General features: G+C 68.3%; 53 protein-coding genes and 2 tRNA genes (1 of these 55 running past the window's edge). 23 read left to right on the top strand and 32 right to left on the bottom strand.

Annotated features, from left to right (window positions below; all coding sequences use genetic code 11):
* On the top strand, positions 1 to 199 hold the end of the coding sequence (locus ACFQMF_RS06485) for a metallophosphoesterase family protein (protein WP_256409325.1). The gene continues 473 nt to the left of window position 1, outside the view; the window shows 199 of its 672 coding nt (coding positions 474-672); its start codon lies off the left edge, out of view; the stop codon is at positions 197 to 199.
* A gap of 40 nt (positions 200 to 239) precedes the next feature.
* On the opposite strand, the gene ACFQMF_RS06480 is transcribed toward ACFQMF_RS06485, so the two are convergent.
* Positions 240 to 557, bottom strand: coding sequence for a hypothetical protein (locus tag ACFQMF_RS06480; RefSeq protein ID WP_256409324.1), 318 nt, complete (start codon positions 555 to 557; stop codon positions 240 to 242).
* A gap of 149 nt (positions 558 to 706) precedes the next feature.
* Between ACFQMF_RS06480 and ACFQMF_RS06475 the strand changes: the two genes are divergently transcribed.
* Both ACFQMF_RS06475 and ACFQMF_RS06470 read left to right on the top strand, forming a co-directional pair.
* Positions 707 to 1786 carry an NAD(P)/FAD-dependent oxidoreductase gene (locus ACFQMF_RS06475; protein ID WP_256409323.1) on the top strand — a complete coding sequence of 360 codons (1080 nt, stop codon included), beginning with the start codon at positions 707 to 709 and terminating at the stop codon, positions 1784 to 1786.
* A gap of 126 nt (positions 1787 to 1912) precedes the next feature.
* Positions 1913 to 2683 carry an SDR family NAD(P)-dependent oxidoreductase gene (locus ACFQMF_RS06470; protein WP_256409322.1) on the top strand — a complete coding sequence of 257 codons (771 nt, stop codon included), beginning with the start codon at positions 1913 to 1915 and terminating at the stop codon, positions 2681 to 2683.
* Positions 2684 to 2778: 95 nt separating this feature from the next.
* On the opposite strand, the gene ACFQMF_RS06465 is transcribed toward ACFQMF_RS06470, so the two are convergent.
* From ACFQMF_RS06465 to ACFQMF_RS06455, 3 genes are all read right to left on the bottom strand, one after another.
* Positions 2779 to 3129, bottom strand: coding sequence for a type II toxin-antitoxin system PemK/MazF family toxin (locus tag ACFQMF_RS06465; protein WP_256409321.1), 351 nt, complete (start codon positions 3127 to 3129; stop codon positions 2779 to 2781).
* A complete protein-coding gene (locus ACFQMF_RS06460; protein ID WP_256409320.1) occupies positions 3126 to 3497 on the bottom strand; it encodes a MarR family transcriptional regulator in 372 nt (123 codons plus the stop codon). The genes ACFQMF_RS06465 and ACFQMF_RS06460 overlap by 4 nt, the downstream gene beginning before the upstream one ends.
* 727 nt (positions 3498 to 4224) lie before the next feature.
* Positions 4225 to 4295: transfer RNA gene (locus ACFQMF_RS06455), tRNA-Gly, on the bottom strand.
* Between the two features lie 245 nt (positions 4296 to 4540).
* Between ACFQMF_RS06455 and ACFQMF_RS06450 the strand changes: the two genes are divergently transcribed.
* Both ACFQMF_RS06450 and ACFQMF_RS06445 read left to right on the top strand, forming a co-directional pair.
* Positions 4541 to 5065 carry a DoxX family protein gene (locus tag ACFQMF_RS06450; RefSeq protein WP_256409319.1) on the top strand — a complete coding sequence of 175 codons (525 nt, stop codon included), beginning with the start codon at positions 4541 to 4543 and terminating at the stop codon, positions 5063 to 5065.
* Positions 5066 to 5078: 13 nt separating this feature from the next.
* Positions 5079 to 5363, top strand: coding sequence for a hypothetical protein (locus tag ACFQMF_RS06445; RefSeq protein ID WP_256409318.1), 285 nt, complete (start codon positions 5079 to 5081; stop codon positions 5361 to 5363).
* A gap of 34 nt (positions 5364 to 5397) precedes the next feature.
* Here ACFQMF_RS06445 and ACFQMF_RS06440 read toward each other — a convergent pair whose 3' ends face one another.
* The 3 genes from ACFQMF_RS06440 to ACFQMF_RS06430 all read right to left on the bottom strand — a co-directional run bounded on the left by ACFQMF_RS06440 (position 5398) and on the right by ACFQMF_RS06430 (position 10000).
* Positions 5398 to 6099, bottom strand: coding sequence for a class I SAM-dependent methyltransferase (locus tag ACFQMF_RS06440; RefSeq protein ID WP_256409317.1), 702 nt, complete (start codon positions 6097 to 6099; stop codon positions 5398 to 5400).
* A gap of 92 nt (positions 6100 to 6191) precedes the next feature.
* Positions 6192 to 8342, bottom strand: coding sequence for a type II secretion system F family protein (locus ACFQMF_RS06435; protein WP_256409316.1), 2151 nt, complete (start codon positions 8340 to 8342; stop codon positions 6192 to 6194).
* Positions 8339 to 10000, bottom strand: a complete 1662-nt coding sequence (locus ACFQMF_RS06430) for a type II/IV secretion system ATPase subunit (protein ID WP_256409315.1) — start codon at positions 9998 to 10000, stop codon at positions 8339 to 8341. Before ACFQMF_RS06430 ends, ACFQMF_RS06435 begins: the two co-directional genes overlap by 4 nt.
* 173 nt (positions 10001 to 10173) lie before the next feature.
* On the opposite strand from ACFQMF_RS06430, the gene ACFQMF_RS06425 reads away from it, so the two are divergent.
* Positions 10174 to 10635 carry a DUF5793 family protein gene (locus ACFQMF_RS06425; protein ID WP_256409314.1) on the top strand — a complete coding sequence of 154 codons (462 nt, stop codon included), beginning with the start codon at positions 10174 to 10176 and terminating at the stop codon, positions 10633 to 10635.
* A 35-nt stretch (positions 10636 to 10670) separates the two neighbouring features.
* Here the strand turns inward: ACFQMF_RS06425 and ACFQMF_RS06420 are convergent, their stop codons facing one another.
* On the bottom strand, positions 10671 to 11504 hold the full coding sequence (locus tag ACFQMF_RS06420) for an SAM hydrolase/SAM-dependent halogenase family protein (RefSeq protein ID WP_256409313.1): 834 nt from the start codon (positions 11502 to 11504) through the stop codon (positions 10671 to 10673).
* 124 nt (positions 11505 to 11628) lie between these two features.
* Positions 11629 to 12159 (bottom strand): nicotinamide-nucleotide adenylyltransferase, encoded by a 531-nt coding sequence (locus tag ACFQMF_RS06415; RefSeq protein ID WP_256409312.1) that lies wholly within the window; start codon positions 12157 to 12159, stop codon positions 11629 to 11631.
* Between the two features lie 170 nt (positions 12160 to 12329).
* On the opposite strand from ACFQMF_RS06415, the gene lonB reads away from it, so the two are divergent.
* From lonB to ACFQMF_RS06395, 4 genes are all read left to right on the top strand, one after another.
* Positions 12330 to 14582: an ATP-dependent protease LonB gene (gene lonB / locus ACFQMF_RS06410; protein ID WP_256409311.1), complete on the top strand. Its 2253-nt coding sequence runs from the start codon at positions 12330 to 12332 to the stop codon at positions 14580 to 14582.
* A gap of 22 nt (positions 14583 to 14604) precedes the next feature.
* On the top strand, positions 14605 to 15498 hold the full coding sequence (locus tag ACFQMF_RS06405) for a CPBP family intramembrane glutamic endopeptidase (RefSeq protein WP_256409310.1): 894 nt from the start codon (positions 14605 to 14607) through the stop codon (positions 15496 to 15498).
* A gap of 76 nt (positions 15499 to 15574) precedes the next feature.
* Complete coding sequence (locus ACFQMF_RS06400; RefSeq protein WP_256409309.1) at positions 15575 to 16357, top strand: CBS domain-containing protein; 783 nt, start codon at positions 15575 to 15577, stop codon at positions 16355 to 16357.
* Positions 16358 to 16443: 86 nt separating this feature from the next.
* Positions 16444 to 17505, top strand: coding sequence for an ABC transporter ATP-binding protein (locus ACFQMF_RS06395; protein WP_256409308.1), 1062 nt, complete (start codon positions 16444 to 16446; stop codon positions 17503 to 17505).
* Positions 17506 to 17589: 84 nt separating this feature from the next.
* On the opposite strand, the gene ACFQMF_RS06390 is transcribed toward ACFQMF_RS06395, so the two are convergent.
* From ACFQMF_RS06390 to ACFQMF_RS06380, 3 genes are read right to left on the bottom strand one after another with little or no spacing between them, the layout of a single operon-like run.
* The gene (locus tag ACFQMF_RS06390) at positions 17590 to 18471 is read right to left on the bottom strand and encodes an ABC transporter permease (protein ID WP_256409307.1); all 882 of its coding nucleotides are present in this window, start codon (positions 18469 to 18471) and stop codon (positions 17590 to 17592) included.
* A 1-nt stretch (position 18472) separates the two neighbouring features.
* Positions 18473 to 19402 (bottom strand): ABC transporter permease, encoded by a 930-nt coding sequence (locus ACFQMF_RS06385; RefSeq protein ID WP_256409306.1) that lies wholly within the window; start codon positions 19400 to 19402, stop codon positions 18473 to 18475.
* Entirely contained in the window at positions 19403 to 20644 is a 1242-nt protein-coding gene (locus tag ACFQMF_RS06380) for an ABC transporter substrate-binding protein (protein WP_256409305.1), read from the bottom strand.
* A gap of 308 nt (positions 20645 to 20952) precedes the next feature.
* Between ACFQMF_RS06380 and ACFQMF_RS06375 the strand changes: the two genes are divergently transcribed.
* Both ACFQMF_RS06375 and ACFQMF_RS06370 read left to right on the top strand, forming a co-directional pair.
* The gene (locus ACFQMF_RS06375; RefSeq protein WP_256409304.1) at positions 20953 to 21882 is read left to right on the top strand and encodes an NOP5/NOP56 family protein; all 930 of its coding nucleotides are present in this window, start codon (positions 20953 to 20955) and stop codon (positions 21880 to 21882) included.
* Positions 21879 to 22517 (top strand): fibrillarin-like rRNA/tRNA 2'-O-methyltransferase, encoded by a 639-nt coding sequence (locus ACFQMF_RS06370; RefSeq protein WP_256409303.1) that lies wholly within the window; start codon positions 21879 to 21881, stop codon positions 22515 to 22517. The genes ACFQMF_RS06375 and ACFQMF_RS06370 overlap by 4 nt, the downstream gene beginning before the upstream one ends.
* 20 nt (positions 22518 to 22537) lie before the next feature.
* Here ACFQMF_RS06370 and ACFQMF_RS06365 read toward each other — a convergent pair whose 3' ends face one another.
* From ACFQMF_RS06365 to ACFQMF_RS06355, 3 genes are all read right to left on the bottom strand, one after another.
* On the bottom strand, positions 22538 to 22732 hold the full coding sequence (locus tag ACFQMF_RS06365; RefSeq protein WP_256409302.1) for a helix-turn-helix transcriptional regulator: 195 nt from the start codon (positions 22730 to 22732) through the stop codon (positions 22538 to 22540).
* Between the two features lie 25 nt (positions 22733 to 22757).
* The gene (locus tag ACFQMF_RS06360; protein WP_256409301.1) at positions 22758 to 23174 is read right to left on the bottom strand and encodes a DUF2178 domain-containing protein; all 417 of its coding nucleotides are present in this window, start codon (positions 23172 to 23174) and stop codon (positions 22758 to 22760) included.
* A 141-nt stretch (positions 23175 to 23315) separates the two neighbouring features.
* The gene (locus ACFQMF_RS06355) at positions 23316 to 23624 is read right to left on the bottom strand and encodes a transcription initiation factor IIB family protein (RefSeq protein ID WP_256409300.1); all 309 of its coding nucleotides are present in this window, start codon (positions 23622 to 23624) and stop codon (positions 23316 to 23318) included.
* A 136-nt stretch (positions 23625 to 23760) separates the two neighbouring features.
* Between ACFQMF_RS06355 and ACFQMF_RS06350 the strand changes: the two genes are divergently transcribed.
* The 5 genes from ACFQMF_RS06350 to ACFQMF_RS06330 all read left to right on the top strand — a co-directional run bounded on the left by ACFQMF_RS06350 (position 23761) and on the right by ACFQMF_RS06330 (position 27616).
* Positions 23761 to 24462 (top strand): endonuclease III domain-containing protein, encoded by a 702-nt coding sequence (locus tag ACFQMF_RS06350; protein WP_256409299.1) that lies wholly within the window; start codon positions 23761 to 23763, stop codon positions 24460 to 24462.
* Positions 24463 to 24504: 42 nt separating this feature from the next.
* Positions 24505 to 25077, top strand: coding sequence for a phosphatase PAP2 family protein (locus tag ACFQMF_RS06345; protein ID WP_256409298.1), 573 nt, complete (start codon positions 24505 to 24507; stop codon positions 25075 to 25077).
* 75 nt (positions 25078 to 25152) lie between these two features.
* A tRNA-Leu gene (locus ACFQMF_RS06340) sits at positions 25153 to 25237 on the top strand.
* A 211-nt stretch (positions 25238 to 25448) separates the two neighbouring features.
* Positions 25449 to 26117, top strand: coding sequence for a type 1 glutamine amidotransferase (locus ACFQMF_RS06335; RefSeq protein WP_256409297.1), 669 nt, complete (start codon positions 25449 to 25451; stop codon positions 26115 to 26117).
* 122 nt (positions 26118 to 26239) lie between these two features.
* A complete protein-coding gene (locus ACFQMF_RS06330) occupies positions 26240 to 27616 on the top strand; it encodes an aspartate aminotransferase family protein (protein WP_256409296.1) in 1377 nt (458 codons plus the stop codon).
* A 35-nt stretch (positions 27617 to 27651) separates the two neighbouring features.
* Here ACFQMF_RS06330 and ACFQMF_RS06325 read toward each other — a convergent pair whose 3' ends face one another.
* Together ACFQMF_RS06325 and ACFQMF_RS06320 are read right to left on the bottom strand one after the other, a co-directional pair.
* Entirely contained in the window at positions 27652 to 29073 is a 1422-nt protein-coding gene (locus ACFQMF_RS06325; RefSeq protein WP_256409295.1) for an ATP-binding response regulator, read from the bottom strand.
* Positions 29074 to 29176: 103 nt separating this feature from the next.
* Positions 29177 to 30844 (bottom strand): aldehyde ferredoxin oxidoreductase family protein, encoded by a 1668-nt coding sequence (locus ACFQMF_RS06320; protein WP_256409294.1) that lies wholly within the window; start codon positions 30842 to 30844, stop codon positions 29177 to 29179.
* 221 nt (positions 30845 to 31065) lie between these two features.
* On the opposite strand from ACFQMF_RS06320, the gene ACFQMF_RS06315 reads away from it, so the two are divergent.
* On the top strand, positions 31066 to 32247 hold the full coding sequence (locus tag ACFQMF_RS06315; protein WP_256409293.1) for a M24 family metallopeptidase: 1182 nt from the start codon (positions 31066 to 31068) through the stop codon (positions 32245 to 32247).
* An 84-nt stretch (positions 32248 to 32331) separates the two neighbouring features.
* Here ACFQMF_RS06315 and ACFQMF_RS06310 read toward each other — a convergent pair whose 3' ends face one another.
* Both ACFQMF_RS06310 and ACFQMF_RS06305 read right to left on the bottom strand, forming a co-directional pair.
* Positions 32332 to 32562 (bottom strand): DUF433 domain-containing protein, encoded by a 231-nt coding sequence (locus tag ACFQMF_RS06310; RefSeq protein WP_092567054.1) that lies wholly within the window; start codon positions 32560 to 32562, stop codon positions 32332 to 32334.
* 113 nt (positions 32563 to 32675) lie between these two features.
* On the bottom strand, positions 32676 to 33653 hold the full coding sequence (locus ACFQMF_RS06305; protein ID WP_256409292.1) for a D-2-hydroxyacid dehydrogenase: 978 nt from the start codon (positions 33651 to 33653) through the stop codon (positions 32676 to 32678).
* Positions 33654 to 33788: 135 nt separating this feature from the next.
* Here ACFQMF_RS06305 and ACFQMF_RS06300 point away from each other — a divergent pair, with 135 nt between their 5' ends.
* Positions 33789 to 35132, top strand: coding sequence for an amidohydrolase (locus ACFQMF_RS06300; RefSeq protein ID WP_256409291.1), 1344 nt, complete (start codon positions 33789 to 33791; stop codon positions 35130 to 35132).
* Between the two features lie 39 nt (positions 35133 to 35171).
* Here ACFQMF_RS06300 and ACFQMF_RS06295 read toward each other — a convergent pair whose 3' ends face one another.
* The 9 genes from ACFQMF_RS06295 to ACFQMF_RS06255 form a co-directional block, all read right to left on the bottom strand.
* On the bottom strand, positions 35172 to 36533 hold the full coding sequence (locus tag ACFQMF_RS06295; RefSeq protein WP_256409290.1) for an aminotransferase class III-fold pyridoxal phosphate-dependent enzyme: 1362 nt from the start codon (positions 36531 to 36533) through the stop codon (positions 35172 to 35174).
* Positions 36534 to 36602: 69 nt separating this feature from the next.
* Positions 36603 to 38300, bottom strand: coding sequence for a BCCT family transporter (locus ACFQMF_RS06290; protein WP_256409289.1), 1698 nt, complete (start codon positions 38298 to 38300; stop codon positions 36603 to 36605).
* A gap of 437 nt (positions 38301 to 38737) precedes the next feature.
* Complete coding sequence (locus tag ACFQMF_RS06285; protein ID WP_256409288.1) at positions 38738 to 39385, bottom strand: hypothetical protein; 648 nt, start codon at positions 39383 to 39385, stop codon at positions 38738 to 38740.
* A 92-nt stretch (positions 39386 to 39477) separates the two neighbouring features.
* Complete coding sequence (locus ACFQMF_RS06280) at positions 39478 to 40758, bottom strand: amidohydrolase (RefSeq protein WP_256409287.1); 1281 nt, start codon at positions 40756 to 40758, stop codon at positions 39478 to 39480.
* Positions 40759 to 40833: 75 nt separating this feature from the next.
* Positions 40834 to 41289, bottom strand: a complete 456-nt coding sequence (locus ACFQMF_RS06275; protein WP_379791722.1) for a toxin-antitoxin system TumE family protein — start codon at positions 41287 to 41289, stop codon at positions 40834 to 40836.
* A gap of 2 nt (positions 41290 to 41291) precedes the next feature.
* Positions 41292 to 41819 (bottom strand): DUF7342 family protein, encoded by a 528-nt coding sequence (locus tag ACFQMF_RS06270; protein ID WP_256409285.1) that lies wholly within the window; start codon positions 41817 to 41819, stop codon positions 41292 to 41294.
* A 100-nt stretch (positions 41820 to 41919) separates the two neighbouring features.
* Positions 41920 to 42942, bottom strand: coding sequence for an NADP-dependent oxidoreductase (locus ACFQMF_RS06265; protein ID WP_256409284.1), 1023 nt, complete (start codon positions 42940 to 42942; stop codon positions 41920 to 41922).
* Positions 42943 to 43011: 69 nt separating this feature from the next.
* On the bottom strand, positions 43012 to 43230 hold the full coding sequence (locus tag ACFQMF_RS06260; protein ID WP_256409283.1) for a hypothetical protein: 219 nt from the start codon (positions 43228 to 43230) through the stop codon (positions 43012 to 43014).
* A gap of 487 nt (positions 43231 to 43717) precedes the next feature.
* Complete coding sequence (locus tag ACFQMF_RS06255; RefSeq protein ID WP_256409282.1) at positions 43718 to 43855, bottom strand: hypothetical protein; 138 nt, start codon at positions 43853 to 43855, stop codon at positions 43718 to 43720.
* 56 nt (positions 43856 to 43911) lie between these two features.
* Here ACFQMF_RS06255 and ACFQMF_RS06250 point away from each other — a divergent pair, with 56 nt between their 5' ends.
* Positions 43912 to 45267 (top strand): RNA-guided endonuclease InsQ/TnpB family protein, encoded by a 1356-nt coding sequence (locus ACFQMF_RS06250; RefSeq protein WP_256409281.1) that lies wholly within the window; start codon positions 43912 to 43914, stop codon positions 45265 to 45267.
* 48 nt (positions 45268 to 45315) lie between these two features.
* On the opposite strand, the gene ACFQMF_RS06245 is transcribed toward ACFQMF_RS06250, so the two are convergent.
* From ACFQMF_RS06245 to ACFQMF_RS06230, 4 genes are all read right to left on the bottom strand, one after another.
* Entirely contained in the window at positions 45316 to 45873 is a 558-nt protein-coding gene (locus ACFQMF_RS06245) for a DUF7342 family protein (RefSeq protein ID WP_256409280.1), read from the bottom strand.
* 397 nt (positions 45874 to 46270) lie between these two features.
* Positions 46271 to 47398, bottom strand: coding sequence for a CapA family protein (locus tag ACFQMF_RS06240; protein WP_256409279.1), 1128 nt, complete (start codon positions 47396 to 47398; stop codon positions 46271 to 46273).
* Between the two features lie 83 nt (positions 47399 to 47481).
* The gene (locus ACFQMF_RS06235) at positions 47482 to 48426 is read right to left on the bottom strand and encodes a DUF368 domain-containing protein (RefSeq protein WP_256409278.1); all 945 of its coding nucleotides are present in this window, start codon (positions 48424 to 48426) and stop codon (positions 47482 to 47484) included.
* Positions 48427 to 48432: 6 nt separating this feature from the next.
* Positions 48433 to 51708 carry an oligosaccharyl transferase, archaeosortase A system-associated gene (locus ACFQMF_RS06230; RefSeq protein WP_256409277.1) on the bottom strand — a complete coding sequence of 1092 codons (3276 nt, stop codon included), beginning with the start codon at positions 51706 to 51708 and terminating at the stop codon, positions 48433 to 48435.
* Positions 51709 to 51830: 122 nt separating this feature from the next.
* On the opposite strand from ACFQMF_RS06230, the gene ACFQMF_RS06225 reads away from it, so the two are divergent.
* The 3 genes from ACFQMF_RS06225 to ACFQMF_RS06215 are packed head-to-tail and all read left to right on the top strand — an operon-like array spanning position 51831 to position 55444.
* On the top strand, positions 51831 to 52973 hold the full coding sequence (locus ACFQMF_RS06225) for a glycosyltransferase (protein ID WP_256409276.1): 1143 nt from the start codon (positions 51831 to 51833) through the stop codon (positions 52971 to 52973).
* Between the two features lies 1 nt (position 52974).
* Positions 52975 to 54042: a glycosyltransferase family 4 protein gene (locus ACFQMF_RS06220; RefSeq protein ID WP_256409275.1), complete on the top strand. Its 1068-nt coding sequence runs from the start codon at positions 52975 to 52977 to the stop codon at positions 54040 to 54042.
* A 34-nt stretch (positions 54043 to 54076) separates the two neighbouring features.
* Positions 54077 to 55444, top strand: coding sequence for a sulfatase (locus tag ACFQMF_RS06215; RefSeq protein WP_256409635.1), 1368 nt, complete (start codon positions 54077 to 54079; stop codon positions 55442 to 55444).
* The last annotated feature ends 313 nt before the right edge of the window (positions 55445 to 55757 follow it).

The following is a 55757-nucleotide window of genomic DNA, read 5'->3' as shown; positions in this document are numbered from 1 at the left end:
GGGCGGCGTCGTCGTCAACCCCGGGAGCGTCGGCCAGCCGCGCGACGGCGACCCGGAGGCCGGCTACGCCGTGCTCGACGCGGCGACCGACGAGGTCGCGCTCGAACGGGTCGCGTACGACGTCGATCGGGTGCGCGAGGCGGTCGCCGAGGCGGGGCTCCCGGAGCGCACCGCGGATCGGCTTTATCAGGGTAAGTGAGGACGGGACCGCCGCGCCACCGCGGAGGGAACAGTCCGGGTCACGGCCAGAGCCCGAGGAGGAGCAGGACGTTCCGCGCGGCGGTCGCGAGCGAGAGGAGACCGACGCCGGCGCACATCAGCGTCGCGACGAGCCGCCGGGTCCCGCCCGCGACCGCGACCGGGATCCCGATGACGACCATCCCCGCGACCTTGGTGAGGAGCATTCCGGGAACGAGCCCGAACGCGGCGATGAAGGCGCCGCCGACGGGAGAGCCCTCGACGTACTGTCCGCCCGCGATCGCGACGTAGGTGGACGCCACGTCGGCGACGGCGCCGACGGCGAGGAGAGCGAGCGCGGCGGCGAGTCGCGAGGGCACTGGCACGACCGAAGCGACGGATCGTAATAAGCTTCCGGGAGACGCGCGGAATCGCGGGACCCGAACCGGGCGGGACCGCCGCCCGGGATGGCCGCGGACCGCGCACAGCACGGCTTCATTTAAACCGATGGGTCGCGTACGATCCGGCAATGAGTTCGGTAGACGACGAGTACGAGATCGCGGTCGTCGGCGGCGGGCCGGCCGGGCTGACGACCGCCCTGTACGGGGCCCGCCTGGGACACGAGACGGCGCTGATCGACCGCGGCGGCGGCCGCGCGGCGATGATGGCCGACACGCACAACGTGATCGGCGTCACCGAGGAGGTCTCCGGCAACGAGCTGCTCGAGACCGGCCGCGAGCAGGTTGAGTCGTACGGCGGGACGTTCGAGCGCGGCTTCGTCACCGACGTGACCGAGACTGAGGAGGGTCGCTTCCGGCTGACGACGAACGACGCCGAGTTCCTCGCGGACCGCGTCGTGCTCGCGACCGGCTTCTCCGACGAGCGCCCGGACCCGCCGCTTCCCCGGAACGCGAGGGGGCTTCACTGGTGTCTCCACTGCGACGCCTACATGTTCGTCGACGAGCCGGTGTACGTGATGGGCCACGGCGAGGTCGCCGCCCACGTCGCGATGATCATGCTGAACCTGACGGACGACGTGGACCTCCTGACCCGCGGCGCGGAGCCGACGTGGAGCGAGGAGACGGCGGCCCAGCTGGAGTCGCACCCCGTCGATATCGTTCACGAGGACGTGGCCGGGGTCGAGAACGACCCCGACTCCGGCTGGCTGGAGGCGATGGAGTTCGAGGACGGGTCGCGCCGCGAGTACCGCGGCGGCTTCCCGATGTACGGCTCCGACTACAACACCGCGCTGGCCGAGGGGCTCGGCTGCGACCTCACTGAGGGCGGCGAGATCGACGTCGACGACCACGGCCGCACGAGCGTCGACGGCGTGTACGCCGTCGGCGACGTGACGCCCGGCCACAACCAGGTTCCGGTCGCGCTGGGACAGGGCGCCAAGGCCGGGATCGCGCTGCACAAGGACCTCCGCGAGTTCCCCCGCTCCACCGAGGAGATCGCGCGGGACGGGCCCGTCTCCGAGGAGGACGTGCCCGCGATCTCGCCCGAGCTGCTGGCGACCGCGGTCGCCCACGAGGGGCACGCCGGCGGCCCCCGGACCGAGGCGGGCGCCGACTCGGAGGCGGAGCGGCCCGCGGCCGACGACGACTGAGACGGGACGACTGAGACGGGATGCGACGACCGAGACCGGACGGACCGACGCCGCGGAACGCGATCGGGGCCCGCTCGCGGGCCCGCGAGACCGACCTTTTTTGATCCGCTGCGTCCGAGCGTCGGTATGGGAACCATCAGCGCGGACTTCTCCGACGAGACGGTCGTGGTCACGGGCGGGTCGAGCGGGATCGGCCGCGCGGTCGCGACCGGGTTCGGCGACGCGGGCGCGACCGTGATCAACGCCGACCTCCGGGCGGAACCGAAAGACGTCGGCGCCGAGACCCCCACGCACGAGCTCGTCGAGGAGCGCGGCGGGACCGCCCGCTTCGTCGAGACCGACGTCTCGGAGCCGAGCCAGATCGAGTCGGTGATCGAGGCGGCCCGCGAGTTCGGCGGGGTCGACGTGATGGTGAACAACGCGGGCGTCCACCGGAGCCTGAAGTTCCTCGACGTCGACCCCGAGGACTTCGATCACGTCCACGGCGTCAACCTCAGGGGCGCCTTCTTCGGCACGCAGCTGGCCGCGCGGGACATGGTCGACCGCGGCGTCGACGGCGCGATCGTGAACACGTCGTCGACGACGGCCGAGCGCGCGGAGCAGAATCACTCCCACTACGCCGCGACGAAGGGCGGGATCCAGATGCTCACCCGGAGCGCGGCGCTCGAACTCGACGAGCACGGGGTCCGGGTGAACGCGGTCGCTCCCGGACCGATCGCCACCGAGATCCGAGAGGGATGGGCCGAGGAGGCGAGCGAGATCGAGGAGTCGGACGGGCTCCCCTCCAGAGCCGGGACGCCGGCGGACCTGCGCGACGCGTACCTCTACCTCGCCTCCGAGGGCGCGGGCTACGTGACGGGCGAGACGGTGTGGGTCGACGGCGGAGCGAGTCTGTAAGGCCTCGGTCGCGGCGTGAGCAGCGCATCGCCTCCGAGGGCTACGGCGATTTCAGTGGAAGACCGTCGAGTGAATAGTATCTCAACGCGTCTCCACTAGTGTAGTTCTTCGACGAGCGCGGCAACCGCCTCGTCGACGACATCGCTGTCAAGGCGACCTTGCCAGAAGTCGATATCCTCGTGGTCGATCGATTGGACTCCCCACGGGACAATCCGGCTCACATCCGGGATCCCACCACGAAGCCAACTCTCACCGGGAACGTCGATCAGGCCGTGCATCCAGGATTTCGACGTCAACGTGAGCGCGATATACTGCTCGCCGTGGAACGGACGGCCTTCGTGATTCGAGAGAATGAGCCAGGGCCGAGCATCTTCCTCGCTTTTGAACGGATCATCTCCGTAGACGACGTCGCCACGCTCGAAAATCGGTCTCTCTTCCTCGGTCACTGTTCGTCCTCGACGCTCGGATGCGGTTCCTCGGGTGCGTGTTCGCGCCAGGACTCCTTGTCCTCTGTACCGAGTCGCTGGTTGAACAGGGCGGTCGCTCGTTCGTACCCGCTGTATCCGTCGAGTCGCTCTGTGTCGTCGGTTATCGCCCAGTACGTCGCTTTGTGTTCGACGAAATCGCGGTCCTTCAGTCTCGAGAGCGCGGTGCTGACCGCGCCCTCATCGAGACCGATCTGAGAGGCGATTTCGCGGGCCTTGAACGCGCGATCATCGTTGGCGGCGAGAAATCCGAGGACCTGATCCGGGACGGAAAGTTCCTCGAGTTCGTCCTCGCTCGTCTTCTCGAAGGTATCTCGGTCGATGGACATCGCTGAGTAGAAATACGGTGTCAACTGTAATAAGTGTTAGGTTTGAAAGTGACGAAACTGCTGAAAGGCATGCTCCGTCCTAGCCTCGTTGAAGCAGTTCGAGAATCGTATCCATTGAGACGGCCAGTCTCAACTACTATGATCGTTGAGTACACCGTAACTACCCAACGGTGGTTTCGTAACCCAAAGTGACGAAACCAATACCCAGAATCTCAGCCAGAAAATTCTCATTTTCGAGCAATTATATCGGGTGACAGAGATAGATTACCTCATCGAGTCGGGGAGAGAGTAGAGATCGCCACTTGATGAGGTGGAACCGGTAGTCACGACAGACGACACCTTCTCGTAACGACGCATCGAGTCGGCGTCACCGATCTTTGAGTCGGAAAGTATTCTCGTTCGCACCGTTCTTAGCTCAGACCACGAGATAGCTGAACTGTGCTATTCAATACTCCCGAATAATGATAAGATCTGGACCAGCTCAGATTTAGTGGTAGGACCACTTTTCGACTGATATTCTTTCCGATAGCACTGGATAGAGAATTGACTACAGAGAAGTTCTCTGTCGGAGAGTGCGCCGGCCGGGATTTGAACCGGAGGAAGACGGTCCTGCTCGCTCGCTCCGCTCGCTGCGCGGGCTGCGACTTCCAGGGTTCAAACCCTCGGCGCAGTTTCCCGCACGAACTCACTCGTCGCTGTCACTCCTCGTTCGCGCTGTGCGGGAAACTGCGCCGGCCGGGATTTGAACCCGGGCCATGAGCTTGGAAGGCTCAGGTCCTACCACTAGACCACCGGCGCGCACGGGTGCGTCCGTCGCTGACGCGTGTAGACGTAGGCCCAACGAATCCAATAAACGTTCCGTGTTGCCGACGGCGGGCCGGGCGATCTGGACGCCGAGACCGCTCCGACCGTCCGGGGGTGTATTTAAAATGCCACAGTATCGCGGGCCGTTCCCGTGCGCTTAGAACGCTTTTCAGCCGTTTAGAAGGCGGTCGTGTACATATACGGGTGCGCGTCCAACGTTCACCCGTGAGGTGAACACGATGTCATACCAATCGGGGAATCCGCTCGTCGACGAGGTCGAGTTCGCGCTTGACGGTCCGTGGGCGGCGTACTGGATCGCCTTCCTGCGCGTGGTCACCGGCTGGTGGTTCTTCCACGCCGGGATCACGAAGGTAATCGAGAGTGGGTTCGCGTTTACGTCCGGGCCGGCGTACATGAAGGGGATGACCGGCACCGCGCTGGGCGGGATCCCCGTCTGGATGGGGAACAACCTCGCGTGGCTCATCGAGCCCGGCGTGCCCCTCTTCGAGACCCTGATCGGCCTCGCGCTGATCGCGGGCGCGTTCACTCGGTTCGCCGCCTTCGGCGGGGTCATCTTCATGGTCCTGTTCTGGGTCGGTAACGCCGGCTTCGCCCACGGGCTCGTCAACAGCGACTTCATGGGGCTGCTGCTGTTCATGACGATGATCGTGCTCGCGGCCGGCCGCTACTACGGCCTCGACGCGGTCATCGAGAAGCTCGACGTCGTCGAACGGCACCCGAAGCTCCGCTACCTGCTCGGTTAAGAGGTGACAGATCATGACTGACATCATCGACAAGGCGGCGATGGCGCTGAGCGCGGGACTGATGCTGCTCGGGATCGTCGGCATGGGGATCGTAGAGATCCTCGTCGGCCCCCCGTACAGCCCGGTCCCGATGACCAACGACGCGGGCGAGGTCGTGGCGGCGCCGCTGATCTCGCCGCAGGTCCGGACCGGCGTCGTGTTGGCCGGGGTCGCGGTGCTCGGCCTCTACGCGGTGTACAAGATCGTGACGCCGCTCGCGGACGACGCGGCGACCGGTCACGAGACCGTCGCCGACTGAGACCGCGGCCCGACCGCCGCGGAAGGCGGCGCGGCTACTCTTCTGCGCCCGCGTTCGACGACCCGTCGCCGAGCCCCGCGTCGGCCGGCGAACCGGACTCGTCGTCGGACGCGGCGACCACGGCGTAGCAGTTCCCGCTGGAGACGTCGACGTCGACGGGGTCGAGGTCGCTCTCGGCGAGGTCGCGGTCGAACTCCGCGGGCGAGTAGACGTGGTAGTAGCGGGGGACGACCTCCCCGTCGGGGAGCGTCCAGTCGACGGTCGTGTCGAACCCCGCCTCCCGGTCGAAGCGGTCGTGGGCGGTGCTCCACGCGCTCACGAGCGCGACGCCGCCGGGCGCGAGGACGCGCGCGAGCTCGTCGAGGCTCCGGACGCGGGCGGCGCGCGGCGAGAGGTGGTGGAGCGCGGCGACGTAGACCGCGAGGTCGACCGCGTCGTCGGCGACGGGGAGGGCGGCGGCGTCGCCGTGGACCGGATCGAACGAGCGGGCGTAACCGCGCTCGCGGGCGCGAGCCGTCGCCTCGCGCAGGAGCTCGCGGCTCAGGTCGACGCCGACGACCGACTCGGCGCGCTCCGCGAGCGGCTCCGCGTGGCGCCCGTTCCCGCAGCCGACGTCGAGCGCGCGCGTCGCCGAGCGCCCCGTCAGGAACGACTCGACCTCCGGCCACGCGTGCTCGCGGGTCTTCGCGAAGTGCGCGGCGATGCGGTCGTACGTCGACCGCGGGTCCGGCTCCATGCCGGACGGTCGGGGTCGAGCGACATAGCTCCGGTGGACGGCGACGGGTCGGGAACGACGAGGGACCGGCGACCCCCGACCGACGCGGCCCGTCACACCAGGTCGATGACGGCGAACGTGAGGAGCGTCAGCGCGAGGAGGACGACCACGTGCTTCGCGCCGTCCCTGACGGACCCCTCGCCGAGTTGACCGGCGACGAGGCCGGAGCAGACGGCCTGCACGGCCGCGGCGTGGAAGAACAGCTGCTCGTAGGCGGACGCGTCGATGTCGCCGAGTCCCTCGGTAATCCCGGAGGGGCCGCCGGGCGCGCCGGGGACGCCGCCCGCGTCGCCGCCGGCGCTCGGGATCGCCGCCTGCTCGATGGCCGGGATGAAGGAGACGGACAGGGAGGCGATGATCCCGAGGAAGACGAGGAAGGAGATGTAGATCACGATGAGGTACGTCAACATCACCTGTCGGCGCTCCTTGCGGAGCGACCACGTCGCGCGCGACTCGTCGGCCGCGATCCGGAGCACGGGACCGATGTCGCCGCTCGCGTGCATCGCGTTCGTCACGAGCGCCACGGCCCGGGAGGTCATGGGCGACCGGACGCGGCGCTCCAGCCGGCGGAGCGCGGTGCTCACGTCGGCGCCCCAGTCGATGTCGCGTCGGGTGCGCTTCAGGTCGTCCGTCAGCGCCTCCAGGTTGGAGTCGGCGACCCGCCTGACGCTGCCGACGACGGAGGTGCCGGCCTCGTTGACGCTCGCGAGCCGGTCGAGGAAGTCAGGCACCGACGACTCGACCCGGCGGGTGCGGCGCTTCCCGACCTCGTAGACGACCGCGTAGACCGCGAGGACGAGCGCCGTCGCGACGACGACCTGGGTCTCCACCTGCGCGACCATCTCGGTCGCCGGGCCGAGCGTGACCGGGAAGGCGAAGACGAGCAGCCCGAGGAGCGCGAGCGGGACGGTCACGAGGAACGACGTCCGCGGGGCCCGGACCGCGTTCTCGACCGGCGACGCGGCCCACCGTCGCAGCCGCCGGACCCGGTCGTACGCCCGGAGCCGCTCGCGGCTGGCGGCCCAGCGGTCGCGGCCGGTCCCGTCCGCGACGCCTCCGTCGGCCGCGACGCCCGGGGCGTCGCCGGGCGAGTCGCCCGTCCCCTCGCCTCCCCCGCCGCCCGTCCCGTCGTCGGACGCCTCGGAGAGGTCGACGGTCTCCGTGCCGCCGACCCCCTGCGTCACGCTGTCGACGTAGACGACGAACCCGAACGTCGCGAGCGGGACGCCGAGGTAGACGACGACGCGGAGCAGCGGGAGCGTGTCCGCGAGGACGAGCCCGATGACGACGAGGATGGTGATGAAGAAGAGCGGGCCGGCGACCAGCGCCGTGACGTACGCCTCCGCGAACGTCGAGAGCAGCTCCAGGTAGCGCTCCTGTTTCGACTCGGCCTCCTCCTGGTACAGCTCGTACTGGTCGGCGAGGAACGCCGAGATCGACTGGCCGGTGCCGAGGACCGAGGCGAGGTTCTCCGAGAAGTCGGCCAGGTCGTCGCTCGGCGTCCGGCGCGCGGTGCGCTGGAGCGCGGTCAGCGCGTCCGTGCCGAACGCGTTCATGTCGCGGACGGCGACCGACAGCTCGGTGGCCGCCTCGCCGTACACCGCCTCGTTCTCCGCGAGCGTGTCCATCACCCGCGGGAACGCCATCCCCGACCGCGAGAGCGCGTACATGAACGCGACCGTCCGCGGGAGGGTGGCGTCGATCTCGGCCGCCCTGGCGTGCGCGCGCTGGCTCAGCAGCTCCCACCGCCCGTAGTACGTCCCGGCCGCGAGCGCGGAGCCGAGCGTCGCCGAGGCGAACGTCAGGAGGAGGAACAGCCGCGGGAGCGAGAGCGACGCGAGCCCCGCGAGCCCGGCGAGGAAGGAGAGCGCGGCCGGCAGGAACGCGCGGATCGCCGCCTCGCCGACATCGAGCGCGGAGAGGAGCGCGGCGGCCGCGTATACTCCGAGGACGCTGCCCGCGACGCCGAGCACGCCGGCGTACAGCAGGGTCCGGGAGGCGTACGCGCGGTGGGTGGCGTCGACGTGGGCGGCGTGCAGCAGGTCGCGCTGGCGCCGTCGCCGGGGGCCGTCCTCGGCGACGTAGTCCCCGAACAGCGAGAGCGCGATCCGGGTGACCAGCAGGTCGGCGCGGTCGGAGACGGCCGGCAGCAGCAGCGCCAGACAGAGCCCGAGCGCGGCGAAGAGGGGGACCGAGGCGATCATCGCGGCGCGTCCGTGACCTCGGACGCGGGCACCTCGACGCCGTCGGCGTCCGCCGCGCGCGCGTCGAGCCGGTCCATGACGCGTTCGGGGTCGGCGTAGTACTCGTTGACGAGGGCCGTGAACGTCCGGTAGTCGGTGATGCCGAGCGCGCGGAGCAGCTCCAGGAAGCGCTCGCGGCGCCGGATCTCGCGGAGCAGCTCGGAGCGGGACCAGCCGCGCTCGTCGGCGATCTCCTCCATGAGCGACGAGTCGTTGCGACGGAACTCGTCGGCCTCCGCGTTCCACTCGAACGCCGACGAGTAGTCGAGCTCGCCGGTGCGCTGGTCGATCCCGCCGATCTCGCCGATCGTCTTCGCGCGCCTGACGCGCTGGTCGCCCGAGCGGGTCAGCGTCTGGATCGAGAGCATGTCGAGCGACTGCACCATCGCCCGCGGCACGTTGATCGGCTCGTTCTCCAGCCGGTTGATCACCGTCTCGATCGAGTCGGCGTGCATCGTCGAGAAGGTGGTGTGACCCGTGTTCATCGCCTGGAACAGCGTGATCGCCTCGTCGCCGCGCACCTCGCCCACGACGATGTACTCCGGGCGGTGGCGCAGCGCCGAGCGGAGCAGGTCGTACATGTCGATGTCGGTCCCCTCGTAGCGGCGCTCGCGGGTGACCGAGGAGAGCCAGTTGTCGTGGTAGAGGGAGAGCTCGCGGGTGTCCTCGATGGTGAGCACCTTCGCGCGCGGCGGGACGAACATCGACACCGCGTTCATCGACGTGGTCTTCCCGGAGGCGGTGCCGCCCGCGAAGATGAGGCTCTTGTTGTGCTCGATACAGAGCCAGAAGTACGCCATCTGCTCGACCGAGAACGTGCCGTACTCCACGAGGTCGATCGGCGTGAACGGGTCCTCGGCGTACTGGCGGATCGTGAACGCGGAGCCGCGGGGCGTCACCTCCTCGCCGAGCGCGAGCTCGGCGCGGGAGCCGTCGGGCAGCGTCGTCTCCACGATGGGGTCGCCGACGGAGACGTGACGGCCGGACTGCTGGGCCAGTCGGATGACGTAGTTGTCGAGCTCCTCCTTCGGGAACGAGACGTTCGTCTCGATGTCGGTGTAGTCGTCGTGGTAGACGAAGATCGGGAGGTCGTAGCCGTCACAGGAGACGTCCTCGATGTGGCGGTCGTTCAGGAGCGGGTCGACCTTCCCGTAGCCGCGGAAGTCGCGGTAGAGGTAGTAGGCGAGCGCGTGGAACGTCGCCATGTCGGCGTCGACGCCGTACCCCTCCAACAGGCCCTTCAGCTCCTCGCGGAGCGTCTCCTCGTCGGTCTTGCCGGACCCCTCGCGGTAGAGCAGGGGGTCCCGGATGTCGTCGACGACGCGGTCGAGGAGCTCGCGCTCGAACTCGTCGAGGTCCGGCTCGACCGCGTAGTACCGGTGTTCGCTCTCCGCGTCGTCGTAGGTGATCACGACGTACGCGTAGGGGGCGTTCACCCAGTAGCGGTCGACCTCGCGCTCGCCGTCCGGCACGGCGAAGGAGGCGAGCGGGCCGTCCTCGCCCGGGCGGAAGGGGCGGACATCGAGCTCCGATCCCCGCAGCATCTCCCACGTTCGCGAGAGCCGTCGCCGGAGGGCCGCGACGCGGTCTCCGCCGTCCTCGCTCGGCTCGCTCGCCATCTGGTTACGTGGCCGTATGCGGCGTGGCCGTTTAAATTCCACCGGGCGATTATCGGCCGTGAGGCCGGGGGCGTCGCCGACCCGAGCGCGCGGCGCTCGCCCCGTCTGACCCGTCCGTACCGGGCGTCGCCCGTTACGTTGATAGGTGCCGACCGCAAAGAGCCTAACAGGCAATGCGGCGTGACTACTTCGAACTGACCGTCGAGGGCGTCGGCGACGACGCCGACGACCGGGCGACGCCCCTGGTCCGGATCGACTTCCACGGGCCGGAGGGACTCCTGCGCGACCGGCTCTCGGACACGGACGGCGAGCTGCTGGAGGCCGCCGAGGTCGACGTGGCGTTCCGGCTCCGAGAGCCGCTCTCGGACGCCGCCGACCCGGAGGGCGTGGTCGGCGTGACGAACCGATACACCGGGGACTTCGTGTTGGAGCTCAACGAGACCGCCACGGACGTCCTCCCCTTCATCCACGCCGCGCGCGACTCGGCCGGCGACGAGGACGCCCGCTACCGGGTCGAGATCGACGTCGAGGGCGAGCGGCTCGTCGCCTACGACAAGGACACGTTCCTCGTGTACGACCACGAGGGGAACCTCCTCCGCAGCGAGAGCCTGATCCCCTCCGGCGTGGAGCTGTAGGCCGGTCCCCGGCTCTTCCCCGTCCCCGCGACCGCCTAGATGCTCACGTTGTCGCCGACCAGGCGCACCTCGTCGCCCGGCCGCAGGTCGAACGCGCCGTCGCCGCGGCCGTCGTTGACGTCGCACTCCACGTAGCCGTGGCTCCCGACGGTGACGAGCCGGTCGCCGGGGTCGACCGCGCCGAACGTCTCCGCGACGGGCGTGAGCTCGCCGTCGACGCGGATCCAGTCGCTGCCGCGGACCAGCTCGCCCGGGACGTTCGTGACGACGTTGCCGAACCGGTCGATCACGAGCACCTCGCCGTCGACGGCGACGGGGTCGCCGTCGTCGTCGCGCTCGACGGTCGGCTCGGGGAACGCGATGTCGACGGGGTCGGCCGCGGGCGAGAGCTCGTCCGTCGAGTCGAGCGCGGCCGCGACTCCCTCGGGCCCCGCGGCCGCCGGCCCGCCGTCGAGCCTCGCGCGGATCCGCGCCGCGACCGGCGCGAACACGTCGCGGCCATGGAACGTCTGGCTCGCGGGCTCCTCGACGTCGACGACGAACGCCTCGACCTCGGCCGCCGCGTCCCCTTCCGCGAGCGCCCGCGCCGGCGGCATCGCGAGCCCGTTGTCGGGCGCGACCAGGACGTGCGCGCCGGCGCGGACGACGAGCGCGTCCCGGTCGGTGCCGACGCCGGGGTCGACGACGGCGCAGTGGACGGCGGGCGGGAACTCCGGGAGGACGAAGCGCAGCCAGAAGGCGGCCGCCCGCGGGTCCCCGCGCGGGAGGTCGTGAGCGACGTCGATCATCTCGGCATCCGTGTGACGGCGGATCACGCCCTTCATCGCGGCCGGGTACGGCGAGCCGAAGTCGGAGGTGAGCGTTATCATGAGCGATCCGCAGGGCGGCCGACGTTTAAAAGGCGGCGACTGCGCGTCCGGTCGGGTTCGACGGCGACCGCGCGTCTGCCGACGGCGACTGCACGTCCGGCGACGGCGACCGCGAGTTCGACGGCTACGCGTCCGTCGGCGGCTCGCCGTTCGTGTCGGTCTCGGCGATCCGGCGGATGCGCTCGACGCCGTCGACCTCCTCGATCACGTCGATCACGGTCTCCGGGACGAGCTCCTCCCAGTCGTGGCCGTGGATCATCCGCTCGCGCAGCTCCGTCCCCTCCAGGACGTCGCGGCGGAACATGGGGGAGCCGCGCACCTCGACGCCGGCCTCCTCGAACAGCCGGACGACGAGGGGGTTGTTCGAGTAGGCCACGTCGAACCGCGGGGTCATGCTCTGGACGTGGCTCACCCAGACCGAGTTGCGGTCGAGGTCCTCGATGGGCACGACGTAGGTGGTGACGTCGAGGTGCTCGACCGCCTTCGTCACCATCATCACGCGCTCGCCGGCCGTGAACGGGTTCCGGGTGGTGTGGGAGTCGCCGGCGGAGCCGATCCCCAGGACGAGCTCGTCGACCTCCCCGGCGATCTCCTCGACCATATGCCGGTGGCCGTCGTGAAACGGCTGATACCGCCCGATGTAGAACCCGCGCATGGGTGCACGTTGGGCAGCCACTATTTATAAACCCCGCGGGACCGCTCGAACGGCAATATCGGGGCCCATACCCGCTCTCAGCGGCGTTTCGCTGGATCCCGACGAACCGCCTGCGGGGAGAAAGTATATCAGTAGCCGACCCTTCGTTTTCACTAGCGATACCCGATTCTATGAGCAACGAAAAGGACGCGAACGACCCGCCGGCCGACGACCCCGAGCAGCCCGACGAGACGGGCTCTGAGGGCTCGGATCCGGCGGGGAACGGCGAGGACGCCCCCGACGACGTCGCTCCCGACGACGGCGCGCACGCGCCGGACGAGGCCGACGAGTCGGCAGCCGGCGAGGAGCCGGACGAGGTCTGGGACGACGGGATCGTCGTCGACGGTCCCGGCCCGGATGGCGCCGGAGCGAGCCGCGGGGACGAGACCGGCGTCACCCCCGAGGGTGTCACCGAAGAGAGCGAGAACGGCGACATCGACGAGCTCGGGAGCTCCGTCGAGGTCGAGGGCGCCGAGATCGAGGAGGATCCGGACGAGGACGACCTCCTCGGCGGGCTCAAGATCGACTCCACCGCCGAACTCGAGATCCCCGACCGCCTCGTCGATCAGGTGATCGGGCAGGAGCACGCCCGCGACGTGATCATTAAGGCGGCCAAGCAGCGCCGCCACGTGATGATGATCGGCTCGCCCGGGACCGGGAAGTCGATGCTGGCGAAGGCGATGTCGGAGCTGCTCCCGAAGGAGGAGCTCCAGGACGTCCTCGTCTATCACAACCCGGAGGACGGCAACAAGCCGAAGGTCCGGACCGTGCCGGCGGGGAAGGGCGACCAGATCGTCGACGCGCACCGCGAGGAGGCGCGCAAGCGCAACCAGATGCGGTCGCTGCTGATGTGGATCATCATCGCCGTCGTGCTGGGTTACGCGCTCATCATCGTCGGCCAGATCCTCGTCGGCATCATCGCCGCCGGGGTCGTTTACCTCGTCTTCCGCTACCTCAACCGCGGGTCGGACGCGATGATCCCGAACCTGCTGGTGAACAACGGCGACACGAAGACGGCGCCGTTCCGCGATGCGACCGGCGCGCACGCCGGCGCGCTGCTCGGCGACGTCCGGCACGACCCGTTCCAGTCCGGCGGGATGGAGACGCCCAGCCACGACCGCGTCGAGGCCGGGGCCATCCACAAGGCGAACAAGGGCGTGCTGTTCATCGACGAGATCAACACGCTCGACATCCGCAGTCAGCAGCACCTCATGACGGCGATCCAGGAGGGCGAGTTCTCGATCACGGGCCAGTCCGAGCGCTCCTCGGGCGCGATGGTCCAGACCGAGCCCGTCCCGACCGACTTCGTCATGATCGCGGCCGGGAACCTCGACGCGATGGAGAACATGCACCCGGCGCTGCGGAGCCGTATCAAGGGGTACGGCTACGAGGTGTACATGGAGGACACGATCGAGGACACCCCGGAGATGCGCCGGAAGTACGTCCGGTTCATCGCGCAGGAGGTCGCGAAGGACGGCCGCCTGCCGGAGTTCTCGGCCGAGGCCGTCGAGGAGATCATCCTCGAGGCCAAGCGCCGCTCCGGCCGGAAGGGCCACCTCACGCTGAAGATGCGGAACCTCGGCGGGATGGTCCGCGTCGCGGGCGACATCGCGCGCGGCGAGGACGCCGAGATGACCACCCGCGAGCACGTGTTGCAGGCGAAGGGGCGCTCGCGCTCCATCGAGCAGCAGCTCGCGGACGACTTCATCGAGCGCCGGAAGGACTACGAGCTGCAGGTCTCCGAGGGGTTCGTCGTCGGCCGCGTCAACGGGCTCGCCGTGATGGGCGAGGACTCCGGGATCATGCTCCCGGTGATGGCCGAGGTCACGCCCTCGCAGGGCCCCGGCGAGGTGATCGCCACCGGCCAGCTGAAGGAGATGGCCCAGGAGGCGGTGTCGAACGTCTCGGCGATCATCAAGAAGTTCTCCGACGAGAACATCTCGGAGATGGACATCCACATCCAGTTCGTCCAGACGGGCCAGCAGGGCGTCGACGGGGACAGCGCGTCGATCACGGTCGCGACCGCCGTCATCAGCGCGTTAGAGGACGTGGGCGTCGACCAGAGCCTCGCGATGACCGGCTCGCTGTCGGTGCGGGGCGACGTGCTCCCCGTCGGCGGCGTGACCCACAAGATCGAGGCGGCCGCGAAGGCCGGCTGCGACCGGGTCATCATCCCGCAGGCGAACGAGCAGGACGTGATGATCGAAGACGAGTACGAGGAGATGATCGAGATCATCCCGGTCTCGCACATCAGCGAGGTGCTCGACATCGCGCTGGAGGGCGAGGCCGAGAAGGACTCGCTCGTCTCCCGGCTCAAGTCGATCACCGGCTCGGCCCTGAAGGAGGGGAGCGTCTCCGGCCCCTCCAGTCCGAGCCCGCAGTAGGGCCGCCTCGGAACCGCGTCCGATGCCCGACTGGGCGGCGTTCGCGCTCGCGACCGCCGCCCTGACGCTGCTGCTTCTCTATTTCACCCGTCGCTCGCAGCGCCTGCTAGAGCGGGCGCGGACCGTCGATCGGGGCCGTCGGACCGGGGACGACGTCACCCGGGGTTCGACCGCCGGGGGCAACGGCGCCGCCGCGCTCGGCGAGAACGACGGGGACGGCGGGCTCATCGAGAGCGACGACGCCGCCGCGAACGCCGAGAACGACGACGAAAAAGGGCCTGCCGACACCGCGAGCGACGACCGCCCGGTCCTCACGACGCGGGTCCTGTTGGCGAACGCCGCGGCGTCGCAGGCGACCGCGCTCGTCGCCCTCGCCGCGATCGCGTGGTGGACCGCCGTGCCGGCGACGGCGTTCGGGGTCGGCGGGACGCACCCGACGCTCGGCGCTCCGGCGTTCGCGTCGCTCGGGACTGCCGGGCGCGTCGCGCTCGGCGTCGCCGCGGGGGCCGCGCTCGCCGCCGGCAACGAGGCCGCGGCGCGGCTGGGAGCCAGAGTCGGGCACGCGCCCTCGGACCGGCTCCGCGAGGCGATGGCGCCCGGGACCCCGGGCGAGTGGGCGCTGCTGCTCGGCGTCGCGCTCCCGGTCGTCGCGGTCTTCGAGGAGGCGCTGTTCCGCGGGGCGCTGGTCGGCGCGCTCGCGGTCGGCCTCGCGGTCGACCCGTGGCTCCTCGCGGTCGGGTCGTCCGTCGCGTTCGGGGTCGGCCACGGGGCGCAGGGGCGGCTCGGAGTCGCCGTCGCCGGGGCGCTCGGGCTCGGGCTCGCCGGGCTGTTCGTCGCCACGGGGAGCCTCCTCGCCCCCGTCGTCGCGCACTACCTCGTCAACGCCGCGGAGTTCGTCGCGCACGAGCGCCCGTAGCGACCCCGCTGCGACCGGCGGAGCGCTCTCACCGCGCCCCGCCCCCTTTTTATTCCGCCGGGACCAACGTCGGACGATGAGCGGGAAACCGACCGTCGGCGAGTACATGACCCGGGACGTCGAGACCGTCAGCCCCGACGAGACGGTCGGCGACGTCGCGCGACGGATGGCCGAGAGCGACGGCCACAACGGGTTCCCCGTCACGCAGGGGCGGACGGTCGAGGGGTTCGTCTCGGCCGCCGACCTCCTGCTCGCCGACGACGAGGCGCCCGTCTTCACCGTGATGTCCGACGACCTCATCGTCGCGCACCCGGACATGAAGGTGACCGACGCCGCCCGGGTCATCCTCCGGTCCGGGATCCAGCGGCTCCCCGTGGTCGACGACGCCGACAACCTCGTCGGGATCATCTCGAACACGGACGTGGTCCGCTCGCAGATCGAGCGCGCCACGCCGAGCAAGGTCGGGAAGCTGATGCGGACGCTCGAACAGATCCACGGCGTGAGCCTCACCGAGGAGCGCCGCGAGGTGCGCCTCACCGATCTCATCCCGACGCAGGCGCGCGTGTACGCCGACGAGCTGGAGGGGCGTCAGTACGAGCTCGAACGCGGGCTCGCGGAGCCGCTCGTCGTCATCGACAACGGCGGCACCCTCCACCTCGCCGACGGCCACCACCGAGTGATGGCCGCCCACGAGGCGGGCATCGAGACGATGGAGGCGTACGTGATCGTCCCGGAGCGCGCGGTCGACCTCGGGATGGCCAAGACCGCCGAGAAGGAGGGGTTAAGCGACATCACCGACATCGAGATCGTCGACTACGCGCGCCACCCACTCGTCGAGACGACGAAGCGCCTGCAGTGACGGCCGCTCGGTCGACCCTCGGCGGCCGCCGTCGGGGAGTCAGGTCGGCGATAGATTGATTACGCTGGTACAGGGAGAGGTGCCACATGACAGCGGGGAAGACGTTAGTCGAGCTCGACGAGGTGACGAAGCGGTTCGGCGATCTCACCGCGGTCGACGGCATCGACTTCTCCGTCCGGGAGGGCGAGTTCTTCACCCTCGTCGGTCCGTCCGGCTGCGGGAAGACGACGACGCTCCGGATGATCTGCGGCTTCGAGCACCCGACCGAGGGGACGGTTCGGATCGACGACCGGCCGATGGGGTCGGTGCCGCCCGAGGCCCGCGACACGAACCTCGTGTTTCAGCACCTCTCGCTTTTCCCCCACATGACGGTCGGCGAGAACGTCGGGTACGGGCTCGCGAAGGCGGGCGTCGACGCGGACGAACGGTCGGAACGCGTCTCGGAGTACCTCGAACTGGTCAACCTGGACGGGTTCGAGGACCGCGACCCGACCGACCTCTCCGGCGGGCAACAGCAGCGCGTCGCCCTCGCCCGCGCGCTCGTCAACGAACCGGCCGTGCTCCTGCTCGACGAGCCGCTCTCCAGTCTCGACCGGAAGCTCCGGAAGCAGATGCAGGTCGAACTCCGCCGGATCCACAAGCAGACGCAGGGGGCGTTCTTCTACGTGACCCACGATCAGGAGGTCGCGATGACGCTCAGCGACCGGATCGCCGTGATGAACGACGGGCGCATCGAACAGATCGGTCCGCCGGAAGAGATCTACCGCGAGCCGGCGTCCGAGTTCGTCGCCGACTTCATCGGCGACACGAACCTCATCACCGCGCGGACCGTCGAACGGAACGGGGCCACGGTCGCGGAGATCGGCGGCGAGGACGGATTCGGCGTCCCGGTGGAGACCGGTGCCGGCGAGGTCACCGTCTCGATCCGGCCGGAGGACTTCACCATCGCGGACGGCGACGGCGTCCTGCGCGGCACCGTCGTCGAGCGGTACTTCCAGGGCGACCAGACGAACTACGTGGTCGATCCCGACGGGGAGATCGGCGAACTCCAGGTGGTCATCCAGGGACGCGAGTCGGCGGTCGAAACGGGCGCCGACGTCTCGCTCGACGTGGTCGACGGCGCGCCGACCGTCTTCTCGCGGGCGTGACGGGGACGCCCCCTCGAACCACGCGACCGCTCGACGCGACGGGGTTTGCGGACGTGAGAAAAGCGGCGGCGCCCGCCGGAGCGGTCACTCCTCCTCGGTGACCGTCCCGGCGACGTAGCCGGTCACGTTGCCGACGTTCATCGCGACCGCCAGCGCGACCGCGATTCCGAACACGATGAGCGCGGAGACCGCGTTGAGCTCCGGCGCGTCGAGCTGTCGGATCCGGCTGAACATCCAGATCGTCAGCACGTCCGTGTTGGGACCGGTGAGGAACAGCGCCCGGATGTAGTCCTCGAACGACCGGATCCACGCGAACAGGAAGCCCGCGCCGACCGCGGGGGCGATGACGGGGAGCGTGACGTCGCGGAACACCGTCAGCGGGTCCGCGCCGAGGTCGCGAGCCGCCTCCTCCAGCGACTCGTCGAAGGTGTAGAGCCGGGCCGAGACGATGAGGAGCACGAACGGGAGCCCGTACAGCGAGTGCGCCAACACCACCGTGGCGAACCCCGGGAGGATGCCGAGCAGGTTCTGGAAGTAGATCCGGAGCGCCACGCCGAGGATGATCCCCGGGATCACCATCGGGATGATACCGAAGGTCCGGTACACCTCTCGAAGCCGGAACCGGTAGCGGGTCAGCGCGAAGCTCGCCAGCACGCCGAGCACCGTCGCTATCGACGCCGCCACCGTCGCGATGGTGAAGCTCCCGACGAGCGACGAGCGCATCGAGTCGCTCCGCATCGCCAGCCGGAAGTTGTCGAGCGTGAACCCCTCGAACGGGAAGATCGTCACGGCGTTCTCCGCGAACGCGAGGAAGATGATGATCGCGAGCGGCACCCACAGGAAGAGGAGCAACAGTCCGGACACGACGTACAGCGAGGTGCTGAGCAGCCGTTCGATCCGCTGGTGCCCGACGAGCCGCTCGGTCGGTCGCGCCGCCTCCGTCGACTCGGACGTCTCGGTCGCCATCTCAGGCACCCCCCAGTTCCTCGATGCTCACGTACCGGAACGCGAGGATCATCGCGCCCACGATCGAGACGAGCACGAACATCGACGCCGCGCTCGCGTAGCCGATCGAGTACGTCCCGGCGACCCGGCTCTCGATGAGCATGCCGATCATCTGGACCTTCCCCTGTCCGAGGAACGTCGGGGTGATGAACGCGCCGACGCTCGGGACGAAGACGAAGAGGCTCCCGCCGATGATCCCCGGCAGCGTGAGCGGGATCACGTGGTCGCGGAGCACCTCGACCCGCGAGGCGCCCAGGTCCCGGGCGGCCTCGATGATCGAGAAGTCGAGGCCGTCGAGGCTCGCGTACAGCGTCAGGAGCATGTACGGGAAGTACGCGTGCGTGAGCCCGACGATGATCGCCGGGATCCCGTAGTTGAAGATCCCGAGCGGGGCGTCGGTCAGCCCCCAACTCATGAGCGTGCTGTTGATGACGCCGCCCGGGCCGAACATCAGGACCCAGGAGTACGCCCGCACGAGGTACATCGTGAAGAACGGTAAGAGCACGAAGAAGATGACGACCTTGAACAGCCGCCCGCCCCTGCGCGCCAGCAGGTACGCCAGCGGGAACGCGAGCGTCAGGCACAGCACCGTCGTCACGGTGGCGATGACGTACGAGAGCCACAGCGCCGTGACGAACGGGGTGTTCCAGATCGCGCCGCCGCCGTCGAACAGCGACCGGTAGTTGTTCAGCGTCGGCTCGTAGATTATCTGATACGTCAGCGAGCTGACCTCGAAGAAGCTCACGGCGACCATGAACGCCAGCGGCGCGACGAGCAGGGTGAGTATCCACGCCGCGCTGGGGCCGACCGTGACGCCGAGCCGACTGCGCGGTCCGCTCAGCAGCCTCACCGCTTTCGCCCGCGCGCTCTCGTCGGGCTGGTCTGCGGCCATCTATGCGGCCTTGACCTCTTCCCACGTGGAGACGTACGCCTCCTCGACGTCCGAGGCGATGTCCTTGAGCGAGTACATGCCTTCGAGGCGCGAGGGGTCGATCCGCCCGTACAGCTCGTTCTGCTCCTCGGTCAGCTCGTCGGCGACGTTGGGGTTCGTGCTCGGCGAGAAGCCGGCCTCGGCGAGCGCCGCGCCGTTCTGCGGCGTGATGAACTCGTTGATGACCTCCCAGGCGGTCTCCTGGTTGTCCGAGGCGGCGGAGACGACCGCGGTCTCGTACCACGCCAGCGCGCCCTCTCTCGGGGCGACGAACTCGACCCAGTCGTCGCCCTCGGTCCGCATCTGGACCGTCTCGTTCCGGCCGCTGTGGCCGACGAGGAAGTTCCCCTGCCGGAACTCCTGAATGAACGTCGGGTCGGGGGCGATATATCCCTGCAGCCGCGGCTTCTGCTCGATGAGCAGCTCCTGTATCTCCGTGAGCTGCTCCTCCGTGAACGTCATCCGCGACCCGGACATCGCGTCGTCCATGCCGAGGTACAGCGCCGCGGCGGGGATCGTCTTCGCCGCCTCGTCGTACATGATGATCTCGCCGTCGAGGTCGGCGTCGACGTAGTCCTCCTCGAACAGGATGTCGTAGCTCGGCTCGTGGTCCGGAACGCTCCGCGTGTCGTACGAGTAGCCGTACCACCCGAAGCGGATCGGCACACCGTAGGCGCTGCCGTCCACGGTGAACTGCTCGTCCACGAACGTCTGGAACTTGTCGTACATCGAGCCGTAGTTGTTCACCACGTCCCGGTTCACGGGTGCGACAAGGTCCGCGTCGATGAACCGCGGCACGAGGTTGTTGTTCGGGACGGCGATGTCGAACTGCTCGTCCTGGCCCGCGCTCCACTGGGAGAACATCTCCGTCGACGACGTCGACGGCGTGATGTTCAGCTCCACCCCGTCGAGCGTGGACTCGATGTTCTCCTGCATCTCGGCGTACTCCTCCCACGTGATGATGTTGATCGTCGTCGTTCCGTCGCCGCCCATGCTACCGCCGTCGCCGCCGTCACCGCCGTCACCGCCGTCGCCGCCGCCGCCGTCACCGCCGTCACCGCTGTCGCCTCCGCTACAGCCGGCGAGGGCGACCGCGCCGGCCGCCCCGGCGGCGGCGATGTACTGCCGGCGACTCACGCTCCGGCGAGTCGCGTCGGATCGGTCGCTCGCGCTGTGCGATCGGTTATCACGGTCTGACGCCATATCCGGAAGACATAAATTGAGAATAATAAAATTTGCCCCAAAAACCCCGTTAGCGCTCTCGCATCGTCGGCGTCGACGTTCCGTCCCACCGGCGAGGAGGGCTGCGATTCTCGGGGGAGCCCGCCGCCCGGATCGACCGGTTTCGGCGGTCAGAGAGTAACTTTCACGGATTGACACGAGGCGACGGGACCGAAGCGACGCGGGACGCGGCCGACGACGCGGCGACCGCACGGCGGGCGTCATCGGGGTCACGAGCCCCCGCGGCCGTTCGGGAACGCCTATACGACGGGAACGAGTAGCGACGAGCGATGACCGACACCGACGCCGACGCGGGCTGGTTCGCGGGTCGCGCCGCGGACGAGGCCGCCGGACGGGACGCGGTCGACGCCGCCCGCGACCGAATCGCGGACGGCGAGGCCGACGAGCCCCGGGACTGGCCGGCGCTCGCCGTCGACGCCGGGTTCGCCGACTCGACCGACGACTACTACGACCGGCTCCGCGAGGCGACCGTGGCGGCGACGCGGGCGACCGTCCGCGAGCGCGAGCGCGCCGACGACCGACAGCTGATCCACGCCGTGCGAGCGATGGACGACTGCGAGCGCACCGCTAACGAGCTGGCCGAGCGCGCCGCCGAGTGGGCGGGGAGCCTGTTCGACGACGCCGAGCCGGGGATCGAGGGCGCCCGCGCGGTCGCGGCCCGCGAGCCCGAGGGCGAACTGGAGCGCCGCGCCGTGTCGCTGGCGGAGCGGGTCGTCGAGCTGGCCGCCGAGCGCGACGCGCTCGCGGAGGCGATCGACCGGGTCGCGCCCGCGGTGGCGCCGAACCTCGCCGAGATGGCCGGCCCGGAGCTCGCGGCGCGGCTGATCGCGCTCGCCGGCGGGCTGGAGCCGCTCGCGAAGAAGCCCTCCGGCACCGTGCAGGTGCTCGGCGCGGAGGACGCGCTGTTCGCGCACCTCTCCGGGCGCGCGCCCTCGCCGAAGCACGGGATCATCTACACCCACGACTACGTCCGAAACACCCGGCCCGAGGACCGGGGGTCGGCCGCGCGGGCGCTCGCCGGGAAGCTGACGCTCGCGGCCCGCGTCGACCACTACTCGGGCGAGCGCCGCGAGACCCTCCACGCGGAGCTCCGCGAGCGGATGGCGACGATCCGGGCGCGAGCCGAGACGGGGAACGGGGAGGACGACGGCGCCGGCGACGCCGACGACGCCCCGGACGCGTCGGAGGGCGACGCGTGAGCGACCCCGACCTGCCCGCGGGCGTCGAGCGCCGCGAGATCGCCGGCGAGACGCGGCTGGCGACGCGCGGCGACCCCGTGTACGGCGAGCCGACCGCCGACGGCTGGCGGGCGTGGGACCCCGAGCGCTCGAAGCTCGGCGGGATGCTCGAACTCGGGTTCGACACCGGCCTGACCGGCGGCGAGACCGTCCTGTACCTCGGCGCCGCGAGCGGGACGACCGTCAGCCACGTCGCCGACTTCGCGGGGCCGACGTACGCGGTCGAGTTCGCCCCGCGGCCCGCCCGCGACCTCCTCGACGCCGCGGAGCCGCGCGATCGGCTGTTCCCCCTGTTAAAGGACGCCCGGAAGCCGGAGACGTACGCGCACGTCGTCGAGGCCGACGTCGACGCGATCGTCCAGGACGTGGCGACGCGGGGACAGGCGACCGTGGCGGCGCGGAACGCGCGGTTCCTCGCGGACGACGGTCGGCTGCTGCTGGCGGTGAAGGCGCGCAGCGAGGACGCCACCGCGGAGCCCGGCGACGTGTTCGAGGCCGCGCTCGACGAGCTCCGCGAGAGCTACGACGTTCTGGAGACGCGGCGGCTCGACCGGTACCACGAGGACCACCTCGGCGTCGTCGCGACGCCGCGGTGAGTCGCCACGGGACCACGATCTCACTCCTCCGGGTCGAACAGGTCCTCGATCCGGCAGCCGAAGTGGTCGGCCAGCGCGAAGGCGAGCTCCAGCGAGGGGTCGTAGCGCTCGCGCTCGATCGCGTTGATCGTCTGGCGGGTGACCCCGACCGCGGCGGCGAGGTCAGCCTGGCTCTCGCCCGTCTCGGCGCGTCGCTCGCGGATGTCGTTTCTCATGGCAGACGGCGGTGGGTCGCCGCGTTCATGTGCGTCGCCTGTGGTAGAGGACGGCGGCCCCGAAGGCGACGTACACCGCGAACAGGGTCCACGTCGCGCCGTAGAACTCGCCGGGGAGGTCGACGTACCCCGTCTCCGCCAACACCAGCCCGCCCGGCGTTCCGAGGACGAAGACGTACGCGAAGAGGTTCAGCGTGGTTTGGCTGGCCCGGCGCTCGATGGCGTCGTCGCGCTCGTCGTACAGCGTCACGGGGCTGAACCGCTGGACGAGCCCCATGCCGATACCGCCGGCCCAGTAGCAGGCGACGCCGAGGACGAACCGGTCGAGGGCGACGGCGACGAACAGCGCCGCGATGCCGGCGCCGAGCAGTCCGTAGGCGATGCGCTTGTACCGTTTCCGCGCGGCCGGCCCCGCCGTCGCGGGAGCGGTGTGTTCGCTCATGGGAGGGCACGAGTGTAAAGCTCGCTTTACAGTAAAGCGTACTTTACATTCATATATAAATATGTCGCCGGTGCGAGCCGATCGACGGAGACGGGTCTCGTCGAGAGGCGACCCGCTTCGGAGAAGCGTCTCCCGGACCCGCTACCACGTCGGCGGCGAGAAGCCGGCGTCTTTCAAAATGGGCTTCCAGCGCTTCTGCACGGAGAGCCGCGAGACGTCCATCGCGTCGGCGACGGCGGACTGCGAGCGCTCCTGGCCGCGGATCAGCGCGGCGGCGTAGAGGCTGGCGGCGGCGGCGACGCGCTTCCCGCGGTCGTCCTCGGGGGCTCGGGACAGGAACAGGTCCGTCGCCGTCGAGAGCGCCTCGTCGTCGAGGTCGAGCGTCGCGCACGCGTCGTCGAGCCGGTCGATCCACGCCGCGTTGTCGACGCGATCGCTCGCTCGGTACATGCCCGTCCGTTGGACGGTGCGATATAAAAAGGCCGCGCGGAGCGGGGGCGCCGCGATGGCGGCCGGGGGCCGATCGAGCGGCGGTCCGGGTCGCCCCGGCCGTCGCGCTAAAGTCGGTGTCGCCCGTACCCCGGATATGTCCACGCAAGCGTGGGACGAGACGCGGGTGCGAGAGCTGCACGACGACCTGGTGTCGCTGTACGAGCCGGTGGACCGGGCCGCCGAGCACGGCGCCGACCCGACCGCCGAGCCCGGGGAAGGCGTGCGCCAGCTGGTGACGACGATCCTCTCGCAGAACGTCGCCGACGAGAACACGAGCCGTGCGTCCGAGTCGCTGTTCGACCGGTACGACGACTTCGCGGCGATCGAGGCGGCCGACCACGACGAGCTCGCCGAGACGATCCGGGTGGCGGGGCTCCCCGACCAGAAGGCCGCCCGCATCCAGCGCGCGCTCGCCGCGATCCGCGAGGAGACGGGCGGCGCCTACTCGCTCGCCTTCCTCGACGCGATGGCGACCGACGACGCGAAGGCGTGGCTCACGGACATCAAGGGCGTCGGCCCGAAGACCGCGAGCGTCGTCCTGAACTTCCACTTCGGCAAGCCGACGATGGCGGTCGACACCCACGTCGAGCGCGTCTCGAAGCGGTTCGGGCCCGTCCCGGAGTCGGCGTCGAACGAGGCGGCGCACGACGCGCTCGACGAACTGGTGCCCGACGAGCTGACCTACCCGCTCCACGTGCTGTTGATCCGGCACGGCCGGACGCACTGCTCGGCGCGTAACGCCGACTGCGACAACCCCGTCTGCGCCGCGTACTGCGACTGCGAGTTCTGCGCCTGAACGGGACCCCTATGGTCGTCCGGCCGATAGGTTCGGCCACGCATGTACGCGCTGATCGGGGAGATTCTGAGTTCCGTCTACTGGGTCGATCGGCTCACCGTCGAGTTCATCGGAGCGATCCGCACGGGGATTCTGACGGTGATGATGACGTCGATGACCGGCCTGGGCTCCGTCACGGCCGGGGCCGTGTTCGTCGGGCTGTTCTACCTCGCCGGCTGGCGCGAGGAGTTCGTCACGAGCGTCGTCGCGCTGTCGCTGCTCGGCGTCGTCGTCTGGGGGCTGATGTCGCTCGTCGAGCGCCCGTTCCCGCCGGACCCGGTCTGTATCACCGAGGGCGACACCGGCGTGACGAGCTCGTTCCCCTCCGGACACGCCGCCGCCGTGACGGCGTACGCGACGATCGCGCGCGACTCAGACGTGCTGCCCTTCGCGGTCACCGCCGGCTTCGCCGGACTGATCTCCTTCTCGCGGATCTACCTCGGTACCCACTACCTCTCCGACACGCTCTTCGGGATCGGGCTCGGGGTCGCCGCGGTGCTGTTCGCGGAGCGGCTCATCGACCGGGTCGGCGAGGAGGCGGTGCTCGACCTGCTGCCGTTCGAGACCGAGCTCTGAGGGACGCGGGGCGAGGCGAGCGCCGCGGGGCGGTAGCGACAACTATTTTTGAGCCACTCGGGTACGGTAGTCCGCGCGCGGGTTGCCGAGCCAGGCCAAAGGCGTAGCGCTTAGGACGCTATCCCGTAGGGGTCCGCCGGTTCGAATCCGGTCCCGCGCATACCGCCTCGAACGAACGTGAGAGGCGTGTCTGCGCGCGGGATTCGAACCCCGGAAGTCGCGCGCAACGAGCGAAGCGAGTGAGCACGTCTTCCTCCGGTTCGAATCCGGTCCCGCGCATCTCGCCGTGACGAACCGACCCGCGTCACAGGACCGACACGACCGATCCGACGAGCCGAAACGATAAGGCCGGCGCCGACGAACGGACGCGTGTGACAACCGCCACCACGGGCCCGTCGGAGCTGTACGTCGTCCGGAACGAGGTCGACGCCGACTGCGAGTACCACTGCGACGCGCTCGCGGCGGCGTTCCCGACCGCCGAGGAGGTCGACTTCGTCGCCGGCGAGCGAGTGCCGGTCGACGAGGCGGACGGCGTCGTCCTGACGGGCAGCACGGCCGCCGTCTACGAGGCCGAGAGCCGTCCGTGGATCGCCGAGCAGGAGGCGCTCGTCCGCGAGCTGGTCGAGCGGGAGGTCCCGACGCTCGGCGTCTGCTTCGGACACCAGGTCGCCAACGCGGCGCTCGGCGGGAGCGTCGAGGCGGTCGGGACGACCGCGGCGCTCGTCGAGGCGACCCTCGACGACGACCCGCTGTTCGAGGGGGTCGACCCGGTCGTCGTCTCGCTACACGGCGACGCCGTGACGGACCCCGGCGAGGGGATGGACGTGATCGCGTCGGCGCCTCACGCCCGCGTGTTCGGCACGCGTCACCGGACGGCGCCCCTGTGGACGGTCCAGTTCCACCCGGAGATCACGGCCGCCCACCGCGACCGGCTCGTCGAGGACTTCGAGTGGGACTCGCGCGGTCACTCGTTCGAGGAGGTCACCGCCGGGCGGGCGTTCGAGAACTTCCGAGCGCTCGTCCGTCGAGCGGAGGCCTGATCCGGCCGCGGCGTCGCGGCGATCCGACGGCGTCGACCGCGATCTGAAAACGAATTCCGTATACACTGTCATTGATTGCTGGTTGCATCAATTCTATGTGGGCGGATCGTATCGGTTGGGGTATGCCAGGACCGCCGATACACGACCTACACTTCGCGGAGGAGCCGAGCGTCGACCGAGTCCCCGGTCCGAACTCGCATCGCCTCCTCGACAGGCAGGGCGAGATCGACAGCAGCGCGGTCGCGTACCCGAACGACATCCCGCTCGCGTTCGAGGAGGGGAAGGGCGCCACGCTGAAGGACGCCGACGGCAACGTGTTCCTCGACTTCTTCGCCGGCATCGGGGTGTACAACGTCGGCCACGCGAACCCGTACGTCAACGAGGGCGTCCACGAGCAGATCGACAAGCTCACCCACACCGTCGACTTCCCGACGGAACCTCGCCTCGACCTCATCGACAAGCTCGACGAGATCGCGCCCGGGGACCTCGCCGGCAACAACCGGTTCGTCTTCGGCGGCCCGACCGGAAGCGACGCCGTCGAGGCGTCGATCAAGCTCGCGAAGTACAACACCGGCGGAAACGGGCTGATCGCCTTCCGGAACTCCTACCACGGGGCGACGGCCGGCGCGATGAGCATCACGGCGAACAAGAAGTTCAAGCAGCCGTACGGCCCGCTGCTCTCCGACGTGGTGCACGCGCCGTTCCCGTACCCGTTCCAGGACGGGCGGAGTCCCGAGGCGTCGGTCGAGCACGCGCTCCACGAGGTCAGAGCCATCGTCGAGGAGCCGTACGGCGGCCTCACGGACCCGGCGGGGATCTTCGTCGAGCCGATCCAGGGCGAGGGCGGGGTCGTCGCCCCGCCGGACGGGTTCCTCTCTGGGCTCCGCGAGATCGCCGACGAGAACGACCTCCCGCTGATGTTCGACGAGATCCAGGTCGGGATGGGCCGCACCGGCGAGTGGTGGGCGTCCGAGCACTACGACGTCACGCCCGACGTGATGACGACCGCGAAGGCGCTCGGCGGCAACGGCCAGCCCCTGTCGGGGACGATGTACCACGAGGACCTCGACACCTGGGGACCGGGCGACCACGCGGGCACCTACCGCGGGCACGTCCCGGCGATGGTCGGCGGCCTGCGCGCCATCGAGTACATTCAGTCGCACGACCTGCTTGACCACGCGACCGAGGTCGGCGCGCGGATCCGCGACCGCCTCAGCGACGCGGGCGACGGCGATCCGGGGGTCGGCCAGGTCCGCGGGAAGGGGCTCTTCGTCGGCGTCGAGTTCGTCGACGCCGACGGCGACCCGGACGACGACCGCGTCGACGCGATCCAGGAGTACTGCTACGAGCACGGCGTCCTCGTCTGGACGGCGGGCCAGTACGGCAACGTCCTGCGGCTGCTCCCGCCGCTCGTCCTGACGCGGCGACAGGCGGAGGTCGGCACCGAGGTCATCGCGGACGCGATCGCGGCGACGGCGGAGCTGGCGGTCGCCGAGTAGTCGCCCGCGGTCGAGGGGCCCGGAGCCCGAGCGCCCTACTCGGACCCGTCGGTGACGCCGGTGATCTCGAACCGCGCGCCGCCGTCGCGGCCGTCCGACGCGGCGACCTCCCAGCCGTGGTCCTCGACCACCTGCTCGACGATGCGCAGCCCGAAGCCGGTCCCCGCTTCGGTCGTCGAGACCCCGGCGTCGAACACGTCCTCTCGGTCGTCTTCGGGGATCCCCGGTCCGTCGTCCTCGACGTAGAAGCCGTCGTCGAGGTCGCCGACGGTCACGGTCACGTCGTCGCCCCCGTGTTCGATCGCGTTCCCGACGAGGTTCTCGAAGACCTGCCTGAGGCGGCTCTCGTCGGCGTCGACCGTTCGGTCCGTGTCGATGACGAGGGTCGCGTCGGCCGTCTCGACGGTGCCCCAGGACTCCTCGGCCACCGCCGCCAGGTCGACCCGGTCGCGGTCGGCGGCGGCCTCGCCGTCCCGCGCCAGCGTCAGCAGGTCCTCGACGAGGGCGTCCATCCGGTCTAGGGCGCGATCGACGTGCGCCAAGTGCTCCGTGTCGCACTCCGCCCTGGCGAGCTCCAGCCGACCGTCGGCCAGCTGAAGCGGGTTCCGGAGGTCGTGGGAGACGACGCTCGCGAACTCGTCGAGCCGCTCGTTCTGCCGCCGCAGCTCCCGCTCGCGTTCCCGGTGCTCGGTGATGTCCCTCGCGACGCCGACGGCGCCTTCGACGCTCCCCTCGACGGTCAGCGGCGTCAGGCGATATTCGAGGACGGCGCGCCCGCGTCCCGGGAACTCGTCCTCGAGTTCGCCGTGGATCTCCGCGCGGTCCCCGTCGAGCAGTTCCTCGTATCGATCGGTCTGTCCCTGCCGTCTGATGTGAGCGATGAGGGCGCTCCGTCGCCCCTCGATCTCCTCCCGAGTGGTCCCGTACCACTCGGCGAGGTACTCGTTGACGGTGTCGAAGCGGCCGTCCGGGTCGTAGATGCAGGCGGCCTCCTGCATCGTGTTGACCATGCGCTCGTACTTGCGCAGTTTGCGGGTGCGCTCGGTGGGGTCCGGTCCCGACCGAGCGGACTCGACGGCGTCCAGGACGCGGTCGCTCAGGACGGTATCGCCGTCGGAGTCGCTCCCCTTCGGGAGGTAGTCGGTCACGCCCGCGGCGATGGCCTCGCTGGCGACCTCCTCGCTTCCGGCTCCGGTGAAGAGGATGAACGGGAGCGTCGGGTGGTCCTCGCGGACGGCTTCGAGGAACTCGATCCCGTCCGTCCGAGGCAGATCGTACTCCGAGATCACGCAGTCGAACTCGCGTTCGGAGAGCAGTTCCAACCCGGCACCGGCGCTCGTCGCCGTCTCAGTGACGAAACGGTCGTCCGCCCGCTGGCGGAACGCGGTGACCGAGTCGGCGGCGTCCGGCTCGTCGTCGACGTGGAGGATCCGGATCGAGTCGATCGCCGGGCACATACGCGTCGTATCGTGACAAGATATATAAAGGTGAACCCGGCGCGGCGGTTCGGTCGTCACCCCGTCCGCGGTCCCCGGGTCGGAAGTCGGCCGCGCGTCCGTCCTACGCCGGCAGCGCCGACTCGGGCACCGTGCCGTCGTCGTTCCACCCGCGGAGCTCGTAGTACGAGTCGATGGCGTCGTCGAGGCCGGGGAGCTCCGCCTCGTACGGGAGCCGGTCGTCATCGCCGTCGAGGCCGCGCCGGTTGTTGAAGTGGCGCTCCAAGGTAACGGTCCGCGCGCCCGCCGCGAGCAGCTCCTCGAAGTCGGCGTCGAACAGGAGCTCGTACCGCTCCGGCGTCATGAAGTCGCGGGAGAACTTGCAGACGACGCCGCTGTCGTTGAGCGCCATCAGGTTCTCGCGCTCGACGAGCCGCTCGGCCTTCCCCTCGAACCCCGCGGGCGCCATCGCCTCCCCCTCCTCGACGAGGGGGTACTCCACCGAGTAGAACGTCGCGTACATGTGGTCGGCGCCGCGGTTCGCGACCGCGTACGAGAGCGCCTGTCCGTGGAGGAGCCGCCCCTCGTGGGCCGCGAAGTCCATGTTCTTCACCGACCAGTTCCCCACGCCGAGGTCGTCGTGGATCCGACCGATCCCCTCGGCGAGCCGGTCCCCCACGCCCTCTCGGCGGGCGGTCTTCTCGACGAGGTCCCAGATGAGCTCGCGGTTACCGAACTCGTCTTCGGCGGCGAGGTAGGCGGCGATCGTGTTCCCCATCGAGATCGCGTCGAGCCCGTACTCGTCGCACAGGCGGTTCGACTCCATCACGTCGACGACGTCGTCGACCCCGGCGTTGGAGCCGAACGCCATCGCCACCTCGAACTCGGGCCCCTCGGTCTCGACGCCGCGCGCCTCGTCGCGGGTCGGGAGCTTGCAGGCGAACGCGCAGGCCGAACAGGTCCCCTTCTTGTACTTCTTCTCCGCGACGGCGGCGCCGTTGATCCCCTCGACGCCCTCGAAGGAGCGCTCGGAGAAGTAGTACGACGGGAGCCCGTCCATCTCGTTCGCGAGGTCCATCACCGCCACCGTCCCCTGCTCTTTCATGATGTGGTCCTCGGTGGCGGCCTCGCGGTGGATATCGGTCGCGGTCGCGTCGATCGAGAGTTCGGGCGCCGAGTCGCCGCCGAACGTGACGGCCTTCACGTTCTTCGCGCCGAGGACCGCCCCCAGCCCGCCGCGGCCGAACGCGCGCTCCTCCGTCGTCATGATCGACGCGAACCGGACCTCGTTCTCGCCCGCGGGGCCGATCACGGCCGTCCGGTCGCTGGAGATGTCGCGCTCGTCCTCCAGGTAGCCGGTCGTCTCCGGGACCGTGGCCCCGGCGAGCCCCGGCACCGCCTCGAACTCGACGCCGTCGTCGCGCACGTGGACGATCACCAGCTCGTCGCTCGCGCCGGTCAGCTCGATCGCCCCGTACCCCGTCGCCGCGAGGTGACGAGAGACGAAGCCGCCGGCGTTCGACGAGAGGAGCCCGTCCGTCAGCGGCGACACCGCGGTGCAGTTCGTCCGCCCCGTGAAGCTCATCTGGGACGCCTGCATCGGCCCGGTGGTGAAGACGGCCCGGTTCTCGGGACCGAGCGGGTCCGCGTCGAACGGGATCCGCTCGTGCGCGAGCCGCGTCGCCACGCCGCGCCCGCCGATGTATCGCTCCTGAACCCCCCCGATGTCCGTCTCCGCCGTCGTCCGCGCGCCGACGTCGATCGACAGCAGCGGCCCGGTGCTGTGTAGCATGATCGATCCTCCGTGGACGAGACACAAAAAACCGAGCAAGCCGGACGAACTGCCGGCGTTACCCCCTCTCGACCGCTCTCCCGGGATCGCTCGGAGGGCGCCTCAGCGACGCTTCGGAGCGAATTCCCGGGGAACGCCGGTGAATACGTACACAGAATTCGTTTGTATAATACACGGTAAATTTATGCCGCTGCTCCCGGATTCCCTTCGTAGAGCCCCGCATGCCACGCGAACACGTCTTCGACGAGGCCGAGTACGAGCGGCGGGTCGCCCGGACGAAAGAGCGGCTGCGCGAGCGCGACCTCGACGCGGTCGTCGTCAGCGACCCGGCGAACATGAACTACCTGACCGGCTACGACGGCTGGTCCTTTTACGTCCACCAGGCGGTCGTGGTCACGCCCGACCGCGACGAGCCGGTCTGGATCGGTCGCGACATGGACGGCGACGGCGCGCGGGCGACGACGCACCTCGCCGAGGAGAGCATCCGCGCGTACAGCGACGACCACGTGCAGTCGCCCCGCGACCTCCACCCGATGGACTACGTCGCGGGCGTCCTCGACGAGCTCGGCGTCGCGGACGGCCGGATCGGGCTGGAGATGGACGCCGCCTACTTCACCGCGAAGTCGTACACGCGGCTGCGGGGGAACCTCCCCGACGCCGACTTCGAGGACGCGACGCTGCTCGTCGGCTGGATCCGGATCAGGAAGTCCGAGCGGGAGCTGGAGTACATGCGGCAGGCCGCCCGCATCTCCGAGAACGCGATGCGGGCCGGCCTCGACGCGGTCGGGGAGGGGGTCCCGGAGTACGAGGTCGCCTCCGCGGTCTACCGGCAGCTCATCGACGGGACCGACGAGTTCGGCGGGGACTACCCGGCGATCGTCCCGCTGATGCCCTCTGGCGATCACACCGGCACGCCGCACCTCACCTGGACGGACCGGCGGTACGAGGACGGCGACCCGGTGATCATCGAGCTCTCCGGCTGTCGGCACCGCTACCACTCGCCGCTGGCCCGGACGACGTTCGTCGGCGATCCCCCGGCCGAGCTCGAAGAGACCGCCGACATCGTCGTCGAGGGGTTGGAGGCGGCGCTGGACGCCGCGGCGCCCGGCGTCAAATGCGAGACCGTCGAGGAGGCGTGGCGGGAGACCATCGAGCGGTACGGGATCGAGAAGGAGGACCGCATCGGCTACTCGATGGGGCTCGGCTACCCGCCGGACTGGGGCGAACACACCGCGAGCATCCGCCCCGGGGACGAGACCGTCCTCGAAGCGGACATGACGTTCCACATGATCCCCGGCATCTGGACCTCCGACGTCGGCATGGAGATCAGCGAGACGTTCCGCGTCACCGCGACCGGCGCGGAGACGCTGGCCGACTTCCCGCGGGAGCTGTTCACGGCCTGAGCGGTGACGAGAGGCGCCTCACAGGAACTGAATCGAGCGATCGCTCTCGGGTCTGTGCTGTAGGTGCGCGGTACAGCGGTCTCATCAGGCCGAGGCCGGTTCGGACGAGGACGACCGGAACTCGTCGATGTGGTCGTAGTAGTACGCGAGCGCCCGATGGACGTCACCGAGACTGAGATCGGGGTACAACTGCGTGATCTCGTCGGGACCGTAGCCGCTGTGTTCGTACGCCGAGGCGACGTCTCTGACACGGATTCCCGTCCCTTCGATCGTCGGCGCACCGTCGCTGTGTTCTGAATCCCGAACGATTCCCATATGTCGAATTGGCCGTACACCGACTTAAACACGGGGTCCGGCGATCGAGCCGTCCCGCTCCGGTCGAGACGCGTACCTCGCGCGGCGATACGCCTCGATCGATCGCGACGAAGTCAGTCGGGCGTGGCGACCGCGTTCTCCAACTCCCCGCCCTCCTCCAGCGCGTCGACGTTGTCCGCAACGATGTCGGCCAGCCGGTCCCAGTGTTTCGGGGTGTGACCGCCGGTGTGCGGGGTGATGAGGCAGTTCTCCAAGTCCCAGAGGACGTGGTCCGACGGGAGCGGCTCGGGGTCGGTCACGTCGAGCGCGGCGCCGCGGATCCCCTCGGTCTGGAGCGCGGACACTAAGGCGTCGGTGTCGACGAGGCCGCCGCGGGCCGCGTTGACGACGACCGCGTTCGGCGGGAGCGTCGCCAGCTCCGCCTCCCCGACCATCCCGCGGGTCAGGTCGTTGAGCGGGCACGCGAGGACGACGTAGTCGGTCCGAGCGAACGCCGCGTGGACATCCTCGTCGTCGAAGCCGAGCACCTCGTCGGTGGGGCCGCCCTTCTCGGGCGTGTAGCGGATCCCGATCGTCTCCACCTCGAAGCCGGCGAGCCGCCGGACGACGGCCTGGCCGATCGAGCCGAGCCCGACGACGGTGACCGTGCTGTCGGTGAACTCGCGCGACTGGAAGTGGCGCCACTCCCCGTTCGCCTTCCGGCGGAATCCCTCGTGGAGGTTCCGCGCGAACACGAGCATGTTGGCGATCGACTGCTCGGCGATGCCCGGGGCGTGGATCCCGCCCGCGTTCGTCACGCGAACGCCGTGCTCGCGGAGCGCGTCGGTCGGGACGTGGTCGGTGCCGGCGAAGGTACACGCGAACAGCTCCAGGCGGTCGGCGCGGTCGAGGAGGTCGGCGTCGAGGGTGATGCCGGTCGCGACGCGGGCCCGCGGCACGAGGTCGCGCTCCTCGGCGGGCGTCCGCGCGAGCGCGACCGTCCGGTCCGGGAGCCGCTCGCGGAGCGCGTCCGCGTACGACGCCATCGACAGGCCTTCCGTCCCCTCGCGCAACACGACGATGTCGGGGTCAGCGGTCTGGTCTGAGCTCATGAGCGGTGGGCGCGTCGGAACGACGCGTTGACGGATCAACGCGAGGGGGTTTCTTAGCCTTTCGTGTATCCAATGTACACGACAATCGTGTACGACGAGCCACGCTTAAGACGGTCGAGCGAGAGAGCCACTCGCATGAACGAACCGATCCGCGATCGGCTCGCCAGCGTCCGCCGCCGCTTCCACCGACACCCGGAGCCCGCGTGGCGCGAGTTCCTCACGACGGCGACGCTCGCCGAGGAGATTCGGTCGATCGGCGTCGATGAACTCGCGATCGGCCCGGACGCGTACGACCCGGCCGACCGCATGGCGGTCCCCGACGCCGACCTGGAGCCGTGGATCGAGCGCACCCGCGAGCACGGCGCGGACGAGGAGCTGCTCGACCGCATGACCGGCGGGAACACCGGCTGCGTCGCCGTCCTCGACCGCGGCGAGGGGCCCGCGATCGGCCTGCGCGTCGACATCGACGGGCTGTTCATCGAGGAGTCGACCGCCCCCGACCACGACCCCGTCGACGAGGGGTTCCGCTCCGAGATCGACGGGACGATGCACGCCTGCGGCCACGACGTGCACATGACGTGGGGGCTCGCCGTCCTCGAAGCGATCGCCGAGAGCGACTTCGCCGGCCGGCTGGTCGTCTTCTTCCAGCCGGCCGAGGAGACCGGCGGCGGCGGCCACCCGATGGCCGAGAGCCGGTTCGCGGACGACCTCGACTACCTGCTCGCGGTCCACGTCGGCCTCGATCACCCGACCGGCGAAGTCGTGGCGGGGATCGAGAAGCCGCTGGCGATGGCGCACCTGGACGCGACGATCGAGGGCACGTCGGCGCACGCCGGAAAGGCCCCGAACGAGGGCGACAACGCGATGCAGGCGATGGGGACGGCGATCGTGAACGCGTACGGGATCGCGCGCCACGCCGACGGCATGACGCGGGTGAACGTCGGGTGGGCCGAAGCCGGCAGCGCGAGCAACGTCGTCGCCGAGCGCGCGGAGATGGAGGCCGAGGCTCGCGGCGAGACGACCGAGCTGATGGAGTACGTGAAACGCCGGTTCGAGACCACCGTGCGCGCCGCGGCGACGATGCACGGCTGTCGCGGGACCGTCGACGTGGTGAGCGAGTCGCCGCGCGCGGACAGCGACCCGGAGCTGCAGGCGCTGGTGACCGAGGTCGCCGAGGGGGTCGACGGGATCGACGGCGTGCGCCCGGCGGCGGACTTCGGCGCGAGCGAGGACGCGACGTTCCTGATGGAGCGCGTCCAGGACGAGGGCGGGCTGGCGACGTACCTCATCGTCGGCACCGACCACCCGACGAGCCACCACACCCCGACGTTCGACGTCGACGAGCGGAGCATCCGACACGGGGTGGACGTCCTCGTCGGCGCGATCCGGGACCTCGAACGCCGGCACCCCGTGCCGCACACCGGGGGCCACGCGACCGTCCGGTCGGGGGCGACCGGCGACGGGTCCGGTCAGGGGTGAGCGGCGACGATCCCGACGGCGAGGAGACGACGAAGGCCGTCAGCTGACCGCCGCGCTCGCGCTGACGGCGTCGACCGCGTCGAGGAAGAGCCCGGTCCCGAGCGCGATCTCGCGTTCGGTCGCGTCGAGTGGAGGGAGGAGCCGAATCGTCTTCTTCCCGCAGCCGAGCGTCAGGAGGCCGCGATCGAGGGCGGCCTCGACGACGGCCGAGCGCCGCTCGGGCGTGTCGAACTCCACCGCGAGCATCAGCCCCTTGCCGCGGACGTCGACGACGGTCTCCGGCGCGTCGTCGCGGAGGAGCTCCCTCGCCTGCCGGCCGCGCCGGGTCGCGTTGTCGAGCAGGCCGTGTTCCTCGATCGCCTCCAGCGTGAGCGCGCCCATCATCGAGCCGAGGAGGTCGCCGCCGCCGAACGTCGAGCCGAGGCGGTTCTTCTCCGAGGGGAAGACGTCCGACCGGGAGATCGTCGCGCCGACGCGCAGCGCCTTCGCGGCCGCGATCACGTCCGGCTCGATGGGGTAGTGGTCGGACGCCCAGATCTCCCCGGTCCGCCCGACGCCGGACTGGATCTCGTCGGCGACGAGCGGGATGTCGTACTCGTCGGTGACGGCCGCGACCTCGTCCATGAACGCGTCGCTGGGGAAGCGGTAGCCGCCGACGCCCTGGATCGGTTCGAGCGTCAGGAAGGCGATCTCCGCGGGGTCGACGCGGCCGCCCTCGGGCGCGAGCATGCTCCGGAGCCGGGAGCCGCCGCCGGCGAAGAAGCCGCAGTCGCAGGTCTCGGCGTCGCAGCCGCGGTCCGCGCAGAACGGCACCGTCTCGATCCCGCCGATCTCGGGGTAGCGGCGCGTGTACACGTCCTTCGACTTCGTCAGCGAGAGCGTCCCGAGCGTGCGGCCGTGGAAGCTCCCCTCGAAGGCGACGCCGTACTTCGCGGGCGAGCGGTGGTCGTGCGTGATCTTCATCGCGTTCTCCATCGCCTCGGCGCCCGAGTTCGAGAGGAAGACGGTGTCCATCCCGTACTGATCCGAGACGTCGGTCAGCCGGTCCATGAGGTGACTCGACCCGGGGAAGTCCGCCTCCTCCGGGGTCGGACCGGAGCCGAAGTACATGTCCTGGCCGGCGATCTTCAGCGGCTCGACGAGGTCGAACTCTCGCAGCTTCGAGAGCACCTTCTCGTTGTTGTAGCCGAGGGGGGCCGCGCCGATGTGACAGGTGAAATCGAGGAGGACGTTGCCGTCGACGTCGGTGACGAAGGGGCCGTCCGCCTCGCGGGTCACGTCCCAGACGAACTCGTGGGAGTACTCGCTGGGCGCGGAGTGCGACTGGTGGAAGTCGACCCAGCGCCGCGCGTTCGGGCCGGGGATCGCGTCCGCGGACGGTTCGGCCGTGTCCCTATCCATACACAGATTATGTGTACTACGTACATTAAAACTTGGTATAGCGGCCGGACGAATCGGACGCGACCGCCGTCAGTCGTCGTCCGATCCGGCGGACTCGACCGGTCTCGACGGGGCGTCGGCGTCGTCGCGCGACCCCCACAGCACGGTCTCACGCTGGAACAGCACCTGGGCGTAGTTCCCGCCGAAGTCCTTGATCAGCGACAGCATCGCGAGGAAGCAGACGAGCGCGAACGGCGTCCCGGTGATGATCGCCGCCTGCTGGAGCGTGTTCGCGCTGCCGCTGCCGCCGAGGATCATCAGGATCGCCGCGGTCATCCCGAGGACGACCCCCCAGAAGATCCGGTTGACGTTCGACGGCTCGGCCTTCCCGCCGGTGGTCATCATCGAGACGGCCAGCGTCGAGGAGTCCGCGGACGTGACGAAGAAGGTCGTCACGAGTATCATGAACGCGTAGATCAGCACGGAGCCCACCGGGATCGTCATCGACGCGCCCCCGACGTTCAGCGAGAAGTTCAGCGCCTCGAAGAGGATGAACCCGGACACCTCGGGGCCGGCCTCGCCGGCGATCACCGCGCCGAAGTCGGCGATGCCGTTGTGCTGAGCCCACACCGCCGTGCCGCCGACGAAGGTGAACCACGGGATGGTGGCGCCGGATGTCGCGACGATCCCCGTGAACGCGACCTCGCGGACGGTCCGCCCCTTGGAGATCCGCGCGATGAACAGCCCCGCGAACGGCGACCACGAGAGCGCCCACGCCCAGTAGAACACGGTCCACGCGTTCATCCAGCTGGTCGCGCTCCCGTCGCCGCCCCCCATCGCCCCGGCGCCGGTGAAGAGGCTCATCGAGACGAACTCGCTGACCATCCCGCCGAACGCCTGCGTGCCGAGCAGCACGAGGAACAGCGTCGGGCCCACGACGAACGTCACGAGCATGAGCGCGACGAAGAGGATCATGTTGAAGTTCGACAGCCGGCGGATCCCCTTGTCGACCCCGAGCACCATCGAGGTCGTGAACAGGAGGGTCATCATGGTGACGACGAGGAGGATTCCCAGGTCGCCCATGCTGATCCCCCACTGGTAGTCGAGGCCGGTGACGAACTGGCTCCCGATGAAGCCGAGCGAGGTGGCGACGCCGCCGATCGTCGCGAAGACGGCGAGGATGTCGACGACCTTCGCGGCCGGGCCGTCGAGGTTGTCGGCGCCGAGGATCGGCGTGAGCGCCGACGAGACCCGCAGCGGGACGTTGTCGTAGTTGTACGCGAAGTAACCGATCGCGATGCCCATGATGGTGAACACCGCGAGCTGCGGCAGCGCCCAGTGGAACAGCGTCTGCTGGACGGCGACCGTCATCGCCTCGGCCGATCCGCCCTCGACCCCACCGAACAGCGGCGAGGGGTTGTTGTAGTAGAACAGCGCCTCCGTCGGGCCCCAGAAGACGACGCCGGCCGCGAAGCCCGCCGAGTACAGCATCGCGAAGAAGGAGAGGAAGCTGTACTCAGGCGGCTCGTCGCCGAGCTTGATCGCTCCCCACGGGCCGACGATCAGGAAGAGGAGGAAGAGGACGATCAGGAAGACAATGAGCAGCAGCGCCCAGTTGAACGCGCCGAGCAGCTGACTGTTCAGCGACGAGATGCCGCTCTCGACGGCGGACGGGCTGATGAAGAACGCGACGATCACGCCGAGCGTGATCAGCGCGCCGAACGCGAAGACGATCGGGTCGATCTCCTCGCGGAACTCGGTGAAAATGCCCCCCTCCGAGCCGCTCACGGCGTGACACCTCCGTCACGGCGACGACTACTTGGTCCACGGTGCCTCCGCCGGTCGAGTACCATGCCACGTGCTGGCATACACGGTGGATCGAAATTGTACACAATAAGTGTTTCTCAGTGTGGCGCCTCATAACCGTATTATGAAGTATGTATATATATTCAACGAGAACCGTATAGGATCCGGAAGAGACGCGATCGACAACTTCTAACGGAGTTTACTCGACAGTCAGCAAGAAAACACCGAGATAACCGAAGACATCGTGTCGAACCGCGCCGAAACTCGAACGGCGGCGAACCTGTCAAGGTCGAGTCCGCGTCGAAAAACGGGTCGGCGGCGGATGGCGTGTCACCGATATTCGTTACCGGCCGGGGCTGGACCGTCGGGAGCGGTCGGTGCTCAGCCCGTCGGCAACGCGTCGGCCCGCCGGCAACGCGTTAGTTCGTCAGCTCTTCGAGCGTGCGCTCGTGGGAGGCGGCGCTCTCCGTCAGTCGCTCGGCGAACTCGTCGACGCGGTCCTTGATCTCCTCGCCGGCCTCCTCCGGCGAGAAGGAGTCCGACATGGTCAGCAGGCGGACGAACGCGCGCAGCTCCTCGTCGGTGAGCTCGGCGAACTCCTCGTCCTCGAGCTTCCCGACCACCTCGTCGACGTCGATCTGGCCGACCGGGTCGACGTTGAACTCGACGTTGACCATGCGGTAGTTCGACCCGGCGAGCCGCTGTTCCGCCTTGCCGACCCCCTCCGAGAGCATGTCCTTGAACGGCGTGTGGTACCCCATCGTGCCGAGGTGGAGGAACGCGAGCATGTCGGTGATCCCCTGGGTGTACGCCTCGCGGTCCTCGTCGTCCGGGTCGAACACCGTCTTCCGATCGCGCTCCTCCAGACACTCGAAGAGGATGCTGAAATCGAGGATGGCGTTCCGGACGCGGCGCCGGATCCGGTTCCGCTTCTGCTTGCGGGAGTGGTCCGTGTAGTCCGTCTTGCGCCCGAGCAGAAAGTCACGGTCGGAGGGGGTGAGGATGCCGCGGGGCCGGTCCGACTCGGCCGCCGCCTCCAGCGACTCCGGCACGTCGTTCTGGCTCATGTCCCGAACACCGGGTGCCACGGGATTAACAGTACTGGTCCCGCGAACGCGCTCGCGCTCGCTCGGGCCGCGAAGACTCGCTTACAGTCCCGCTACGGGCGCCGCCGCGAGAGCTCGACGAACGCGTCCGACAGCAGGTCGACGCCGATCCCGAGGCTCTCCTCGTCGATATCGAACGTCGGGGTGTGGTGGCTCGTCGGGTGGTCGGTGCCGACGAGGACGTACGACGCGAGCCCGCCGGCGTCCTGAACCCGCCCCATCAGGTAGGTCCCGTCCTCGCTCACGCCGAACTCCTCGGTCGGGACCACGCGGTCGACGCCGTCGACGTCCCACGCCACGTTGCCGATGACCTCCCGGAGCGCCGGGTGGCTGTCGACGCACGGCGACTCGCTGATCACGCGGGGGGTGACGTCGCAGTCGTGGAGCTCGGCGGCGGCGTACAGGACCCGTTCGAGCTCGGTGCGCGCGTACGTCATCAGCGCGGTCGTCTCGCCGCGGACCTCCGCCTCGATCGTCACCGCCTCGGCGACGACGTTGCTCGCGGAGCCGCCCTCGATCCGGCCGACGTTCACCCGCGTCGCGCCGTCGGCGTGGCGCGCGATCCCGTACGCGTTCTGGATCGCGGCCGCGGCCGCCTGCATGGCGTTCGCGCCCTCGTTCGGCGCCTTCCCCGCATGGGCGCTCGCCCCCTCGAAGGTGGCCGTCAGGTGCGCCATCGCCAGCGGGCTCTCCGCGCCGGCGACGATCTCGCCCGTCGGGTGTCCGAGCCCGACGTGGAGCGCGAAGAGGTAGTCGACGCCGTCGAGGTGGCCGCTCTCGGCCATCGCCTTCCCGCCGCCGGAGACCTCCTCGGCCGGCTGGAAGAACACCTTGAGGGTGCCTTCGAAGTCGCTGTCGGCGATCGCCTCGACCGTCCCGAGCGCGATCGCGAGGTGCGCGTCGTGGCCGCAGGCGTGCATGTAGCCGTCGTGTTCCGAGCGGAACCCCTCCGCGGCCGGCCGGTGGTCGGGGTCGGTCGACTCGCGGATCGAGATCGCGTCGAGGTCGACGCGCAGGCCGATACACGGCCCCTCGCCCCGCGCGAGCGTCGCGACGACGCCCGTGTGGCCGCCCGCGGTCCGGTCGAGCAGGTCCCCGTCGACCCCGGCGTCGCGGGCCCGGTCGAGCCACGGTCGGATCTCGTCGTCGTCGGGAACGGCCATCCGCTCGTCGGTCGCGAGCGCCTCGCGGCCGACGGCGATCTCGTCGACGCCGATGCGTTCGAGCTCCTCGACGACGCGGGCGGTCGTCCGGAACTCCCGCCACCCCGGCTCCGGATGGCGGTGGAACGCCCGCCGGAGATCGCTCAGTCTGGCTCGCGCGTCGTGAGGCATCTGTCCGGAAGGAAAGCGGTCAGGCTACTTAACGATAGCCGCCGGACGGGCGGGGGGTCAGAGCGAAAGGGGGTGTCACTCCTGGGGCGGCCCGGACCAAACCGCCTCGATCCGCCCCTCGACCGCATCGAGTACGGTCGCATGTACTTCGAGCGGGTGGAGCGACGACAGGTCGAGGTCCGTGACCGTAGCGCCCGTCGGCGGTTCGTGAAAGTGCACTCGGCTGTTGTGCGCGTTCGGATGTCGGTCCCAGCGACACTCCCATCGACCGGTATCCCGAGTCTCGACGTAGTGTATCGAGAAGTCGCCCGTGGCGAACCACCGAACGTCGATTCGCGCCGTAGCCACCGTCTCGGGGTAGCGGTCCGCGGCGAGCGACGCGCGAAGGAGCCGCGGTTCGTACGGATCCGGTTCGAACTGGACCTCGTCGACCAGCGGATCGGCCGTCAGTTGTCGCTCGATCAGTCGTAACGTCTGTCGGTCGGGCGGACCGGTCGAGCCGGACGCCGAACTATCGGAGGGCGGGTCCATCTTCAGGCGGGGATCAGGTGACCGTCGTTCTCCGAGAGCCGGCGGGCCAGTTCGTAGAGTCGAATGTCCCGAGTCACGCCCTTCCACTCGCTTACCGCGGTCATTCGGTCGTGGATCGTCTCGTGGTCGGCGGCTTCGAACACGGAGACGGAGTTCGGATCGGCGGTCTCGAATCGGTCCTCGTATTCGGCTCGCCGCTCTTCGAGCGCCGCGACGCGACCGACAATTTCGTCGACGGAGAGCTCCGCGGCGATCCGGCTCGCGTCCTGCCATTCGAGGTAGCCGTCGTGTCGCTCGTACGTCGCGGGGCGGGTCTCTCGGTTCGCGCGAGCGACGCCCATCTCCGCCAGTCGGTCGAGATGCTTCTTCGCCGCGTTCGGAGAGCAGTCCGCGAGCTCCGCGATGTCGGTGTACGCCGTCGGCGACGTGATCCCGAGCACGACGTCGTAGACCCGGCCGAACGTGTCCGTATCGTCCTGCCACCGAGACCCCTCGGCTCCGGGTTCCGGTGCCGGATCGAACTCGCTCATACTGCCATCTACGTGGAGGGCCTCAATATATCTTTGTATCTCTCAAATATCTGTGCGAATCCGCGGAACGGCGGTCGCCGACGAAGTCGTTCGCTTGTCGCTACTCCTCGTCCGCCGCCGCCACCCGCACCACCTGCTTCCCGACGTTGTCGCCCGCGAACAGCCCGAGGAAGGCGTCGGGCGCGCGCTCTAACCCCTCCACGACCGTCTCGCGGTGTTCGAGGTCGCCGCTCGCGACCCAGCGCCCGAGGCGCTCGCCGGCCTCGCCGAACCGGGTCGCGAAGTCGCTGACGAGCAGCCCTTGCACGCGCGCTCGCACCGGAATGAGCCCGGGGAGCTTCCGCGGCCCGGTCGGCGTCTCCTCCTCGTTGTAGTGGGCGATCTGCCCGCAGACGGCGACCCGGGCGTCGAGGTTCAGCTCGGTGAAGACGGCGTCCGTGATTGGACCGCCGACGTTGTCGAAGTAGACGTCCACGCCGTCGGGCGCGGCCTCGTCGAGCGCGTCGCGGTAGTCGTCGGTCGCCTCGTAGTTGATCGCGGCGTCGAAGCCGAGCTCGTCCGTGAGCCACGTCGTCTTCTCGTCGGAGCCGGCGAAGCCGACGACGCGACAGCCGGCGCGCTTCGCGATCTGGCCGACCACCGAGCCGACCGCGCCCGCGGCGCCGGAGACGACGACCGTGTCGCCCGGCTTGGGCTCGCCGACCTCCAGCAGGCCGAAGTAGGCGGTCCGGCCGGGCATCCCGAGGACGCCGAGGTACGCCTCCGGATCGGCGACCGTCGGGTCGACCGGCGCGACGTCGTCGGCGTCGAGCGTCGCGTAGTCGGCCCACCGGCCCTCGCCGGTCACGAGGTCGCCCGGGTCGTAGGCGTCGTGCTCGCTCTCGATCACCTCCCCGACGATCCCGCCCTTGAGGGGGTCGCCGACGGCCCACGGCTCGGCGTACGACTCGGCGTCGCGCATCCGCCCGCGCATGTACGGGTCGACAGAGAGGAACCGGGTGCGGACGAGGAGCTCGCCCGGCGCGGGGACCGGAACGTCGGTCTCGCGCAGTTCGAAGCAGTCCAGGTCGGGCTCGCCGGTCGGGCGCTCGGCGAGCAGCCACTCTCGGTTGGTGTCCGTCACGGGCGCCGTTGACGACCGGGCCCTAACAGGGTTTGGACCCCGGCGGGGAGCGGGGGCGAAGCGAACGGGTCATTTGACCGCTCCCGCCGGCAGGCTCGGAGTCCCGTCGTCCCACGTCAGTGCGTCGAGCGCGTCCACGAGATCGTCGAGTCGACGATCGAGCACGTTCAGCGGATGCGCGTCGAGAAACGTGGCTTCGGCTCGCTGGACGGTTTCGCCTCGGTAGTTGATCTGGAAGTGGCACTCTCCGAGCTCGGTGTGCGTTTCGTCTTGATGCCATCCCACCATGAGATCCCGATCGGATTCGATCCACTGAATCCCGTAGAAGTCGTACGAATGGGTCCGCGGAAAGTCGAACCTGACCTGTAGTTCAGCCTCGCCGACAGGGTACGACGCTTCGAGGAACCGTTCGGGTGCGATCGCGGCCCGGACTCCGACCTTGTTCCCGGCGGACGTGTGATACCAGACTCGGTCGACCGGAGAGTCCGCCGAAGAAGCCTGAGTCTGTAGCCGGTTGGAAAGAGGTGGTGATTAATATTTGGTGGGTTGTGGCAGCGTGTCGGCTTCCTCCCCGCCCACCGTGGGGCGAGGAATCCGCCTCGCTACCTAGTTTGAAAATCCTGGAGAGTCGTATCCGTTTGTTGAGATTCACACGATTTGCGAGAAAGATCATGAGACGCTACTGAGAATGCAGGAGAGATCTCACGGCTTCAGTCGCGGGGGAATCCGTCGGCCAGTTATCAAACCACGGCGTTTGCCCGCCGGGTGTCCCACGTTACAAATCTCCTTCTTCCACCCGCTTCATCCCCTGCACCAGCAACCCCTTCCACGTCAATCCGTACCTGTTTTTCAGTTGTTTCATCTTCTCGAACTGCTCGTCATCAGCTACTTCGATGTGAATATTGTTCGGCATGCTCTAATAGAAAAAGCATAGCTATTTGTATTTGTGGGTTCACATACTCAATAGCGATGAAGCGCACCAACACGTTCGCCGTGCGGCCGCTCTCCGAGGCTGGGGAGCACGTACTACGGGACCTGTTGGATGCGTCAGCCGCACTCTGGAATGAGGTCAACTACGAGCGCCTCATGCGGTACAATGACGAAGACGGTCTCGAAGATGAGAGTGTCTGGGACGCAGACACCGGCTCACTGGAAGGACAGTACAAACCTGTCCTCGGCGCGTCCACTGCCCAACAAGTAATTTCGAAAAACAGCGAAGCGTGGACTGCGTTCTTCGAGAGTAAGAACGCATATTATGACGAGTCAAACGACTCGGTCACGGAGCACCCCAACCCGCCGGGGTTCCGGGGAAACAAAGATGACGGGCGTGTCCTCAAAGGACTCATCCGGAAAGACGCATACAGCGTCGAGTGGGGCACACGATCGCGACTTGAGATCGTCGTCGGGGAAGACCTCCGAGACAGACACAACAGCCCGAAAAGCCGCCTCCGGCTTGAGATCGTCGGCGAACCGAACTGGCCCGACTACGAGGACCAAGGCCGGTTAGAAGTGTGGTACGACGAAACTGATGGCACATTCAGAGCCTCGCAGCCCGTGACGATTCCTGACGACACACGGGCAACTCCACTGGCTGATGACACAGCCGCTCTGGATGTCGGTGCCAACAACCTCGTCGCTTGTACCACCACGACCGGCGACCAATACCTGTACGATGGCTCGAGTCCATTTGACCAGTTCCGCGAGACGACCGAACGGATCGCGGACCTCCAATCGAAACTCGACGACCAACAACAGTCGAGTACACAAGTCGACCGCCTGTCCAAGGTGAAGTACGGCCGACGCGATCACGCACAAGACGCACTGGTTCGTGACCTCGTCGAACGGTTGTACGAGGAAGGCGTGTCGACTGTGTATGTCGGTGATCTCAAAGACGTGCTCTCGACACATTGGATGCCGGAGGTGAACGCGAAGACGCACAACTTCTGGGCGTTTCGGCGGTTCATCGATCGGCTAGAGTGTGTCTGTGAGGAGTACGGCATCGAGGTCGTGGAGGAGTCTGAGTCGTGGACAACCCAAGAGTGTCCAGAGTGCGGCGAGCGTGAGGAGACAGCGCGCAACGGTGACGTGTTCCGCTGCGTGTGTGGGTTCGAGGGACATGCTGATCTCAAGGCGAGTCAGCTGTTCCTTGAACGCGAGACTGGTACGGACGTGGGGCTGATGGCTCAGCCCGTGTGCCTTGAGTGGGACGACCACAAGTGGTCGGAGACACCAGACTCTCCCGAGAGGGAAAGTCCCAAAGAGGAGCGCACAGACCGGAGTACCCGCCGAACGGTGGGGAACATTGCCTCTGTGGAATCGGCATAGTCCGACATCCCAACAGAGGAATCCCACGACTTCAGTCGTGGGAGGAAGTCAATGTGAGAGCGAGACCGACGACTCCGACGTATCGTGCCGTCCCGGGTAGAGCTCGCGAGCGTCGTCGTAGAGTTCGAGCGCATGCTTGAGCAGGCGCTTGTTGTTCTCGTACCGCTCCCACCGGCGAAGGACACGGTTGCGTTTTCGGATCGCTGTGGTGTCGAGGCCGTCCCCGGTGAGCGTCGCTTCCAACTCGTCACGCGATTCGATCTCGAATTCGGCCTTCCACTCGTCGAGTTCCGACTGGATGTCCGCGATTTCCTCGCGGAGTTCCTCCCGCGTATGTGCGTTGATCAGCTCGGTCAGTTCGCTGAAGTAGCGCAGCTGGTAGTTCGGTGCGTACTTCGTGTTGCCGTCGTCGCCGTCGACGGCCTGCAGTTGCTCGAACTCGACGAGCATCTCGAGCTCGTCTTTCGCGGTTTGCCACGCGGACACCTGCGCTTCCTCGCGTACCCACTCGACAGAGCGAGGCTCGGTGAGCGTTGTCGCGATCTCTCTGACCCGTTCCCGAGCAGAGAGGTCGTCGGTCCAGGGCCCGAGGCCGCCGTCAGTCATGCGTGCTGATACGTATCTTGCTCGAATATTTCTTTTGACGGAGCACACATATACGAGAGTGTCCGTTGCCGTGCGGCCGGTACCCGCCGCCGGTTCCGTCATAGACGAGACACCGGTCGATCCACGGCGAACGTGAATCGCAATCGAGTGATACCGCTGGCCGACTCGGCACCTCGTGAGACGACGGTCAGACGCCGTCAGTCCGGGTCTCGATACAGCACGGACAGCGCCCACGCCGCGGCAAGCACCAGGCTCACGACCATGATCGTCGGTAGCAGGACTTCCAGTTGCGCCGTGCTCAGACCGAACATACTTAATCTAACGTACGAACCCATTTGAACCTGACCGGCCGGAGGAGCGTTCGAGCCGACCGAATTCACCCCGTCGGCGGCCGGTCTCAGTCGTCTCCCAACGGAATCGTCAGCTCGCCGTCCGCCTCTTCGACCTCGGTCCCGAACGCCGCGGAGCGCTCGGCGACGGTGTCGCGCACCCACTCGGCGACCTCGTCGTCCGCCAGCGTCGCGGCCTCGTCGACGATCGCGGTCGGCTCGACGCGGAGTTCGTCGGGGGCGCCGTCGCGGACGACCAGTTCGAACAGCGCGCTCCGCTTGTTGCGGACGCCTTGGCGATCCTGATAGCTGACGTAGTCGTCGACAAAGTCGCCCGCGTCGTAGATGATCGGCCGACCCTCGTACACCTCGACGCCTTGGAGGACGTGCGCGCTGTGGCCGTGGACGACGTCGACGCCCTGATCGACGAGCCACCGGCCGAACCGCTCGTGGACCCGACGGGGTTCGGTCTCCCAGTTCGGGCCCCAGTGGAGGGAGGCGACGACGAGGTCCGGATCGTGCGACAGCGCGCCGTCGAGAACTCCCTCGACGAGCGACCGCGTCTCGGCAATGCCCGGATCGAGCGTCGCGAAGGCGGTCCCCGGAGACGACTCCCCGGCGGCGAACGCCGCGGACTGGTCGGTGAGGGCGAACGCGGCGACCGTGAGGTCGCCCGCCTCGAAGACCGCGGGTTCGAGCGCCGCCGCCAGGTCGGTGCCGGCGCCGGCGCAGGCGATGTCGGCATCGGTCAGGTGTGTGCGTGTGTCCCGGAGCGCGGGTTCCCGGAAGTCGAGGATGTGATTGTTCGCGAGCGAGACGAACGAGGCGCCGGCCGCCTCCAGCGCCGGCACCGCGAAGTCGGGGTCCGACCGAAAGTAGTACCCCTTGTCGGGCCACCGCGTACCGCGGTCGGAGACGCAACACTCCAGGTTGGCGACGAGTCCGTCGAGCGCGTCGAGGCGCGACAGCGTCGACCCCCAGACGCCGGCGGGGTCGTCGTTGGCCCATCGCTCGTTGACGCTGCGGCCGAGCATAAGATCGCCAACGAAGCCGAGTCGGGCGTCGACGTCGGCGGCGTTCGGGCCGTCGCGGTCGTTTTCGGATTCCTCCGCCCGACCGGACGGGAGCGCGGCACAGCCGGCGACGCCGGCCAGTCCGGCGGCCCCCGACGCCAGCAGGCTTCGGCGCGTTCGCATCGTCTCACGGCTTCGGCGAGCGTCGGTTTCAAGCCGTCGGGTAGCGGCAGTCGGTTCCCCGTCGCGGTCGAGACACGATCGAGTCAGTACTCGATCGCCGCAGAATACCGGTCCAACACGAGGACGAACGCCGCGCCGACGAGCGCCGCGAGCGCGAACCGCGGCGCGGCGGCCCGCCACGACTCGCCGCTCGCCGCCAGCCGGATCGACACCTCGGCGAGGGGCGCCCGGAGCGCGCCGATAACGAGGCTCACGAGGAACGCGAGCGTCGCGGCCCGGGCGCGGGCGAGCGCGTAGCGGACCGCGTGGGCGACCGTGAACAGGCCGACGACGCCGCCGACGAGGAACGTCGCGACCGGCGGGACGGTCGCGAGGAGCGCGCCGCTGCCGTCGCCGGTGGCGAACGCGACGACCCCGTCGACCGCCCGGCTCACGGTACCGGACATGTACTCGTACTGGCCGAGCACGACGAGCAGCAGCGACCCGGAGATCCCCGGGAGCACCATCGCGCTGACCGCGACCGCGCCGGCGACGAAGACGACCGGCAGCGAGCTCCCGAGCCCGGTCGAGGCGTACCCGGAGGCGAGGAAGGCGAGCAGGAAGCCGGCGACCGCCGCCGCCTTGCGCCGCGGCGTGTCGAGCGCGACGCCGCGGAGCAGCACCGCCGCGCTCGCGGCGATCAGCCCGAAGAAGAAGCCGTACGTCGCGACCGGCCGAGTTGCCAAGAGGTAGTTGACGCCGCTCAACACGACCACGACCGCCGTGCCGATCCCCGCCCCGAGGACGAGGAGGAAGGCGCCGTCGACCTCGTGGAACGCCGCGCGGGCGTCCGGGATCTTCGCGGGACGAACGCCCGCGATCACGCGGCGGATCCGGGCGGGATCGATCGCGGTCACGGCCGCGATCAGCCGCTCGTAGACGCCGACGATCAGCGCGATGGTGCCGCCGGAGACGCCGGGGACCGCGTCCGCGCTCCCCATCGCGATCCCCTTCAGATAGACGGCGATCCACGCGCGGAGGTCGGCCATGAGACGTTACGCGCCGACGGGGACGAGCGCGGCGAGCGATGCGGCCGCACCGCGCGCTACCGCCGCGCCGGGTGCGGAGGACGGCGGCGCGTCGGGGGCGAGCGAGCGGGAGACGGGCGCATCGAGGGCGGACGCATCGAGGGTGTTCGCGTCGACAGCGGGTGCGTCGACGGCGGACCCGGCGGGCGCGCCGATCGCCGCCGTCGTGTTCGCGTCGTCGGTGGTGCCGTCGGTCGATCCGGAATCGCCGTCGGACGATCCCGAGCCGTCGTCGGCCGAGCCCGAGTCGCCGCTCTCGCTGCCGCCGCCGAGCGTCGTCTCTTCGAGGGCGACCGTGGCGGCCGCGTCGTCCGCGCCGACGACCTGCGCCTCGGTCACGTTAACCCTGCCGGTCCGGGCGGTCGGCGTACCGTTAGCGACCGACAGCCCGGTCGAGAGCTGGTAGGGACCGGTCGCGCGGACGCTGGTGTTCGTGTAGCCGTTCTCCGGGCCGAACTCATCATAGCCAGTCGTCGAGTACGGCACCGTGAGCTCGAAGTTCCCGTCCGCGTTGGCCTCGGCGTACTGGGTGTACTGGAACGTCTGCCCGGAGGATTTCTGCATCTGGACCGTCGCGCGCACTTCCTGGCCGGGCTCGGCGCCCGACCCCTCGATCGTCGCGCCGGGCACCCGTTCGAACGTCTTCACGAAGTCGTCCTGGAACGCCGCAAACAGCCCCTCGCCGAGGACCTCTTGGACATTAACGCCGAGCTGCTGGAGCACCCGCACCTGCAGCGCCGAGGCCGACTGGCCCCGCGCCTGGCTGGCGTGGACAAGCCGGTGATGCTCAAGCGCATCGACACGCTCCGAGGGGAGCCCGCCAATTCCACCGACTTGGGCGCTCCCATCCTCTTCGACAAACGCCCGCGCCTCCTCCATCGTGTCGAACTGTCGAATCATCGCGGAGGTGTTAGACGGAGCGACCGACACCTGAATCTGTTCGCCAGCCGCCGTCTGGGCGGCCTGTTGGTTCCAGTCAACAACCACCGGTCGTGGCTCAACCGCACTGCCGTGGTGTTCATACAGGCGGATCATCTGGCTCTCGTGGTAGCGCTGGGTGTTCACCTGCATGAGCGTCCGGAACCCACCCTGCTCGGTCTGTTGATACAGCGGGCGGTTGAAGTCGCTCACCGACGCGTTGCCCGAGTAGAACGTGACGGGGGCGTTGAACTTGGAGTTCGGTGACGCCATCTGGCGGTCGACCATCACGTACCGGGTATGCTCGCCCTCGGTGCTCTGGCTCGCGAGCACCTCGCGAGCCTCTTCTTCGCTCGGCGCGAGGAGATAGTCGGCCGCCTCGCCCGCGTTCTGCTGGAACGGGTTCGCGTTCGGGATGCGCTCGGCGCGCGTGGTGATCCAGTGGCCGTAGTCCCACCACGACTGCACGCCGTAGGCGCCCTCCGGATACTCAAAGTCGCCATCTGCGGGCCGCTCGTAGGTGCCGTACAGCTCCATCGGGTTGTCCGCGCCTTCGAGCTCACCCGGCGTGGGCGTCTCGTCGTTCATCCACTGGAGGCTGTCGTCCCACTGGACGACGTTGCCCGGCTGGCTAGAGTTGCCAGCCGTCCAGACTGGAGTGGCGACGCCGACGAGCGGGACGATCAGGACCGCGAGGACGGCGAGCGCGGTCATCACCTGCCACCCTTCGATGTCGCGGAGCGCAGCGAGGGAGGTGAGATCGATTGCGGCGAGCGTGACTTGCAGGAAGTACGCCGCGCCGACCGCGACGATCACCGCGAGGTAGTAGTTGAAGCGGGTCTGCGTGAACGCAGCGCTCCCGATGAACGCCGCCCAGACGACGAAGTAGAGCTCCTCGGTGTCGTACTCGACGAGGAACGTCGCGCCGACGAGGAAGGCGGCGGCGATGACGAGCCCGACCACCTGCCAGTCGAGGCCGACGACGCCGCCGATCGCGCCGTACAGTTGCGGGACCGCGTAGACGGAGCCAACGACCGCGAGCGCGGCCGGGATGTAGAGCGTGTGGGTGGTGTCGTCAGAGCGGTAGAGCGGACGCGCGAGGATGTACAAGATTGCGGCGAGCGCGAGGAAGAACGCGAAGCCGTACTGCGAGAGGACAAAGTCTGAGAAGGCGGCCTCTTGAAGCGGAGGTTGCCCCTCGCCGATGGTACGGAACGACGCACTCGCGCTGAAGCCGACGAAATTCAGGAGATTTCGGGTCAGTGTTGACCACAGTGAGGGCACCGCGAGCCAGATGAAGGCCGCTGACGCGAGAGTGAGGCCACCGACGGCGGGTGGGTAGCTCGTTGCCTCGATGTCACGCGATTCCCACTGGCGCGCGAGCCATGCGAGGAAGACGACGCCGACCGCAACGCCAAGCGGGAGGACCACTTGGAGGAGCGAGTACTGCGTCGGCGTGAACGAAATTGTGTCGAGCGGGATCAGCTGTAACGTCCCGCTGACGGTCATGGCGACTGTCCCGACGAAGGCGATCGGTTCGGGGCTTTTGCCGTGGTAGACATCGCTGGTAATCTTCACTGCGAGGAAGACCCCGGTGATACCGACCAGGAGGACGCCTGGCTGCCACGTCCACATGTAGAGGCCGAGTGCGGCACCGGCTGCGGCTGCGAATCCGGCGGGACGTCGCAGCGCGCCCCAGTCGCGATCGACAATGAGCTCCCAGACTGGCTTCTCCCGTTCCGCGACCGCGAAGGCGACAAGGAACGCGAGGACGGCGGTGCTCTGGAAAAACACCTCTGCCGCGCTGTGGTCCGGGAAGCCGACGAGTGAGTACTGGAGGAAGGTGCCGGAGAAGAGTGCGAGCGACAGCACGCCCGCAAGCGCGGGCACTCGATCGACGAACCGACGCGCAATAAAGTAGGTCGGCACCGCGACGAGCGCCCCGACGATAGGAGGCATGACGAGCATGACCTCCTCAGAACTCCCCATGATCGGCCGGGCAATCCAGATCCCAACAACCATGATATGGTCCCAGAGGGTCCCGAACTGTCCCGCACTATTTCCAAACGGAAACCCCGTCCACGGGTCGAACGGAAGCGTATTCGGCCAGTTCTCCAGGAGGTATTTCGTTTCGCGGAGGTGATACCACGCGTCGTTACCACGGAAGTATACCTCACCGTTTCGGACGAAGTTACCGTACGATCGGAGTCGCGTCCACAGCATGAACGCGAAGGTCCCGAGGAGGACCGGAACGTGGTACCACTGTTCGAGAAGATCGAGCGGGGATGAACCCGAGCCCTCGGACGAGTCCTGTTGCTGGCTCATTACAGGAAGTCACTGCGAAAACGTGCTTAAGACTTGTTATATATCGGTGCCGCCCTAGAGTGCGACTAGTTGTTCGATCCCCGTCCACATGGGTTATATTCCCTAGGCGTCAAGCGCCGTTCATGAGTCCACTCGTGGCCATCACCGGGACGCTGCTCGCGGTTACGGCGGTGCCGTACCTCGCGTTTTTGGGGTTGTATGCGTGGGTGGGCCCGTCCGGTTCGCCGGCCGAGAAGTCTGAGGCCAAACCGACGGTGAGCGTCGTGCTCCCGACATATAACGAGTCGCAAATCGTCGAAACGAAGCTTGAGGACCTGTTAGCACTGGATTACCCGATGGAAAAAGTCGAACTCATCGTCGTCGACTCGTCGACCGATGACACGCGCGAGATCATTCGCGAGTACTTCGCGGATCTCGAGGCGCCCGACCTCACCTTGATTGAGGAGGACGAACGGCGTGGCCTCGCGCCCGCACTCAACGAGGCATATGAGGCGGCCGAGCGCGAGATGGTCGTGAAGACCGACTGTGACTCAAAGCTCCCGCAGAATGTCCTCCGTGAAGCGGCCGCGAATCTCTCCGACCCGAAAGTGGACGCGGTCACAGGACGCAACGTCGAGGTCCTCGGCGGGAGCGGCGTGGAGTCCGGGTACCGCGGGGTCCAGTCACACATCCAACAGCTGGAGTCGCACCTCGACTCGACGCTCATTTTCCATGGTCCGTTCTCGGCGTTCGAAAACGATGCCCTGCTGCCGATCGATCCGAATTCGCTCGCCGACGATACGGAGCTCGCGCTGAAGATCCGTCGGCAGGGTGGCCGGGTGATTTTCGATCCTGCGGTACAGTACAAGGAGGCAAGCCATTCGGCGTTCGTGAAGCGACGGAAGCAGAAGGACCGGCGCGCGATGGGGTTGATCCGATTGCTGGTCCAGCATCGCGACGCACTCGGGGAGTACGGGAAGTACGGGAAGTTGGTGTTGCCGTTCAACTGGTGGTTCATGATCGTTTCGCCGTGGCTGTTGACGCTGACGCTGGTGGTCGGGACGGTCGCCGCGATCGCGTCGTTGGGTACGGCGGGGGCGGCCCTGCCGGTCGCCGTGGGATTGTTCACCTTCCTCGGACAGCGTGACGCGCTCGGGCCTGCGCAGGCGCTATACTCGCTGTTCGATACGCAGGTGTCGCTGCTGCGGGCGAGCGTGGAACTGCTCCGCGGGAAGGGAGACGGGACGTGGGAAGTAGACACCGAGCTCCGGGAGGCGTTCGAGTGACGTGAAGGTCCTGTTCGTCACCCACCGCTATCCGCCACGGACCGGCGGCGTCGAGACGCACGTGCGAGAGATTGCGACTCGACTCGCGGACCGCGGTCACAACGTGACCGCGTTCAGTGCGGATGCCGGCGACGATCTGTCGGCCCGAACGTCTAGCAAGGGGGTCCGGATACGACGCTTCCGGTCGCTGAACCCCGGTGAGTCGTTTTACCTCGCGCCACAGATGGCCGTCGCCGTCCGTCGTACGAACGCCGATGTCGTCCACGCTCACAACTACCACGCGTTTCCGCTGTTCTTCGCGGCGGTCGGTGTCACCGACGAGCGGTTCGTTGCGACGACGCACTACCACGGCAAGAGCGCGAACGGCGTCCGAAACACGCTGTTGTCCGGATACCGACCCTTCGGACGGTGGGCAGTCCGGCAAGCGGACGACGTGATCGCGGTCAGCGAGTGGGAACGGACGCGAGTGCGCGAGGACTTCGGGCTTGAGGCGACGGTGATTCCGAACGGCGTCGACGTCGATCGGTTCGCGAGCGCATCGCGCGAAGAACGCAAGCGACCGTATCTACTGTGCGTGGGACGACTGGAGGAATACAAAGGTGTACAACACGTGATTCGGACGCTGGCAGAGCTTCCAGAATACAGCCTCTTGGTTGCGGGGAGCGGACCGTTCCGCGAGGAATTAGAGCGGATCGCCCGCGAAATTGGCGTGAGCGACCGGGTCGAATTCCTCGGATACGTCGACGAAGAGCGATTACCGAGGCTATACGCCGGTGCGAGGGTATTCGTGAGCATGTCGTCGTTCGAGGCCTACGGGATGACCGTAGCCGAAGCGCTGGCCGCGGGGACGCCGTGTGTGGTTCGGAAAGCGGCGGCGCTCGAAGACTGGACCTCTCACGACGGGTGCGTCGGCGTCGAGGATCCGGATCCGGTCGCCGTCGCGAACTGCGTACGAACGGCGGCCGAGCGGCGGGTCGTCTCGGACGACATCCCGACGTGGGAGACCGTCACCGACGAGGTCGCCGATCGATACGGCGTGGGGAACACTCCCCGCGAGCGCGGAGCGTAAGTATTGTGTCTGGTGGCGTCCAGTTCAGGCTATTGTGAACGTTCTTCTCCTCACAGTAGACTCGTTGCGAGCCGATCGCGTGAGTCCTGAGACGATGCCCGCGACGCGCGAATTCGCCGACGGCTCCGTGGAGTTCACCGACTGCGTCGCCAACGGTCCCTCCACGCCCGCGTCGTTCCCCGCGATTCACGCGAGCAGGCACTTCGGGGGTACCTCCGGCCTCGGAATCCCGCCGCGGGAGTCGGACAGCGACATCCGGACGCTGGCCGAGACACTCTCCGACGCGGGGTACGCCACCGCCGGATACACCGACAACCATTTCGCCAGCGGATCGTATCACTACGACCGCGGGTTTGACGCCCTGTACGACGCGAGCGGGCGGACCGAGGCCGGGCGCCTCAAGCAGTTCGTCCAGTCGAACCTCGACAAAGACGGGCCGGTCTTCAGAACGATCGAGCGGGTGTACAACCGCGCCGACGCGCTGCTGGCCGGCGCGACCGGCGCCGAGGACGAGTACGAACGCGCCGAGTCGTTGAACGAACGCGCGCTCAACTGGATCGACGACCGAGACAGAAACTGGTTCACGTGGCTCCACTACATGGACGCGCATCACCCCTACGAGGCGCCTCCCGAGTACCAGCGGCGGTTCTTAGACGAGCCGTTGTCGTTATCCCGCTGTCGCGGGCTCTCTCGGAAGGGAACTCATCACCCGGACGAAGTCACGGACGAGGAGTGGGAGCTGATCCGAGGGCTCTACGACGCCGAGTGCGCGTACGTGGACGACCAGTTCGACGCGCTGCTTGACGCGCTCGACGAGCGCGGTCTATCGGAGGAAACCGTCGTCGTCTTTACTGCCGACCACGGGGAGCTCGTTGGAGAACACGGTCACGCAGGCCACCCGCCGGAGTTCTGGGAGGGCGTGATCCGTGTGCCGTTCGTCGTGTCGCATCCGGACTACGGCGCCGAGACCGTGGACGGACAGGTCCGACTCATCGACGTGGCGCCGACGATCGCTGACGCGGTCGACTGCCCGCCCGCCGAGAACTGGGAGGGAGCCTCGGCGCTCGCGGTCGCCGACGGCGACGTCGAGGCTCGAGAATACGCCTTCGGCGACGTGGGGCGGCAAGTCGACTACGGCCGGTGTTACGTGCGTCGGGCGGACGGGTGGAAGCTGCTGCGGCACGCCGACGACGGCGAGTTCTGCTTCAACGTGCGCGAGACGCCGGCCGAACGGCCGGAAGACGACCGATCCGGAGATACACCGGAGTACGATGAGTTATCGGCAGCGTTGGACGATCATCAAGAGCGAATGCGACGGCTTCGTGAAGAGGGGTCGGTCGGGATCGACGAGGACGAGGAAATGGTCGAAGAGCATCTGCGAGACCTCGGGTACTTGGAGTAGTTGCTGTCACAACCGAGTTGATATTCTCCTTATATACTGTTGAAAAATTAGTGAGAGTAAAATTAAAAGAAATATATACATATGATAGACTGTCGTTAAATTGTAGTATTTTACTGTTCGATAGAATTCTGTATAGTCTTACCACTACCGCGAGACCCCGAAGTTTAAATACCCCTTCTATTATATTATCGGGCGTTTCTGTCCATTAATTATCAATTAGACATCAAGTACCGGCTAGGTTTGTCCAATAAACCGGCTGTGTTGAATCGCCATACAGCAGCGAGGTAGGCCACTAAATCAAAGGAGTTGAAGC

The organism is Halorubrum rutilum, assembly GCF_042665015.1.
GTDB classification, from domain to species: domain Archaea; phylum Halobacteriota; class Halobacteria; order Halobacteriales; family Haloferacaceae; genus Halorubrum; species Halorubrum rutilum.
This window is presented reverse-complemented; position numbering and strand designations above follow the sequence as displayed.

Excerpts from the sequence above, each read along its gene's own strand:
- ACFQMF_RS06475 (WP_256409323.1), top strand. The coding sequence starts at position 707 with ATGAGTTCGGTAGACGACGAGTACGAGATCGCGGTCGTCGGCGGCGGG.
- ACFQMF_RS06470 (WP_256409322.1), top strand. The coding sequence starts at position 1,913 with ATGGGAACCATCAGCGCGGACTTCTCCGACGAGACGGTCGTGGTCACG.
- ACFQMF_RS06460 (WP_256409320.1), bottom strand. The coding sequence starts at position 3,497 with ATGTCCATCGACCGAGATACCTTCGAGAAGACGAGCGAGGACGAACTC.
- ACFQMF_RS06450 (WP_256409319.1), top strand. The coding sequence starts at position 4,541 with ATGTCATACCAATCGGGGAATCCGCTCGTCGACGAGGTCGAGTTCGCG.
- ACFQMF_RS06445 (WP_256409318.1), top strand. The coding sequence starts at position 5,079 with ATGACTGACATCATCGACAAGGCGGCGATGGCGCTGAGCGCGGGACTG.
- ACFQMF_RS06440 (WP_256409317.1), bottom strand. The coding sequence starts at position 6,099 with ATGGAGCCGGACCCGCGGTCGACGTACGACCGCATCGCCGCGCACTTC.
- ACFQMF_RS06435 (WP_256409316.1), bottom strand. The coding sequence starts at position 8,342 with ATGATCGCCTCGGTCCCCCTCTTCGCCGCGCTCGGGCTCTGTCTGGCG.
- ACFQMF_RS06430 (WP_256409315.1), bottom strand. The coding sequence starts at position 10,000 with ATGGCGAGCGAGCCGAGCGAGGACGGCGGAGACCGCGTCGCGGCCCTC.
- ACFQMF_RS06425 (WP_256409314.1), top strand. The coding sequence starts at position 10,174 with ATGCGGCGTGACTACTTCGAACTGACCGTCGAGGGCGTCGGCGACGAC.
- ACFQMF_RS06420 (WP_256409313.1), bottom strand. The coding sequence starts at position 11,504 with ATGATAACGCTCACCTCCGACTTCGGCTCGCCGTACCCGGCCGCGATG.
- ACFQMF_RS06415 (WP_256409312.1), bottom strand. The coding sequence starts at position 12,159 with ATGCGCGGGTTCTACATCGGGCGGTATCAGCCGTTTCACGACGGCCAC.
- lonB (WP_256409311.1), top strand. The coding sequence starts at position 12,330 with ATGAGCAACGAAAAGGACGCGAACGACCCGCCGGCCGACGACCCCGAG.
- ACFQMF_RS06405 (WP_256409310.1), top strand. The coding sequence starts at position 14,605 with ATGCCCGACTGGGCGGCGTTCGCGCTCGCGACCGCCGCCCTGACGCTG.
- ACFQMF_RS06400 (WP_256409309.1), top strand. The coding sequence starts at position 15,575 with ATGAGCGGGAAACCGACCGTCGGCGAGTACATGACCCGGGACGTCGAG.
- ACFQMF_RS06395 (WP_256409308.1), top strand. The coding sequence starts at position 16,444 with ATGACAGCGGGGAAGACGTTAGTCGAGCTCGACGAGGTGACGAAGCGG.
- ACFQMF_RS06390 (WP_256409307.1), bottom strand. The coding sequence starts at position 18,471 with ATGGCGACCGAGACGTCCGAGTCGACGGAGGCGGCGCGACCGACCGAG.
- ACFQMF_RS06385 (WP_256409306.1), bottom strand. The coding sequence starts at position 19,402 with ATGGCCGCAGACCAGCCCGACGAGAGCGCGCGGGCGAAAGCGGTGAGG.
- ACFQMF_RS06380 (WP_256409305.1), bottom strand. The coding sequence starts at position 20,644 with ATGGCGTCAGACCGTGATAACCGATCGCACAGCGCGAGCGACCGATCC.
- ACFQMF_RS06375 (WP_256409304.1), top strand. The coding sequence starts at position 20,953 with ATGACCGACACCGACGCCGACGCGGGCTGGTTCGCGGGTCGCGCCGCG.
- ACFQMF_RS06365 (WP_256409302.1), bottom strand. The coding sequence starts at position 22,732 with ATGAGAAACGACATCCGCGAGCGACGCGCCGAGACGGGCGAGAGCCAG.
- ACFQMF_RS06360 (WP_256409301.1), bottom strand. The coding sequence starts at position 23,174 with ATGAGCGAACACACCGCTCCCGCGACGGCGGGGCCGGCCGCGCGGAAA.
- ACFQMF_RS06355 (WP_256409300.1), bottom strand. The coding sequence starts at position 23,624 with ATGTACCGAGCGAGCGATCGCGTCGACAACGCGGCGTGGATCGACCGG.
- ACFQMF_RS06350 (WP_256409299.1), top strand. The coding sequence starts at position 23,761 with ATGTCCACGCAAGCGTGGGACGAGACGCGGGTGCGAGAGCTGCACGAC.
- ACFQMF_RS06345 (WP_256409298.1), top strand. The coding sequence starts at position 24,505 with ATGTACGCGCTGATCGGGGAGATTCTGAGTTCCGTCTACTGGGTCGAT.
- ACFQMF_RS06330 (WP_256409296.1), top strand. The coding sequence starts at position 26,240 with ATGCCAGGACCGCCGATACACGACCTACACTTCGCGGAGGAGCCGAGC.
- ACFQMF_RS06325 (WP_256409295.1), bottom strand. The coding sequence starts at position 29,073 with ATGTGCCCGGCGATCGACTCGATCCGGATCCTCCACGTCGACGACGAG.
- ACFQMF_RS06320 (WP_256409294.1), bottom strand. The coding sequence starts at position 30,844 with ATGCTACACAGCACCGGGCCGCTGCTGTCGATCGACGTCGGCGCGCGG.
- ACFQMF_RS06315 (WP_256409293.1), top strand. The coding sequence starts at position 31,066 with ATGCCACGCGAACACGTCTTCGACGAGGCCGAGTACGAGCGGCGGGTC.
- ACFQMF_RS06310 (WP_092567054.1), bottom strand. The coding sequence starts at position 32,562 with ATGGGAATCGTTCGGGATTCAGAACACAGCGACGGTGCGCCGACGATC.
- ACFQMF_RS06305 (WP_256409292.1), bottom strand. The coding sequence starts at position 33,653 with ATGAGCTCAGACCAGACCGCTGACCCCGACATCGTCGTGTTGCGCGAG.
- ACFQMF_RS06300 (WP_256409291.1), top strand. The coding sequence starts at position 33,789 with ATGAACGAACCGATCCGCGATCGGCTCGCCAGCGTCCGCCGCCGCTTC.
- ACFQMF_RS06295 (WP_256409290.1), bottom strand. The coding sequence starts at position 36,533 with ATGGATAGGGACACGGCCGAACCGTCCGCGGACGCGATCCCCGGCCCG.
- ACFQMF_RS06285 (WP_256409288.1), bottom strand. The coding sequence starts at position 39,385 with ATGAGCCAGAACGACGTGCCGGAGTCGCTGGAGGCGGCGGCCGAGTCG.
- ACFQMF_RS06280 (WP_256409287.1), bottom strand. The coding sequence starts at position 40,758 with ATGCCTCACGACGCGCGAGCCAGACTGAGCGATCTCCGGCGGGCGTTC.
- ACFQMF_RS06275 (WP_379791722.1), bottom strand. The coding sequence starts at position 41,289 with ATGGACCCGCCCTCCGATAGTTCGGCGTCCGGCTCGACCGGTCCGCCC.
- ACFQMF_RS06270 (WP_256409285.1), bottom strand. The coding sequence starts at position 41,819 with ATGAGCGAGTTCGATCCGGCACCGGAACCCGGAGCCGAGGGGTCTCGG.
- ACFQMF_RS06260 (WP_256409283.1), bottom strand. The coding sequence starts at position 43,230 with ATGGTGGGATGGCATCAAGACGAAACGCACACCGAGCTCGGAGAGTGC.
- ACFQMF_RS06255 (WP_256409282.1), bottom strand. The coding sequence starts at position 43,855 with ATGCCGAACAATATTCACATCGAAGTAGCTGATGACGAGCAGTTCGAG.
- ACFQMF_RS06250 (WP_256409281.1), top strand. The coding sequence starts at position 43,912 with ATGAAGCGCACCAACACGTTCGCCGTGCGGCCGCTCTCCGAGGCTGGG.
- ACFQMF_RS06245 (WP_256409280.1), bottom strand. The coding sequence starts at position 45,873 with ATGACTGACGGCGGCCTCGGGCCCTGGACCGACGACCTCTCTGCTCGG.
- ACFQMF_RS06240 (WP_256409279.1), bottom strand. The coding sequence starts at position 47,398 with ATGCGAACGCGCCGAAGCCTGCTGGCGTCGGGGGCCGCCGGACTGGCC.
- ACFQMF_RS06235 (WP_256409278.1), bottom strand. The coding sequence starts at position 48,426 with ATGGCCGACCTCCGCGCGTGGATCGCCGTCTATCTGAAGGGGATCGCG.
- ACFQMF_RS06230 (WP_256409277.1), bottom strand. The coding sequence starts at position 51,708 with ATGAGCCAGCAACAGGACTCGTCCGAGGGCTCGGGTTCATCCCCGCTC.
- ACFQMF_RS06225 (WP_256409276.1), top strand. The coding sequence starts at position 51,831 with ATGAGTCCACTCGTGGCCATCACCGGGACGCTGCTCGCGGTTACGGCG.